This is a genomic window from Micromonospora sp. DT231 (genome assembly GCF_049847025.1).
Lineage (GTDB): Bacteria > Actinomycetota > Actinomycetes > Mycobacteriales > Micromonosporaceae > Micromonospora.
Map to the genome: position 1 here is coordinate 287,199 of NZ_JBNCNO010000005.1, position 57,111 is coordinate 344,309.

General features: G+C 71.6%; 53 protein-coding genes (1 of these 53 cut by a window edge). 21 read left to right on the plus strand and 32 right to left on the minus strand.

Annotated features, from left to right (window positions below; genetic code table 11):
- Positions 1–135 precede the first annotated feature (135 nt).
- From ACPXBU_RS15625 to ACPXBU_RS15635, 3 genes are all read right to left on the minus strand, one after another.
- Positions 136–570 carry a glutaredoxin domain-containing protein gene (locus tag ACPXBU_RS15625; RefSeq protein WP_425758559.1) on the minus strand — a complete coding sequence of 145 codons (435 nt, stop codon included), beginning with the start codon at positions 568–570 and terminating at the stop codon, positions 136–138.
- Between the two features lie 73 nt (positions 571–643).
- Entirely contained in the window at positions 644–1,939 is a 1,296-nt protein-coding gene (locus ACPXBU_RS15630) for a GAF domain-containing protein (protein WP_425758560.1), read from the minus strand.
- 57 nt (positions 1,940–1,996) lie between these two features.
- On the minus strand, positions 1,997–2,539 hold the full coding sequence (locus tag ACPXBU_RS15635; RefSeq protein ID WP_425758561.1) for a hypothetical protein: 543 nt from the start codon (positions 2,537–2,539) through the stop codon (positions 1,997–1,999).
- 298 nt (positions 2,540–2,837) lie between these two features.
- On the opposite strand from ACPXBU_RS15635, the gene ACPXBU_RS15640 reads away from it, so the two are divergent.
- The 3 genes from ACPXBU_RS15640 to ACPXBU_RS15650 all read left to right on the plus strand — a co-directional run bounded on the left by ACPXBU_RS15640 (position 2,838) and on the right by ACPXBU_RS15650 (position 5,556).
- Positions 2,838–4,046: a hypothetical protein gene (locus ACPXBU_RS15640; RefSeq protein WP_425758562.1), complete on the plus strand. Its 1,209-nt coding sequence runs from the start codon at positions 2,838–2,840 to the stop codon at positions 4,044–4,046.
- A gap of 200 nt (positions 4,047–4,246) precedes the next feature.
- Entirely contained in the window at positions 4,247–4,852 is a 606-nt protein-coding gene (locus tag ACPXBU_RS15645) for a response regulator transcription factor (RefSeq protein ID WP_393361572.1), read from the plus strand.
- Between the two features lie 119 nt (positions 4,853–4,971).
- Entirely contained in the window at positions 4,972–5,556 is a 585-nt protein-coding gene (locus ACPXBU_RS15650; protein WP_393361575.1) for a response regulator transcription factor, read from the plus strand.
- A 27-nt stretch (positions 5,557–5,583) separates the two neighbouring features.
- Here the strand turns inward: ACPXBU_RS15650 and ACPXBU_RS15655 are convergent, their stop codons facing one another.
- From ACPXBU_RS15655 to lanKC, 4 genes are all read right to left on the minus strand, one after another.
- Positions 5,584–7,356 (minus strand): ATP-binding cassette domain-containing protein, encoded by a 1,773-nt coding sequence (locus tag ACPXBU_RS15655; RefSeq protein WP_425758563.1) that lies wholly within the window; start codon positions 7,354–7,356, stop codon positions 5,584–5,586.
- Positions 7,353–9,077: an ABC transporter ATP-binding protein gene (locus tag ACPXBU_RS15660; RefSeq protein WP_425758564.1), complete on the minus strand. Its 1,725-nt coding sequence runs from the start codon at positions 9,075–9,077 to the stop codon at positions 7,353–7,355. Before ACPXBU_RS15660 ends, ACPXBU_RS15655 begins: the two co-directional genes overlap by 4 nt.
- Before the next feature lie 73 nt (positions 9,078–9,150).
- Positions 9,151–9,270: a SapB/AmfS family lanthipeptide gene (locus ACPXBU_RS15665; protein ID WP_013734295.1), complete on the minus strand. Its 120-nt coding sequence runs from the start codon at positions 9,268–9,270 to the stop codon at positions 9,151–9,153.
- Positions 9,271–9,275: 5 nt separating this feature from the next.
- A complete protein-coding gene (gene lanKC / locus ACPXBU_RS15670; protein ID WP_425758565.1) occupies positions 9,276–11,873 on the minus strand; it encodes a class III lanthionine synthetase LanKC in 2,598 nt (865 codons plus the stop codon).
- Positions 11,874–12,296: 423 nt separating this feature from the next.
- Here lanKC and ACPXBU_RS15675 point away from each other — a divergent pair, with 423 nt between their 5' ends.
- Positions 12,297–14,042 (plus strand): RICIN domain-containing protein, encoded by a 1,746-nt coding sequence (locus ACPXBU_RS15675; protein ID WP_425758566.1) that lies wholly within the window; start codon positions 12,297–12,299, stop codon positions 14,040–14,042.
- A gap of 92 nt (positions 14,043–14,134) precedes the next feature.
- Here the strand turns inward: ACPXBU_RS15675 and ACPXBU_RS15680 are convergent, their stop codons facing one another.
- The 10 genes from ACPXBU_RS15680 to ACPXBU_RS15725 all read right to left on the minus strand — a co-directional run bounded on the left by ACPXBU_RS15680 (position 14,135) and on the right by ACPXBU_RS15725 (position 26,184).
- A complete protein-coding gene (locus ACPXBU_RS15680; RefSeq protein ID WP_393361590.1) occupies positions 14,135–15,586 on the minus strand; it encodes an alkaline phosphatase PhoX in 1,452 nt (483 codons plus the stop codon).
- 170 nt (positions 15,587–15,756) lie between these two features.
- Entirely contained in the window at positions 15,757–16,659 is a 903-nt protein-coding gene (locus ACPXBU_RS15685; RefSeq protein WP_425758567.1) for a hypothetical protein, read from the minus strand.
- Entirely contained in the window at positions 16,656–17,753 is a 1,098-nt protein-coding gene (locus ACPXBU_RS15690; RefSeq protein ID WP_425758568.1) for a hypothetical protein, read from the minus strand. Before ACPXBU_RS15690 ends, ACPXBU_RS15685 begins: the two co-directional genes overlap by 4 nt.
- Positions 17,750–18,196, minus strand: a complete 447-nt coding sequence (locus ACPXBU_RS15695; protein WP_425758569.1) for a DUF4188 domain-containing protein — start codon at positions 18,194–18,196, stop codon at positions 17,750–17,752. Before ACPXBU_RS15695 ends, ACPXBU_RS15690 begins: the two co-directional genes overlap by 4 nt.
- Positions 18,193–19,734: a phenylacetate--CoA ligase family protein gene (locus tag ACPXBU_RS15700; RefSeq protein ID WP_425758570.1), complete on the minus strand. Its 1,542-nt coding sequence runs from the start codon at positions 19,732–19,734 to the stop codon at positions 18,193–18,195. The genes ACPXBU_RS15695 and ACPXBU_RS15700 overlap by 4 nt, the downstream gene beginning before the upstream one ends.
- A gap of 9 nt (positions 19,735–19,743) precedes the next feature.
- On the minus strand, positions 19,744–20,898 hold the full coding sequence (locus tag ACPXBU_RS15705) for a Gfo/Idh/MocA family protein (RefSeq protein WP_425758571.1): 1,155 nt from the start codon (positions 20,896–20,898) through the stop codon (positions 19,744–19,746).
- The gene (locus ACPXBU_RS15710; RefSeq protein ID WP_425758572.1) at positions 20,868–21,578 is read right to left on the minus strand and encodes a ThuA domain-containing protein; all 711 of its coding nucleotides are present in this window, start codon (positions 21,576–21,578) and stop codon (positions 20,868–20,870) included. The genes ACPXBU_RS15705 and ACPXBU_RS15710 overlap by 31 nt, the downstream gene beginning before the upstream one ends.
- Positions 21,579–21,746: 168 nt before the next feature.
- A complete protein-coding gene (locus tag ACPXBU_RS15715) occupies positions 21,747–23,240 on the minus strand; it encodes an RICIN domain-containing protein (protein ID WP_393361611.1) in 1,494 nt (497 codons plus the stop codon).
- Positions 23,241–23,292: 52 nt separating this feature from the next.
- Positions 23,293–24,732 (minus strand): glycoside hydrolase family 43 protein, encoded by a 1,440-nt coding sequence (locus tag ACPXBU_RS15720; protein WP_425758573.1) that lies wholly within the window; start codon positions 24,730–24,732, stop codon positions 23,293–23,295.
- Positions 24,733–24,768: 36 nt separating this feature from the next.
- Complete coding sequence (locus ACPXBU_RS15725) at positions 24,769–26,184, minus strand: family 43 glycosylhydrolase (protein ID WP_425758574.1); 1,416 nt, start codon at positions 26,182–26,184, stop codon at positions 24,769–24,771.
- 259 nt (positions 26,185–26,443) lie between these two features.
- Here ACPXBU_RS15725 and ACPXBU_RS15730 point away from each other — a divergent pair, with 259 nt between their 5' ends.
- Positions 26,444–26,944, plus strand: a complete 501-nt coding sequence (locus ACPXBU_RS15730; RefSeq protein ID WP_425758575.1) for a hypothetical protein — start codon at positions 26,444–26,446, stop codon at positions 26,942–26,944.
- A 335-nt stretch (positions 26,945–27,279) separates the two neighbouring features.
- Here the strand turns inward: ACPXBU_RS15730 and ACPXBU_RS15735 are convergent, their stop codons facing one another.
- Entirely contained in the window at positions 27,280–28,314 is a 1,035-nt protein-coding gene (locus ACPXBU_RS15735) for a phosphotransferase (protein ID WP_425758576.1), read from the minus strand.
- Between the two features lie 158 nt (positions 28,315–28,472).
- Here ACPXBU_RS15735 and ACPXBU_RS15740 point away from each other — a divergent pair, with 158 nt between their 5' ends.
- Positions 28,473–28,868 carry a DUF3224 domain-containing protein gene (locus ACPXBU_RS15740; RefSeq protein ID WP_425758577.1) on the plus strand — a complete coding sequence of 132 codons (396 nt, stop codon included), beginning with the start codon at positions 28,473–28,475 and terminating at the stop codon, positions 28,866–28,868.
- A gap of 118 nt (positions 28,869–28,986) precedes the next feature.
- Complete coding sequence (locus ACPXBU_RS15745) at positions 28,987–29,820, plus strand: hypothetical protein (protein ID WP_425758578.1); 834 nt, start codon at positions 28,987–28,989, stop codon at positions 29,818–29,820.
- 476 nt (positions 29,821–30,296) lie between these two features.
- Here ACPXBU_RS15745 and ACPXBU_RS15750 read toward each other — a convergent pair whose 3' ends face one another.
- Positions 30,297–31,172 carry an endonuclease/exonuclease/phosphatase family protein gene (locus tag ACPXBU_RS15750; protein ID WP_425758579.1) on the minus strand — a complete coding sequence of 292 codons (876 nt, stop codon included), beginning with the start codon at positions 31,170–31,172 and terminating at the stop codon, positions 30,297–30,299.
- Between the two features lie 179 nt (positions 31,173–31,351).
- Here ACPXBU_RS15750 and ACPXBU_RS15755 point away from each other — a divergent pair, with 179 nt between their 5' ends.
- Positions 31,352–31,882, plus strand: a complete 531-nt coding sequence (locus ACPXBU_RS15755) for a GNAT family N-acetyltransferase (protein ID WP_425758580.1) — start codon at positions 31,352–31,354, stop codon at positions 31,880–31,882.
- 154 nt (positions 31,883–32,036) lie between these two features.
- Here the strand turns inward: ACPXBU_RS15755 and ACPXBU_RS15760 are convergent, their stop codons facing one another.
- The 3 genes from ACPXBU_RS15760 to ACPXBU_RS15770 form a co-directional block, all read right to left on the minus strand.
- A complete protein-coding gene (locus tag ACPXBU_RS15760) occupies positions 32,037–32,939 on the minus strand; it encodes a CPBP family glutamic-type intramembrane protease (RefSeq protein ID WP_425758581.1) in 903 nt (300 codons plus the stop codon).
- A 131-nt stretch (positions 32,940–33,070) separates the two neighbouring features.
- Positions 33,071–34,087: a sensor histidine kinase gene (locus ACPXBU_RS15765; protein ID WP_393361643.1), complete on the minus strand. Its 1,017-nt coding sequence runs from the start codon at positions 34,085–34,087 to the stop codon at positions 33,071–33,073.
- Entirely contained in the window at positions 34,080–34,775 is a 696-nt protein-coding gene (locus ACPXBU_RS15770; protein ID WP_393364423.1) for a response regulator transcription factor, read from the minus strand. The genes ACPXBU_RS15765 and ACPXBU_RS15770 overlap by 8 nt, the downstream gene beginning before the upstream one ends.
- A 161-nt stretch (positions 34,776–34,936) precedes the next feature.
- On the opposite strand from ACPXBU_RS15770, the gene ACPXBU_RS15775 reads away from it, so the two are divergent.
- Positions 34,937–36,016, plus strand: coding sequence for an NAD-dependent epimerase/dehydratase family protein (locus ACPXBU_RS15775; RefSeq protein ID WP_425758582.1), 1,080 nt, complete (start codon positions 34,937–34,939; stop codon positions 36,014–36,016).
- Here the strand turns inward: ACPXBU_RS15775 and ACPXBU_RS15780 are convergent.
- Positions 35,988–37,343, minus strand: coding sequence for a hypothetical protein (locus ACPXBU_RS15780; protein ID WP_425758583.1), 1,356 nt, complete (start codon positions 37,341–37,343; stop codon positions 35,988–35,990). The genes ACPXBU_RS15775 and ACPXBU_RS15780 overlap by 29 nt on opposite strands.
- Positions 37,344–37,490: 147 nt before the next feature.
- On the opposite strand from ACPXBU_RS15780, the gene ACPXBU_RS15785 reads away from it, so the two are divergent.
- From ACPXBU_RS15785 to ACPXBU_RS15815, 7 genes are all read left to right on the plus strand, one after another.
- A complete protein-coding gene (locus ACPXBU_RS15785) occupies positions 37,491–38,168 on the plus strand; it encodes a glycosyltransferase family 2 protein (protein ID WP_425758584.1) in 678 nt (225 codons plus the stop codon).
- Complete coding sequence (locus ACPXBU_RS15790; RefSeq protein WP_425758585.1) at positions 38,165–38,845, plus strand: TIGR04282 family arsenosugar biosynthesis glycosyltransferase; 681 nt, start codon at positions 38,165–38,167, stop codon at positions 38,843–38,845. Before ACPXBU_RS15785 ends, ACPXBU_RS15790 begins: the two co-directional genes overlap by 4 nt.
- The gene (locus tag ACPXBU_RS15795; RefSeq protein WP_425758586.1) at positions 38,842–39,555 is read left to right on the plus strand and encodes a methyltransferase domain-containing protein; all 714 of its coding nucleotides are present in this window, start codon (positions 38,842–38,844) and stop codon (positions 39,553–39,555) included. Before ACPXBU_RS15790 ends, ACPXBU_RS15795 begins: the two co-directional genes overlap by 4 nt.
- Complete coding sequence (locus ACPXBU_RS15800; RefSeq protein ID WP_425758587.1) at positions 39,552–40,700, plus strand: molybdopterin-dependent oxidoreductase; 1,149 nt, start codon at positions 39,552–39,554, stop codon at positions 40,698–40,700. The genes ACPXBU_RS15795 and ACPXBU_RS15800 overlap by 4 nt, the downstream gene beginning before the upstream one ends.
- Positions 40,697–41,110 carry a hypothetical protein gene (locus ACPXBU_RS15805; protein ID WP_425758588.1) on the plus strand — a complete coding sequence of 138 codons (414 nt, stop codon included), beginning with the start codon at positions 40,697–40,699 and terminating at the stop codon, positions 41,108–41,110. Before ACPXBU_RS15800 ends, ACPXBU_RS15805 begins: the two co-directional genes overlap by 4 nt.
- A 33-nt stretch (positions 41,111–41,143) precedes the next feature.
- Positions 41,144–41,986: an S-methyl-5'-thioadenosine phosphorylase gene (locus ACPXBU_RS15810; RefSeq protein WP_425758589.1), complete on the plus strand. Its 843-nt coding sequence runs from the start codon at positions 41,144–41,146 to the stop codon at positions 41,984–41,986.
- A 95-nt stretch (positions 41,987–42,081) separates the two neighbouring features.
- Complete coding sequence (locus tag ACPXBU_RS15815; protein WP_425758590.1) at positions 42,082–42,708, plus strand: DM13 domain-containing protein; 627 nt, start codon at positions 42,082–42,084, stop codon at positions 42,706–42,708.
- Between the two features lie 13 nt (positions 42,709–42,721).
- Here ACPXBU_RS15815 and ACPXBU_RS15820 read toward each other — a convergent pair whose 3' ends face one another.
- Complete coding sequence (locus ACPXBU_RS15820) at positions 42,722–43,324, minus strand: histidine phosphatase family protein (RefSeq protein ID WP_425758591.1); 603 nt, start codon at positions 43,322–43,324, stop codon at positions 42,722–42,724.
- A 9-nt stretch (positions 43,325–43,333) separates the two neighbouring features.
- A complete protein-coding gene (locus ACPXBU_RS15825) occupies positions 43,334–43,978 on the minus strand; it encodes a transcriptional regulator (protein WP_425758592.1) in 645 nt (214 codons plus the stop codon).
- Between the two features lie 94 nt (positions 43,979–44,072).
- On the opposite strand from ACPXBU_RS15825, the gene ACPXBU_RS15830 reads away from it, so the two are divergent.
- A complete protein-coding gene (locus ACPXBU_RS15830; protein WP_425758593.1) occupies positions 44,073–45,266 on the plus strand; it encodes a PEP/pyruvate-binding domain-containing protein in 1,194 nt (397 codons plus the stop codon).
- Positions 45,267–45,356: 90 nt separating this feature from the next.
- Here ACPXBU_RS15830 and ACPXBU_RS15835 read toward each other — a convergent pair whose 3' ends face one another.
- Positions 45,357–45,593 (minus strand): 2TM domain-containing protein, encoded by a 237-nt coding sequence (locus ACPXBU_RS15835; RefSeq protein WP_425758594.1) that lies wholly within the window; start codon positions 45,591–45,593, stop codon positions 45,357–45,359.
- Between the two features lie 140 nt (positions 45,594–45,733).
- On the opposite strand from ACPXBU_RS15835, the gene ACPXBU_RS15840 reads away from it, so the two are divergent.
- From ACPXBU_RS15840 to ACPXBU_RS15850, 3 genes are all read left to right on the plus strand, one after another.
- Positions 45,734–46,531, plus strand: a complete 798-nt coding sequence (locus ACPXBU_RS15840) for an alpha/beta fold hydrolase (protein WP_425758595.1) — start codon at positions 45,734–45,736, stop codon at positions 46,529–46,531.
- A 9-nt stretch (positions 46,532–46,540) separates the two neighbouring features.
- Positions 46,541–47,827, plus strand: a complete 1,287-nt coding sequence (locus tag ACPXBU_RS15845; protein ID WP_425758596.1) for an MFS transporter — start codon at positions 46,541–46,543, stop codon at positions 47,825–47,827.
- 124 nt (positions 47,828–47,951) lie between these two features.
- Positions 47,952–48,473 (plus strand): monooxygenase family protein, encoded by a 522-nt coding sequence (locus ACPXBU_RS15850; protein ID WP_425758597.1) that lies wholly within the window; start codon positions 47,952–47,954, stop codon positions 48,471–48,473.
- Positions 48,474–48,523: 50 nt separating this feature from the next.
- Here ACPXBU_RS15850 and ACPXBU_RS15855 read toward each other — a convergent pair whose 3' ends face one another.
- The 5 genes from ACPXBU_RS15855 to ACPXBU_RS15875 form a co-directional block, all read right to left on the minus strand.
- Positions 48,524–50,644: a B12-binding domain-containing radical SAM protein gene (locus ACPXBU_RS15855; RefSeq protein ID WP_425758598.1), complete on the minus strand. Its 2,121-nt coding sequence runs from the start codon at positions 50,642–50,644 to the stop codon at positions 48,524–48,526.
- 10 nt (positions 50,645–50,654) lie between these two features.
- Entirely contained in the window at positions 50,655–52,052 is a 1,398-nt protein-coding gene (locus ACPXBU_RS15860; RefSeq protein ID WP_425758599.1) for a TfuA-like protein, read from the minus strand.
- The gene (locus ACPXBU_RS15865) at positions 52,045–53,211 is read right to left on the minus strand and encodes a YcaO-like family protein (protein ID WP_425758600.1); all 1,167 of its coding nucleotides are present in this window, start codon (positions 53,209–53,211) and stop codon (positions 52,045–52,047) included. Before ACPXBU_RS15865 ends, ACPXBU_RS15860 begins: the two co-directional genes overlap by 8 nt.
- A 26-nt stretch (positions 53,212–53,237) precedes the next feature.
- The gene (locus tag ACPXBU_RS15870) at positions 53,238–53,612 is read right to left on the minus strand and encodes a class IIb bacteriocin, lactobin A/cerein 7B family (protein ID WP_393246266.1); all 375 of its coding nucleotides are present in this window, start codon (positions 53,610–53,612) and stop codon (positions 53,238–53,240) included.
- Between the two features lie 149 nt (positions 53,613–53,761).
- Positions 53,762–54,124 carry a hypothetical protein gene (locus ACPXBU_RS15875; protein ID WP_393361701.1) on the minus strand — a complete coding sequence of 121 codons (363 nt, stop codon included), beginning with the start codon at positions 54,122–54,124 and terminating at the stop codon, positions 53,762–53,764.
- Positions 54,125–54,480: 356 nt separating this feature from the next.
- On the opposite strand from ACPXBU_RS15875, the gene ACPXBU_RS15880 reads away from it, so the two are divergent.
- Positions 54,481–55,227: a MerR family transcriptional regulator gene (locus ACPXBU_RS15880; RefSeq protein WP_425758601.1), complete on the plus strand. Its 747-nt coding sequence runs from the start codon at positions 54,481–54,483 to the stop codon at positions 55,225–55,227.
- Between the two features lie 8 nt (positions 55,228–55,235).
- On the opposite strand, the gene ACPXBU_RS15885 is transcribed toward ACPXBU_RS15880, so the two are convergent.
- Positions 55,236–57,111 carry the 3' portion of an ATP-binding cassette domain-containing protein gene (locus ACPXBU_RS15885; protein WP_425758602.1) on the minus strand. It continues 1,157 nt past the right edge of the window, so 1,876 of the gene's 3,033 nt are visible here — the last part of the coding sequence; its start codon lies beyond the right edge, outside the window; it ends in the stop codon at positions 55,236–55,238.

Here is a 57,111-nt window from a genome sequence, read left to right on the forward strand (position 1 = left end):
ATCCATCTCATCGTGCCGGCACCCGAGCTGGTTCCGGGCGGCTTTGCCGTAACCGGCCACCCATGCTCCCCCGTCGCCGCGACGACCGGTCGGCCGCGGCGCGGCGTGACACGGTCCGTCGCCCCGCGGTCCTGCTCAGCCCGAGTGGAGCTGCTCGCGGAGCCAGGCCCGGTCGGGGTTCACCACGGCCCGACCGCCGAGCACGACGGTGGGCACCGTCTCGTTGCCACCGGCCACCGCCCGGACCGCGGCGGCACCCGCCGGGTCCTGCCAGATGTCCACCCAGTGCGCCCGCCCGGCGAGCCGGCCGAGCGCGAACCGGAGCTGGAGGCAGTAACGACACCCCGGGCGCCAGTACACGATCGGCCGTCCGTCCGCCGCGCTGGCCCGTTGCGCCTCGGCGGCGTCCACCGAGCGGGGGAACGCCCACGGCGACAGCACGAATGCCAGCGCCAGGAAGACCACCAACTCGACGCCGCCGACGGCGGGCAGGCCGGCGGTCAGTTGCGTCACCAGGACCAGCACGCCGCACGCCACCATCACGATCGCCAGGATCCACCGCCGCAGCACGACGCGGACACTACCCCGGTCACGCGGTGACCGACGGCGTGGGCCGCGTCCCCAACTCCTCTTGACACAGGCCCTAGCGCTTGAGGTACGCGGCCAGGCCGCCGAGCTCTTCGCTGGCGATGAAGACCGACCGTACGTTGAGGATGGCTTCCTCGACGTGGGCGGAGCAGCCCCACGCCGCGTCGCCCCACGAGTCGGCGATCTTGATCTCGGCCGGGGCGGTGCATCCCAGGGCGCCACCGAGCTCGCAGTGCTCCGGGTGCGGCATGGCGGCCTGCGCGGCCGCCGCGGCGCGCATCCGGGCGGCGAGTTCCGCGGCGACACTCGCGCGCTGCTCGGCCTCGGCGCGCAGCTCCCGTTCCACGCGTACCACCCTGGCCAGCTCGTCATGGGCGGACCTGGCGCGTGCTTCGGCGGCTCGGCGCGCCTGCTCGCTGTGGTGACACTCGATGGCCAGGGCGGCGGTGCCGGCGAAGACCCGGGCAAGGGCGAGGTCGGAGTCCTGCGGGGCGCGCGGGGTGCGGTGGTACATGGCGAAGGTGCCCAGGAGGCCGCCGTCGCGGGCCAGGATCGGCGTGGACCAGCAGGCCGACAGGCCAGCCTGCTCGGCCAGGTGCCGGAAGTCGTCCCAGAACGGGTCGGTGCCGATGTCGGTGACGATCACCGGCTGCCGGCGGTGGGCGGCGGTGCCACAAGACCCGACGCCTTCGCCGGTGGCGATCCCGTCGATGGCCTCGTTGTAGAAGTCGGGCAGGCTGGGTGCGGCGCCGTGGCGCAGGTGCCGGCCGTCGGCATCGGCGAGGAGTACGGAGACGAACACTTCCTGCGGTGCGAGATTCTCGATGCAGCGGGCCATCCCGTCGAGCACCTCGGTCAGGGGTGCCTGACGGGCGATCTGCTCCAACAGGGCGCGGTGTTCGGCCATCAGCCGTTGGGCCTGCTTGACCTGGGTCGTCTCCACGCCGAGCACCCGGATCCCGGAGACCTGACCGGCGACGTCCCGGCGCGGCTCGTAGGTGAAGTCGAAGAACGCCTCCCGCGCCTGCGGGCCGGTGCCCAGCAGGATCCGGACGTCGCTGCCGGTGTAGGGCTCACCCGTGCGGTAGACCTGGTCCAGCAGAGCGATGAAGCCCTGGCCGGCCAGCTCGGGCATCAGGTCCGCCAGGGCGACCCCGGTGCGAGCCCGGTCTTCGCCGATGGTGGCGAAGAACGCCGGGTTCGCCGTCTCCACCAGATGCTCCGGCCCGGCCAGTGAGGCGAAGACGGCGGTGGACTGCCCGAACAACGCCCGCAGATCCTCGTCCGCCCCTCCCTGCCCGGCGCCCGCCGGATCCGCGGTCGAGCGCAGCTGGCCTGGTACCGCCGTCACGTCGTGGTCCGCCTCTCGTCTGCGGTTGAGGGAATGCTCGATGGTGCGTCGCCGCGCTCACCGTGCGCGAGGAGGTGGCTGAGGTCGCCGATGCAGCGTACCGGCGGGACGATCCGACAGCGAACGCACGCGGGATCCGGGCGTCCGGCGGCCGTAGGAGACGGTTGCCCCCACCAGGAGCACGGCCCCCAGGAAGAAGTAGGTGTTGATGCCGAGGCCGGTCCAGAACTCGGTCGTCGAGATGTCGTCGGCGCCGACGAAGCCGCCGCGACGGACGCCGGTGACCATCAGCAGGTTCTCGGCCATCCCGGGAACGCCCCGGATCACGAGCAGGACGCTGCCACACAGGAGCGGCGGCAGGAGTAACCAGCGGGGAAGGCGTCGAGCCCAGGGACGGACGGTGGCGTGGACGACGACCGCCCCGACGGCCGACACCGAGATGAGCACGACGTTGAAGATCACGTAGGCCCGCATACTCCAGGGTCCGTCACCGGTCGGATCGTCACCGGGAAAGAACACCAGGAACACGTGGGACACCACAAAGAAGATCAACCAGGCGAGGGCGCCGTACGCCCAACGCGGATCTCTGCAGGCGTGCATACCAGCACCCTCGTCGCGCCGGCCCGACGACGCCTCCCTCCTTCGGGCGGCTTTCCTCCCGCGGCCGAGCGAGGCGCGGCCGTGTCCACACGCTCAGCTCGGCCCCGAGGCGGGCATGGTGCGGAACCACCAATCAACGGATGCGGATACGTGAGTGCGTCGCTACTATGGGTCAGCAATCCAGAGGGAAGGGGGTCGTGGCCGCGTGCGAAGTCCCGTCAACGGAACCGCACCGACGTCCGCGTCAAGCCCGTCCGCGCCGCCTGCGGCCGACCGACTGCGCAGGCTCGTCCGCCGGATGGTGCTGCTCGCGGCCGCCGTCGGAGCCGGCTTCCTCCTGGCCGCCCTGTTCCAGGGTCCGGCCGCCGCCGACGGGATGCGCAGCGGCTCCGGTGCCGAGCCCCAGCTGGAGATCGGCGGCCTGGTCGAGCCGGTCACGCGCCTCACGGAGGCGGCACGCCCCGACCGTGACCGCCAGCGGGCCGCGGGTGCCGACCACCGCCGCGCCGGCAACCCCGTCGCCCCGCTGACCAGGGCCGTCAGTGGCGTCGTCGCCCCCCGCGACGTGACGCCCGCGCCGAGGTCGCCACGGTCGGCGGGCACGCCGCCGGTGTCCGTGCGGCTGCCCCGGGTCGACACCCCCGGCGCGGCGGCGCGCGAAAGCCACCGGTCAGCCTCCGCAGCCCGCGCGGCTCATCGCCCGGCCCGCCGCGTTCAGGCGTCGCGACCACCCGCTGATCCCGCACGCCAGGCGGCGCGCGCCGTGCCCGGCCGGCCCGCGATGCCCAGACCGGCCGGTACGCCCGCAGCAGACCTGATCACCGCCCCGCTACCGCACGTCGTCGACACCGCGAGCGCCCCACTGCCGCACATCGTCGACACCGCGAGCGCCCCACTCCCGCACATCGTCGACACCGTGAACGCCCCACTGCCGCACGTCGCGGACATCGTGAGCGCCTCGCTACCGCACATCGTCGACATCGTGAGCGCACTGCCCATCCGGCCTTTGGTCGTGGCGCTGCGCCAGGTCACCGGCGTCGTTCCGGCGCCCGCTGTCCACGCGGTGGTCGTTCCGGCGGCACCTGCACCGCCCACTCCCCCAGCGCTCGTGCCGGCCGCCGCGCCGCCGGCCGACCCGACACCCGCGCCGACGGTACCGACGCCGTCAGCGGGACCGGCGGAACCGGCGTCGGCCCCGATACCTGCCGCGGCGGCGACGACAGCCGCGCCACCATGGCTGTCCGTCGCCGGGCCCGCGTGCGCCAGGGCCTCGACGAGACATCTCGCCGCGCGCCCGGATCCGGTGACCGCCCAGGCCAGCCTTCCGGGCCGACCCGTCACGCCGGCCGACCAGGACGCCGCCGGCACCGACGACGGATCGCCGCCCGGGCCGGGACTGGTCCGGGCTGACGACCGGCAGGCTCACCTTCGCGCCGGGCGATTCCGCGACCTCGTGCCGCCCCTCGTCGCGAACCGCGCTCCCGCTCCGATCGCCCGCCCCGGCTGAGGCGGGTCGACCGACCCCGGGTGGCTGACCGACACGGCCATCGCACCCGCCGGTCTGGTCGACCAGTGCCCGCGCCCGTCCGCCGTGACGGTGCCCCGGGCCATGCCTATCCGTCCGTCGCGCACGACCGCCCTGACCAACCCGTGGATGTTCCGGGATCGGTGGCCGGTGTGACGCGTACCTGAGATCGGAGAAACGTGGTGATCCACGTTGTCGTCGCCGAGGACATGGGTTTGCTGCGCGGTGCGCTCTGCGCCGCGCTGTCAGGTGAGGAGGACATGAAGGTGGTGGCCGACGTCGATGGCGTCGGCGAGCTGTTGACAGTGGTGCGGCGGTGCCAACCCGAGGTGGTGGTGCTGGCGCTGACGCCGGAGTCGCCCGACCCGGTGGAGGTGGTGGCACGGATCAGCGCCGACGTGCCGCACGCCGCTGTGCTGGCGATGAGCCCCCGGTGGAGTCCGACGCTCGTGGAGGCGGCGCTGGCGGCTGGCGCGCGCGGCCTGGTCGGGAAGGACAGCTCCCTGGCGGAGCTGGTACGGGCGATCCGTGCGCTGGCGGCCGGGGAACGGGCGATCGACCCGGCCGCGGCGGTGGCGGTGCTGAGCCCACCGGAGATCCCGCTGACACCTCGGGAGATGGACGTGCTGCGGATGGCCGCCGAGGGGCTGCCCCTGAAGGAGATCGCGGCCCGCCTCTACCTGGCACACGGGACGGTGCGCAACCACCTGTCGGTGATCCTGCGCAAGACGGGGGCGCGCAACCGGTTGGAGGCGGTGTGGCGCGCGCGGTGTAACGGCTGGTTGTAGCGGTGCGGGCGGGTCCGGTGGAGAGGTCCGGACCCGTCCCCCTCGCCGTGCGGACCTGCCGGATGCGTGTTTGAATATTGACGTTGAGTGATCACTATCGGAGTGCGGGAAGGTTCGTCGTGATCCGTACCCTGCTCGCTTTGGACGGTGCCCTGGTGCTGGGCGCGCTGTCGTTCGTCCTCGCCGCCGAGGACGACATCCATGTCGTCGCGAAGGTCGACCGGGGCGACGCGGTCTCCGCGGCCGTCCGCGCCCAACGCCCCGACGTGGTGGTGGCCGACCTCGACGTCGTCGAGGCGGTCGAGCCGAGCCGACTCGGCCGGTGCCCCGTCCTGGTGCTTGCCCACCCACAGCGGGCACGGCGGTTGCGCGGCATGTTCTGCCCGACCCGGACGGTCGGCATCCTGCGCAGTGACGCCGCCCCGCAGCGGGTCATCGACGGGATCCGCCGGCTCGCCCGCCGGGAGCCGGTGGTCGATGCTGATCTCGTCGTCGCGGCGTTGCGCTCGGACGGCCCGCTGACCAGCCGCGAGACCGAGGTGTTGAAGCTGACGGCGGCGGGGGCGCCGGTCGCGGAGGTGGCCGCGTCGCTCGGGCTCACCCGTGGCACCGTCCGTAACCATCTCGGTCGGATCGCCCGCAAGGTGGGCGCGCGTACCCGGGTGGAGGCCGTGCGGATGGCCGGCGAGGCGGGCTGGATCTGACCGGCGCGGTCGGCTTGAGCCTGCGCCTCAGCCTCGCCGCGCCGGTGCCGTCCGGGGCGGCAGCACGTGGTCGTCCCAGCAGCCGACCAGCGCCCGGTAGGTGGCCGAGCGGGCCATCAGCTCCCGGTGCGTCCCGAGCACGGGCTCGTCTCCGTCGAGGACCAGCACCTGGTCGGCCCGCAGCGCGGAACTGATCCGGTGCGCGATCACCACGAGGCTGCCGGGCCGCCGGGCGAAGGCACTCTCGACCGTCGCCTCCAGCGCCGGGTCCAGGTGACCGGTCGCCTCGTCGAGGATCACCAGCGGGGCGGGTGCCAGCCAGGCCCGGACCGCCGCGATGAGCTGCCGTTCCCCGGCGGAGAGCACGGCCGGCGCGACCGGCCCGCCCAGCCCGCCCAGGCGGGTCGCCAGCGGGCGGGCGCCGAGGGCGTCGAGGGCGACCTCAAGCGTCTGGTCGTCGACGTCCGGCCGCAGGTAGCGGAGGTTGTCGGCGAGACTGCCGGTGAAGACGTACGCCTCCTGGGGCACCAGCACCCGCATCCCGGCCAGCATCTCCGGCTCGGCTTCGGTGACCGGCGCGCCGGCCAGGTGGACAGTGCCGGTCTGCGGCGGCACCAGTCCCGCCACCAGGGCGGCAAGTGTGGACTTGCCGACGCCGCTCGGTCCCACCACGGCGAGGTGCTCTCCGTCGGCCACCGTCAGCGAGAAGTTCCGCAGGACGGGCCGGGCGCGCGGGCCGTAGCCGAAGGTCAGCCCCCGGACCTCGACGGCCGGCGAGCGGCCGACCGGGCGTGACGACGGGCGGGGTGGCGGGGTGGCGGGGCCGGACCGACGGGGGCCGGCGGAGACCGGACCGGCGCGCAGGATGTTCTCCAGGGTGACCACGTACCGCAGCCCGCCACCGCCGAGGCCCTGCACGAGGGTGTGCAGGGCGGGTTGCAGCCCGGTGGAGACGTAGATCAGCGCGCCCACCACCGCGCCGGCGGTCAACCCCCGCTCGACCAGCCACGGAGCGGCCGCCAGCAGCACCACGAGCGGCAACCAGCCGCCGATGCCGAGGCTGAGGCTGCGGATCGCGGCCATCCGGGCGAGGGTGCGTTCGGCGGTGGCCTGCGCCGACACCAGGTGTTCCACGTCGGCCGTCACCCGTGCCTGGGCACCACAGGCCAGCACGTCGCGGTGACCGGCGAGCGCCGTCGCGGCCGACTGGCCGAGTTGCTCGCCAGCGCGGACGTACGCGCGCTGGTGCGCGGCCATCGCCGGCAGCGCGGCGAGGAACACGGCCAGGCCGGCGACCATCGGCGCGGCGGCCAGCACCGCGACCACCGGCGCCAGGGCGAGGAGGCCGAGCAGGGCCGCGCCGGCGGAGAAGAGGAAGCCGCGGGTCACCATCAGCAGACCGGCGAAGGTGTCGCGGACGATCTCCATCTGGTGGGTCAGCCGGGTGACGGCGGCGCTGTCCGGGCGACCACCTGCCCCGGTGGCGTCGCGCAACGATCCCCGGACCACCTGGGCGGCCACCTCGTCGCGGAACGGCTCGACCACGGCGCCGAGGCACCGGTACGTCCGACCGGTCGCCGCCGCGCCGACAAGCACGGCCACGGCGAGGACCGCCAACCACACCAGGCCGTCGAGGAGACGTCCGGCCAGGAAGCCCTCGTCGATGGCGCGGGCGACCAGGAGGCCGGCGAGCAGGGCGGGCAGCGCCTCGACGAGCGACCAGCCGCAGAGCCCGGCCAGATCGCGCCGGCGGGCCCGCAGCGCATGCCAGGTCACCCGCCGTACGCCGGGTCGGCTCACGAGCCACCGCCGGGCGGCTGGAAGACAGCCCGGTAGTCCGGGTCGGCCCAGAGCCGCCGGTGCGGCGCCAGTCCGCGCAGCCGACCGCCGTCCAGCCAGGCGACGAGGTCGGCCGCCGCGGCCACCGCCGGCCGGTGGGTGACCACCAGTCGGGTACGCGAGCCGACCCACCCGGTCACCGCCTCGGTGATCCGGTGTTCGGTGGCGGTGTCCAGGCTGGACGTCGCGTCGTCCAGGATGAGCAGTCGCTCGGCGGCGAACGCCCGGGCCAGGCCGAGGCGTTGGGCCTCGCCCCCGGAGAGCGGCGCGTCCACGAGCGGGGTGCGGTACCCGTCGGGCAGCCTGTCGATCACGTCGGCGACCGCGGCGAGGTGGGCCGCCTGGCGGACCGCCGGTGTGGCCGGGCTCCGGTCGGGGGGCGGCGCCGAGTCGGCGGGCAGCGCCAACCCGATCGCGTCGTGGACCGTCGCGCCGACGAGCACCGGCCGGTCGAAGGCGTAGCCGACGGCTCGGCGCAGCGCCGACAGGTCGAGGTCGCGCAGCGGCACCCCGTCGAGCCGCACCTCGCCGTCGTCGGGGTCGTGCAGCCGTCCCGCCACGGCGGCCAGGGTCGACTTGCCGGCGCCTGACGCTCCGACGACAGCCACCGTCGCGCCGGCCGGCACGTCCAGGTCGATGCCGTCCAGGATGGGTCGACCGTCGTCGGCGTACACGCGCACCCCGCGCAGTCGCAGGGTGCCGCCGCCGGGCGGAAGGGGCCGGTCGCCGGCCGGCGCGACCGGCTGTCGCAGCAGTTCGGCGACCCGGTGTGCCCCCGCACGGCTGCGCACCAGGTGGTTCAGTGTGGCGAGCACTCCACCGAGCCCGGCGCCCATGGCCGCGTACCGGACGGCGGCGACCAGTTCACCCGGGGTGAGCCAGCCGGCGGTCAGGGCGTACCCGCCGACCGCGACGACGCTCAGGTGCAGCAGCGGCGCCACGGCGGAGGTACGCGCACCGGCCCGAGCCAGCAGGTCCCAACCGCGCCGGCCGTGCCGGCCCAGCTCCGGCAGGGCCGCGAGCACCCGGTCCTCCTCGCGGCGGGTGGTGGCGGCTGCGGCGATGGTCCGGGCACCGCCCAGCGACTCCAGCAGTCGGCCGGCCATGGTGCCGAGGACCCGTTGGTACCCGGCGGTCGCGGCCGAGGCGTCGGTCACGAAGGCGCGCATGAGGACGGCGAGCAGCACGAGACCGGCGAGCAGGGTGATCCCGAGGACCGGTTCCAGAATGGCGAGCGCGACGACGCTGCCGAGCGGGGGAAGCACCGCCACGACGGCCAGCACCATGGCGTTGCCGGCCTGCCCCGCGTCGGCGGCCTGGCCGACCAACCGGCCGACGAGATCACCCACCGGATGGCGGCGGGTGGCGCGGACGTCCAACGCGAACACGTGCCGCAGCAGGTGCCGGCGTAGCCCGGCGGTGGCGCGCGCCGCGCCGAATCCGCTGGCCAGGTCCGTGAGGGTGTCGACGGCGATGAGGACGACGACCAGGCCACCGGCGGTTACCGCCCACCAGCCGGAGCCCCCGCCGAGGGCGGCGTCGACGGCGCGGCCGAGGACCGCGGGTAGCACCAGTTCGGCGGCCGCGCCGAGCAGCGCGACCGCCGCGAGCGCGCCGGTCCAGCCGCCGCCGGCCCGGGCCGTCCGCCGGAGCAGTCGATCCCCCGAGGCGAACGTCGGCATCGGCCCTCCCGGTGGTACGCGGTTGCCCTGGGTGGGCACGTCTGCCCACCCAGGGCTGCGCTTGTGCGGCGGATCAGTTGCAGGTCGTGACGGAGAGCGAGCTGTCGCCGCAGAGCAGCAGGCTCGCCCGGCTACCGCCACCCGTGCGGTCGGCCGGAGCCATCTCCAGGCCCTGGAGGTCCAGAAGCGCCATGTCGTTCACCTCCCTTCCTTCTGTTCGCCGATCAGGTCGCCCCCGCTGTTGCGGGGGAGTCTCTGCGCGCCCGGCAGCGGCGCGAGAAAGGGCAGCACCGGCCGCCGGTCGTGCTGTGCGCAGGCCAGCGCGAAGAGCACGCCGGCCGTGCCGGTGCCGAAGTCCATGGAGAGCCGTAGCAACTGCTCGCCGGGGAACGCGGTTCCCTCCCGGTACGGCAGCGCGTGCCAGCTCAGCCGATCCAGTTGCGCGCCGAGTTCCCGGCGGTCGGCGTCGTCGGTCGAGGCGGCGAGGTAGGCGATGATGCCGGCCCGGCCGGCGAAGAGCCCGGACTGCGCGTAGAACGGTGACCGCGCCGCGCGGCGGATTCCCGCGCTCGCCTCGGCGAACCGTTCGTCGGCGCGGTGCCGCAGGTACTGGTCGAGGACCAGCCCGATACCGACGCTGCCGTGCGCCAGGTACGGCATGGTCCGCCAGCCCTCGTTGACCTCCAGGGCGCCGTCCGGGCGCAGCACACACCTGCGCAGATCCTGGCGCAGCGCCGTGGCGGCGTGCTCCAGCAGCTCGTCGTCACCGCTGAGCTCGTAGAGCCGCACCAGCATCAGCGCCGGTCCGGTCCGGCCGCGCAGCAGCCCGGCGTACGGGTTACGTCCGCCGCTGACGTCCGGCCCCGGGTCGTCGGCCAGGTGCGCGATCACCCGCTCGGCGACCCGCCACGCGGTGTCGTGCAACGACACCTCCCCGGTACGCGCGGCCAGCTCGGCCAGGTTGAGCGCGATCCCGGACAGTCCGCTGGCCAGGCTGTGGTCGAGCCCGTCCAGGGGTTCGCGGAGGCAGATGTCGAGGACGTCGAGCGCGTCCTGCCGCCGGCCGAGGTGATCGAGCGCGTACGCGACGCCGTGCAGCCCGTCGTAGAAGCCGCACCGGGTGCCGGACGGCGGCGCTGTCGCTCGCCGCACCAGCCAGTCCTCGTGCTCGGGCCACCGCCCGGCGCCGCTCCGGTCGAGCGCGTACAGCACTCCCGCCGCCCCGTGGGCGAGGTTGAGGCCGCCGCTGCGGAACTGTTCGATGTCACCGGGGAAGAGTCGGTCGTCGCGTTCGGGGGTGGCGCTGGCCCGGATCGCGGTGACCAGTCGGTCCCGCGTGGCGGGCCAGTCGTCGGCGCGCAGGGCGCCGCCCGGGTCCGTGGCGGCCCGGGGGCTGCCGGTGATCTCCTCGACCGCGGGGTCGAGGAAGGACCTCGGCACCGGGAAGTTCGCGGCGATGATGTCGGCCAGGTGCGCCACCTTCGCCGGTGCGAGCCGAACCAACTGGGTGAGCGGCAGGAACAGCGCCAACCGCAGGCACGCCAGGGCGTACCTGTCGACAGCCGGCCCGGTCCGGTCCCGCGGGGCCGCGAAGCCCTGGTTGCGCAGTCCGGGTCGGCGGTGCCCGGCGATCGGGGCGGCCACCTCGAAGTCGACGAGGGCGACCCGGTCGTCCGGCCGGATCATGATGTTGAACAGGTGCAGGTCCCCGTAGACCAGGCCGCGTTCGTGGATGGCCTCGACGAGGGACTCGACCTGCTCGTAGGTCTGCCGGGCCCAGTGGGCGTACGCCGCCCGGTCGTCGTCGGTCGCGTCCGCGTCGATGAGGGGGTACCTGTCGACGAGCACCTTGTTCAGCGCTCGACCCTCGATGAACTCGAGCGCGAGGAACCGGTGCTCGCCCAGGACGAACTCGTCGTGCACCCGTGGCACCTGCGGCAGGTCGGCGAGGTGCCGCAGGGCTTCCGCCTCGCGGGCCAGCCGGGCGACGGCGTCCGTGCCGTCGGCGTCCAGGCCGGCGTGCGGCCGTGCCTCCTTCAGCACCACCTCGGTGTCGGTACGCAGGTCCCGGCCCACGTACAGCCCACCGCCGTTGGAGAAGTGGATCACCCGCTCGATCCGGTACGGCACCTGGTCGGTGCTGGTGCCGCTGCGGGCGGCCAGGTGCGGGCCGAGGAAGTCGGGCAGGGTGATCCAGGACGGTACGTGGAAGACCGGCTCCCGGCGGTCCGGCACCAGCGTGCCGGACTCGTCCTCGATCGCCGGCACCACCTGACCGTCCGGCGAGTGGCAGTAGCGGGCGGCGAAGCCGCCGTAGCGCACGTGGACCGGGCCGTTGCCGTAGCGGAGGTCGCTGAGGATGTACGGGCCGGTCTCGCCGGTGAGTAGTTCGTCGAGTTCCTTGCAGGTCAGCTCCAGCTCGGCGTCGTCGCTGGGGTAGACCGTGATGAACTTGCCACTGGCGGCCCGGGCGGCGTACTTGGAGTTGCGCAGCAGCAGGGTGCGGGGCCCGCGCAGGAACTTGAAGGACAGGCCGCGGGGAACGCAGTAGTCCCAGACGGTGTCCAGCACCCGCTCGGCGTTCGCCAGGCCCGCCGAGATGTGGATCTTCCAGCCCTGCTGCGGCAGCGAGCCGCCGTCGGGTGCGTAGATCAGCCAGTCGTCGAGCGGCTCGCGACGCCAGCCGGTCGGCAGCGGCCGCTCGGCGGCCGGGAAGACGGGCTGCGCGACGGCGCTGCCGAGCGAGTCGTAGAACAGCGGATCCGCGGCGCAGTAGCTGTCGTAACGTTCGTCCACTGTCCCGCCGCCCCTTCGACTCGGCCGGCTGGTGTGCCGGCGTTGCATCGAGTCTCATCGACGGGACGTGGTCGGCCCCAGTGCACGTAGTCACCACGTTCGATGCGAGGCGCACGGGTGCGCAATGACAATAGTCAGGGCTGCTGCGCCGACGCGGTCGCCCGCCAACCCCGCCGGCGCCCCTGTTCGATGCGACACGCAGGGTGGCCGTCCGCTCACTGAGCTGCACGTTCTTGACCCCTGGCGAAGACAGAACTTAGACTTCCGTGATTGTTAACGTTAACAGTCACGTCACTCGATCGTAATCGACACGTCATCGCCACCGGGTTCCCGTCACCCCCGGTGGCGACGCGACAGACCGGTGCCCGACCGGGCCGATGGGACCGCGACGGCGCGTACCACCACCAGCCAGGAGGACGAGACATGACGCACGAGCAGAACGAGCCGGTGAGCGGCGAGCGGAAATTGCTGAGCCGGAGAACCGTCCTGACGACGATGGGGGCCGTACCGATCGCGACTGTCGCCGCGGTCGCGGGGGCCTCGCCGGCCTCGGCCGCGGCGGCGAGCATCAATCCGTCCGCGACCCGGCAGACGATCCGAGGCTTCGGCGCCATGGCCCACGCCGCCTGGATCGGCGACCTGACGGCCGCCCAGCGGGACACGGCCTTCGGCACCGGCCAGGGTCAGTTGGGGTTCTCCCTGCTGAGGATCCCCGTCAACGAGAACCAGGCGGACTGGAGCGCCGATCTGGCGACGGCGCAACGCGCGGTCGCGCTCGGAGCGACGGTCTTCGCCTCGCCGTGGAACCCCCCGGCCAGCATGATCGAGACCTTCACCCGTGGCGGCCAGACCAACGCCCGGCGCCTGCGGTACAGCTCGTACGCCGCCTACGCCACACACCTGAACAACTTCACCACGCACATGCGCAACAACGGGGTGAACCTGTACGGCATATCGGTGCAGAACGAGCCCGACTACGCGGCCGAGTGGACGTGGTGGACCACCACCGAGATGGTCCGGTTCCTGCGGGAGAACGCCGGCTCGATCAGCACCAGGGTCATCGCGCCGGAGTCCTTCCAGTACGTGAAGTCGGTGTCGGACCCGATCCTCAACGACGCCACGGCGCTGGCCAACGTGGACATCATCGGCGCACACCTCTACGGCACCTCGTACTCGAACTTCGCCTACCCCCTGTTCAAGCAGAAGGGCGCGGGCAAAGAGCTCTGGATGACCGAGGTCTACTACCCCAACAGCAACACCAACTCCGGTGACGCGTGGCCCGAGGCGCTCGACGTGGGCGAGCACATCCACCGCGCCATGGTCGACGCCGAGTTCCAGGCGTACGTCTGGTGGTATCTCCGGCGCAGCTACGGCCCGATGCGCGAGGACGGCCAGATCAGCAAGCGCGGGGCCATGATGGCGCACTTCTCCAGGTTCGTCCGCCCCGGATACCAGCGGATCGACGCGACGGCGAACCCGGCGTCGAACGTCTACGTCTCGGCGTACCGGGGCGGCAACACCGTCGTGATCGTCGCCGTCAACAAGAACACCTCGGCGGTGAGCCAGCAGTTCACCCTGGCCAACACCACCGCGTCCGGCAGTGTCTCGAACTGGCTGACCGACGGGAGCAGGACCGTCGCGCCGCAGAGCGCGCTCACCATGTCGAACGGCTCGCTCACCGTCACGCTTCCCGCCCGCAGCGTGATGACGTTCGTGACCACCGTGAGCGGCGGCACGACCCCGGTGGGAGACACCTACAAGCTGGTGAACGTCGACACCGGTGTGGTTCTCGGCGTACAGAACATGTCCACGGCCGACGGTGGCCTGGCCGTGGTGTGGGGCGACACCGGCACCGCCGACCACAACTGGGTACGGGTCACCGACGGCAGCGCGTTCCGGTTCCGCAACGTCAACAGCGGCAAGGTCCTCGGCGTCGAGAACATGTCCACCGCCGACAACGCCCGCGTCATGCAGTGGAGCGACAACGGCACCGCCGACCACCGCTGGACGCTCGTGGCCAACAGCGACGGCTCCTACCGGATCCGCAACGTCAACAGCGGCAAGGTGCTCGCCATCCTCAACGGATCCAGCACCTGGGGCACCCAGGCCGTCCAGTACACCGACAACGGCAGCACCAGGAACAACTGGCGGCTGGTCGCGGTCGGCTGACGGTCCACCGCGCGGCTCCGGGTCGACCACAGAGGGCCGACCCGGAGCCGCACCGGCGGGGCTGCCCGCCCCCGCCTGTCGGTCCGACCCGGTCAGCCCAGGTACTTCTCCCACGGGCCGGTGATGGCCAGGGTGAGACCCGGGTCCTGCATGTTGACGAAGAGGACCCGGCCGTCGGCGGTGAAGGTCGGCCCGCAGAACTCGGAATCGTTGAGCTGGTTGCGGGCGATCGCGTACGTCGGCCCACCCGGCGTCGTGCTGAGCACGTGCGAGGCCCCGGTGCCGTCCTCGGCGAGGACCAGACTGCCCCACGGGGTGACGGACACGTTGTCCGGGCCGTCGAAGGTGAGGTCGTTGTACTTGACCGGCGTGCCCTCCTCCGAGGCCGTCTGGTGCGGGAAGTACGTCACCAGCTGGATGGTCTGGGCCCTGAAGTCGTAGAACCAGACCATGCCGTCGTGCGGCGCGGCGTCGGCCGGCAGGTCACCCTCGTCCCAGGCGTAGGAGTTGACCACGTACACACCCTCGTCGGTGCTCCACACGCCCTCGAACTTGCGCCCCCGGGTGACCTGACCGTCGGCGAACTGCTCGCGCACGGACGTGTGCCGCGCGTCGCGGTCCGGCACCTCGATCCACCGTACGGGGAAGGGGCGGCCCAACTGGGCGGAGGTCAGGTAGGCGACGTCCGGCAGCACCGAGCCGTCGTCCATGATGATCTGCATGGCGGCGAGGACGCCCGCGTTCGGCGCGAGGCGGGTGAGCACGCCCGGGCCGAGCTTGACGCCACGGGGCGCCGACCAGCGGTAGAACAGGCCGTTGGGCTCGTCGGCGTCCTCGGAGAGGTAGATGTGGGTGCGGTCCCTGTCGACCGCCAGGGCCTCGTGGGAGTAGCGGCCCAGGCACTTGATCGGCTTCGGGTCCGCGCTGCCGTCCGACCAGACCTCGAAGACGTACCCGTGGTCCTTCTGGTAGACGCCGGACCGGCCGCCCTCCTCCCACTCGTCGCCGGCCCGGTCCTCGGTCTCCTCGCAGGTGAGCCAGGTGCCCCAGGGGGTCGGTCCGCCGGCACAGTTGGAGATGGTGCCGGAGAGGGCGACGAACTCACCCAGGTTGCGGCCCGCGCGGTCGGTCCTGATCACGGTGCAGCCGCCGGCGTCGACGGCGCCCGCGTCGTACACCGTGCCCTTGACGTGCGGTACGCCGAACTCGGCGCCCGGGTCGATCTCGTGGTTCTGGATCAGGGTGTAACGGCCCTGGCCGGCGTCGTAGACGGCCATGCCGTCGTGGTCCGACGGCGTCACGCCCTGGCCACGATCGAGTCGAGTGACGCCGGTCCGGGTCACCACCGTGTAGCTGAAGCCCGCCGGCAGGGCCAGGATCCCCTTGGGGTCGTCCACGAGCGGCGGGAAGGGCACGGGACCGCCCTTGACCGGGTGCGGCCGGCTCGGGCTGGCCTGAGCGAGGGACGGCAGCCCACCGGCGACGGCAAGGCCCACGCCGGCGGCGGCGCCGCCCGCGAGGAAGGTACGACGGGAGGAAGGCACTCGAATCAGCTCCTGGTCAGGGTATGTGCGACGGCTGACAGCCAACTGGAGTGGGCGGACACCGACACGTCACCCGGGGGTTCCAGAGGTGACGTCACGGTGAAGAATCAGGGCAGCTCGCCCGTCGCGGACCACGGTCCGGCGGCGGGCTTTTCCGGCCGGGTCGACGGCTACTCGCCGCGTCGGGCCGACCGGACCGGGGCGACACGGGGTCGACCGACCCGAAACACCGCGAGCGGAAGGCCGGCGACCCGCTCGGCGAGCCGAGCGGCGGTCGCGGGGCAGTCGATGAGCTGGCTGAGCGGATGGACCGCCAGGCCGTGCCGGGCGAGAGCCAGCCACGTACGCAGCAGACGTCGCCCCGCGCTGGTCCGGTCCTCGTCGGCGGCGGCGAGGAGGACCAGGACGCTGCCGTCGTAGCGCAACAGGCCGCGTCCGCTGGCGGCCAGCAGCGCCGGCAGACCCAGCCGGCGGGTGACCGGGTACGCGCGCAGCGCGGCGGACAGGACCCGCGCTTCGGTCCGGGACAGGCTGAGCGCCCGGTCGGTGAGTCCATCGAGGTGGTAGCGAGGGTGACGTGGGCTCAGGCGCAGCCAGTCCCGCAGCTCGACCGCGACGGCGGGTGTGCCGAACATCCACCGGTCGGCGACGACCAGGTCCGAGACGAGCTCCCTGCTCGGGACGTGTGCGAGACCCGGCTCGAGTTCGGCGAGGACGGCGTCGTCGACGGACCCGGGCGCGTACGGACCGCGAGCGACCCGGCGGGCCTCGATGTCGGCGATCGTGAACGGAGTCGCGTACCGATGTGCCGCGGGGACCAGTCGTGGACCGGGCGCCACGGTGACGGTGAGGCCGAGGTCGGCGGAGACGATGAGGCAGGTCTCGACGAACGCGCCGATGCCGAGGGCCAGGTCGCGCCCGGTCGGGTCGGAGTCCGGCAGGCTGCGGGCGGGATCGACGTCGATGGTGATCTCGTCGGCGTGGTACTCCGGTCGCCACGGCTGCGTGTTGTGTGCGCTCGGCGCCCGGCGGCAGATCGCCTCGGTGGCCCGCAACCGCTCGACCCAGCTCACCGGGCTCCTCGTTCGTAGAAGGTGTACCCGTGCAGTGGCCGCCCACCCGCGCGCCGGTACTGGGCGGCGGAGGCGACGTTCGTCCGCTCGACGAAGGTGCTGCGCAGCGTCCGGTAGCCGCTGCGGGCGAGGTTGCGGTGCAACTCCCGGGACAGCAGCGTCAGGTAACCGTTGCCCTGCTCGTCGGGAACTGTGCCCTTGATGATGAGGACCGCGTCCCGCCGGTACCGGCGGCGGGTGGCGAGAAGCCGGAGCTGGTTGAGGACACCGAGTCGACCGCCGACCTTCATGAGGTATTCGGAGATGTCCGGCACGGTGACGACGAACGCGACGGGTCGGCCGGCCTTCTCCAGCCAGAGGAGCAGCCCCTCGTCGAGCAGGAACGCCAGGCCGTCGGTCTGCTCCGCCAGTTGCTCGGCGGAGATGTCGGTGTAGTAGCCCAGCTGCGCGAAGCTCGCGTTGAGCATCCGGCGCAGGATCGGCAGTTGGCTGCGCAGGTGCCGCCGGGAGCCGTGCCGGATGACGAGCTGTTCGCTGCCGATCCGGGCATCGTCGAAGGCGAATCCACAGTCGGCGTCGACGGCCGGCGACGCACCCGTGGCCGTGCCGTCGACGTCGACGAGCCAGGTGTCGGCCTCGAAGCGACGGTGGAAGCCGTGCCGCTCGTACATGTCCGGGTAGTAGGCGGGGTTCCACGCCGAGTCCACGAAGCCACGGTCGGCGAAGCCGGAGGTGATCACCCCACCGGTCTGGTTGGGCAGCAGGGCCACCGGCCCGAACAGGTGTCGCCCGTCGGCCCGGTGCTCGACCGCGTCCATGATGGCGGCGAAGACGTCGTCGTCGTCGACGAACTCGGTGTGCCCGAACAACTGGCGCGGGCCGACCTTGGCGTCGAAGGGCGCACTGCGGTGCATGCTGGTGCGTCCGACGACCTCGCCGCGTCGGTCGCGGACCACGAACAGCTCGGCGTCGCCGCGGTGGGCCGCGATGACCGATGACACCAGGGGCACGTACCTGTCGGTCGGGTGGAGCCGGAGCGGAAAGTCGACGAAGGCCCGCAGGTCGGCCCGTGACCGCACGGGATCCAGTCTCATGTGCGGTGCACCGGCGGGCCGGACGTCTCCCGCGAGAGCGGGGTGAAGGTCGGTATGTGTGCCATGCCGTCTCCCTCGGCGCGCCAGATGCCGTTGCTGTAGCCCTCGGGCTCGGCGTTGTAGAGGCGGATGTAGCCGCCAGTCGCGTTCTTCGTGCCGTGATCGGTCACCCAGCACATGAGGTCACGGTGATGGCGGCTGCGGGCGAACGTCAGGAGCGCGTCACGGTCGCTGAAGAAGGCGATGGTGCCGAGTGTGAACGGGAACTGGTAATAGACGGTGTGCCACCGGTATCCGTCCATTCGTTTCATCTGCCGGACCATCCGGAACCAGATCCGGATGAGCGTGAGGATCGAGCGCGGCCCCCGGTAACGGGTGGCGCCGACGAACATTGCTGTCGCCTGGCCCACGGCGGGAGCGGCGGAGAAGTCCGTGGTCCTCATGCCGGCACGCCCTTCACCAGGTAGACGTTCTTGATCGTCGATGCCGCGCCGGCGAACGGGCCGGTGCCGTACTCGTGGGCCTCCACGCGCAGGTCCGCAGCGGACGGGTCCTCGGCGAGGGACTCGGCGAAGTCCCGGCTGACCTCGGCGAGGTGGCGCAACACTCCCGCGCGGCAGGTCTCGGTGAGGGTTGCCCGCTCCACCGGGTCGAGCGTCAGGCCCTCGCGGAGTTGCAGGTTGACGACCGGCCGGCTCTCCAGGTCGGCCTGCTCGGTCACCGCCAGGCAGAAGCTCTGCAGCAGGTGCGCCCGGGGATTGTCGGCATAGAGGCCGTACTCGACGTCCTGCGGGTAGATGTTGGCGCCCATGTACGAGATCGTGCTGTCCTTGCGGCCGTACAGGAACAGCAGTGGGAGACGCATCCGGTCGACCTGCCAGGCACGGTCCGCGGCGGCCCGCGCCGCGGGGTCGGCGATCGCGGCCAGGACATCCGGGTACGAGATCAGCCGGCCCTCGTCGCCGATGTTGTAGCGCACCCGGGGATTGAGCACCGCCGTCGAGTTGATCGTGCAGAGCACCTCGTGGTCCGGAGTGGTCTCCAGGTACGTCTCCAGCGGGTTGTACTGGAAGACCATCGGCAGCCGGTGCTCGGCGGCGCCGAGCAGGGCGGTCCGCAACGCGGCGTCGGTACGCAGTCGTCGGCGGACCCAGACGCTGAAGTCGCTCTCCCCCGCCATACCGATGGTGAGGTCGCTGGCCCCGTAGCCGGAGCGCACCTTGACGAAGCGCTCCTGCAGGTAGTCGCGCAGCGCCTCGGTCATCCCCTCACCGCCGACGAGTCCGCTGATGCGGTAGTCGGCCCAGGGGAAGTCCTCGGCGTCGAGTTTGTCGCGCAGGTGCTTGAGGAACGGCGGGTAGGCGGTGACGATGTAGTCGAAACCGGGGCCGAAGTACAGCAGGGTGTCGACGATCTTCCGCAGGTCGGGCCCCGTGTTCTTGACCATCGCGATCTTCGACATGGCGATGCCGGTGTTGGTGCCGGTTGCCCAGGCGCCCATCGAGTACGCGTTGATGACGAACCGCCGCTTCGACGGGAACACCATCGTCGCGTAACCGGCCAGGTTCTTGTGCACCGAGCGCAGCTCGCGGCGGCTGCGGATCCAGTTGAACGGCTGGCCGGACGAGCCCGACGACTCGTCGACGACGCTGCCGGCGATCTCGATCTCCCCGTGCCGACAACGCTGCGCCTCCGGGTACGCCTGCACGTACGACCGCTTGTCGGTGGGCGGGTACGACGACAGATCGAACCAGCGGAACCGCCAATTGTGACCGCGCAGGAAATCGCCGTACGCGGGCACGTCGATCGCGGCGAACTGGCAGGTCATCCAGGCGTGCAGCCGGGCGAAGCGCCCCAGGGAGGGTCGGTACTGACGGGCCGTGAGCCGCCACACCGCCGGATGGATCCGGTAGAGGGTGTAGAGCCAGGTCAGGGCGAAGCTTGCGGCCCGCAGGGTCCACCGACGCAGGAATGTCACCACGCGGCAACACTATTTGTCGGTCGAGCCGGCCACCTGATGGCGGGTACTCAGGTGTCCTGAGTAGTGAGCACGCCACTCCTCGGCCGGCGTGAGCGGAACGGGTACGGGCCGCCGCACCACGGTCGTCAGCTCGATCCGCTGGCCCTCGGCCGCCGACCGGAGCAGGGCGGTCATCGTCTCCAACACGTGCAGCGCGACGTCGCCGCCCGCCCGCGCCGGACGGTGCCCGTCGGCGGTGACCATGTCGATCAGGCCGATGCCCCGGGACGCCTCGGCGTAGCCGGCCTGCGGTGGGAGAGCGCGCCAGTCGGTGTCGCCGAGCGCGAGGACGCGGACCTCTCCGTCGAAGTAGTTCGGGTCGGGCACGGCGAGTGTGCCGGTCTCCCCTCGTACCTCGATCGGCGCGGCGGTCGTCGCGACCCCGTCGAAGCTCGTGGTGATCGTGGACAGGGCGCCGTTCGCGTGTTCGAGCACGCCCGTCACGTGGGTGTCCACCTCCACCGGGATCCGCTGGCCGGTACGCGGACCCGAGCCGATGACGCGCTCGGGGCGCAGACGGCTGGCGGCGCCGACCACCGCGCGGACCGGTCCGAGCAGGTGGATGAGCGCCGAGACGTAGTACGGCCCCATGTCCAGCAACGGGCCGCCGCCCGGGGCGTAGTAGAAGTCGGGGTGGGGATGCCAGCGCTCGTGCCCCGCGGTGACCATGACCGCCGACGCGGACATCGGGCGTCCGATGAGCCCGCCGTCGATCGCCGCCCGCGCCGTCTGCGTGCCCGTGCCCAGGACGGTGTCCGGCGCACACCCGACGCGTACGCCGGTCGTCGCGGCCCGGTCGATGACCGTGCGGCCGTCCGGGAACGTCACGGCGAGCGGCTTCTCGACGTAGACGTTCTTGCCGGCGTCGACCGCGCCCAGCGAGATGTCGGCGTGCGCCGCGGGGATCGTGAGGTTGAGCACCGTCTGCACGTCCGGGCTGGCGAGCAGGCGTTCGACGCTCATCGCCTCGGCACCGGGCATCGTGGCGGCGACCGCCGCCGACCGGGACGCGTCGAGGTCGGCGAGTGCGGCGATCCGCACCGCGGGATGGTTGGCGAGGGTGTCCAGGTAGGCGCGGGAGATGACCCCGAGACCTACGACGCCGACGCGGTGCGGGTCGCCCACACCATCCCCCTCTCGATGACGGTACGCACGCTCGCGTGCTCCAACACGTCCACGCTGTGCCCCGGGGTCGTCACGACGACGCGTCCGGCACCCCAGCGCCGGGTCCAGATCGCCGGTGAGGTGACCGGCCGGTGCCACGGGTGCCACGCCTGCGTGGGGTGGGTGGTGACGGCCAGGACGTCGATCAGGTCGTCGTGCAGCACCCAGTACTGTTCGGTGACCAGGTCGAAGTCCTCGACACCGGCGGTGATCGGGTGCTCCCGGCCGAGGTCGGTGACGCGCACCGTGTGCGGCAGGAAGTTGTCCTCCGGGCCACCGTGACGCTCGCACGGCTCCTTGCCCGGATGGGTCGCGAACTGGCCGCCCACCAGGTGCAGGTATTCCGAGGACGCGCGGAACGAGTCCACAATGCCGCCGTGCCACCCGGTGAAACCCGTACCGGCGCTGACCGCCGCGCTCAGGCCCGCCGCCTCGGCCGAGGTGATCTGCGCCATCGTCATACACTGCACGACGAGGTCGGTGGCGGCCATCTCGGCGGCATCGGCGTAGATCTCCGTCGACTCCTCGACCCGTACGGCATAGCCGCTCCGGTCGAGGAAGGGGATGAACAACTCGGTCGCCTCGACCGGCTGGTGCCCCTCCCACCCGCCCCGAACCACAAGTGCTCTCCGCTGCGCCACCCTCGCTCCCTCCGACGGTCCGTCGATACCCATGCATGTCGGGCACCGAAACCGTACTCGTGATTGCCGTCAAAGCCGACCTTGGCCAGCTTCCGGATCACACAGTGAAGGCGGCCCGTACGCCTCGGTGTCGAGGCGTACGGGCCGTACCGTCGATGTGTTGCTACCTCAGACGGCCGTACGCGACCACTGCTGGTTGGTGCCGGTGTTGCAGGTGTACTGCTTGAGGACCACGCCGTCCGCGGTCGACGCGGCGGGTACGTCCACGCACTTGTTGCTGTGTCGGGCCCGGAGCTGGAAGTAGTTGCCGTTGGTGACCATCTGGAACTGCTGGTTGGTGCCGCTGCCGCAGGTGTACTGGACGAGTTCGGCACCGTCGGCGGTCGACGCGCTCACCACGTCGAGGCACTTGCCGCTGTTGCGGCTGACGATGCGCCAGTAGCCGCTGCCGGCGTCCTGGAACTGCCACTGCTGCCAGGCGTTGCCGCCGTAGGTGTACTGGGCGACGCGCGCGCCGTTGTCGGCGTTCGGTGACTGGACGTTCATGGCCTTGCCGCTGTGCCGCACGTCGAGCCGGTAGAACGTTCCCGTCGACGGCGGAGGCGTCGTCGGGTCGCCGCCGCCGATGGTGTCGCCCCACGCGTACCGGATCCGGTCCGCACCGGAGGCGTTGCGGACGGTCAGGTTGAGGTCGGTGCCGCTGCCGGTGAGAGCGAACATCGAGTACCAGTCGTAGCCGATGGTGCCGGTCTTGCCGCCGAGGGCGGGCCAGTAGGTGCCGCCCATCTGGTTGTCGCGCATGACCTGGGCCATGGCCCGGATGTAGCGCACGAAGTTGTCGGTGCTGCCCGCGTCGGCGTAGTTGCGACCGTCGTTCATGGGGCCACCGAACTCGGTGGCGACGGCGCGGGAGGCGCAGTTGCCGAGGCGTTCCCGGATGTGGCTGCGGAAGCCGTCGTAGGTCATCGCGCCGTAGAAGAAGGTGTAGTAGTGGAAGGACAGCAGCGTCGAGTTGAAGCGGCTGTCGTTGCAGATGTCGCGCAGGTCCTGGCTGAAGCCGGTGCCACCGATCAGCACCCGGCCGGGCACCGCCGAGGTGTGGTAGCTGAGCCAGTTCGCGGCGACGTTGCGCCACTCGGTCGAGCTGTAACCGTGCGGCTCGTTCATCGGCTCGAAGTAGACGTTCGTGTTCGAGCCGTACGTGTTGGTCACCGTGGACCACATCGTGTTCCACGCGGCGAGATTCGTGATCCTGCCGCCGGAGGCGGCGGCGTCCTCCCAGTACGCGAGGATGACCTTGAAGCCGCGGGCGGTGGCGGCGTCGATGGCGCCTCGGTAGGCCTCCCACCAGGCAGTACCCACCGTGTGGGTGTTGATGGGCAGCCGGACGGTGTTGATGCCCATGGTGGACGCCATGTCGTCGTAGATGGCGTTGGCCTTGGCCCGCACCGTCGCGTTGCTGTCGGACATGCTCAGGCCCTGCACGACGAGCGGGCTGGTCTTGAAGTTGTCACCCAACATGGCCCAGTTCATGCCTCGGAACTGGCTGGTGGCGGCGACGGCGGGCGACGACGCGACGACGACCACGCCGCCGACCATCGCCGTCACGGCGGCCACCAGGGCGATCAACGTCCGGCGCAACGACCGGCTGATCCGTTCCATGCGTTGTCCAATCACTAGATCGTGCCTCTGCGGGCTCGACATCTTGGGGGGGTTAGCTGGTCACGCGGAAGGTCGCGTCGGCACGGCTCTGCGCGTCGGGGATCTGGTCGAGCCGGAGCAGGTAGGCGTAGTGCCGGATGTACCGGTCCGGGTGGCTGTAGGACTGGAACGACGTCCAGGACGAGTCGGCCAGACCCGCGACCCGCCGGAAGGTGGCGTCGGCGGCGAAGGTGGCGGTGCCGTCGTTGGCTTCCAGTCGGAAGTCGAACCCGTAGTGGCGCAGGTAGTAGCCCGGGTAGTTGACCGACTGGATGGAGACCGTGCCGGAGCCGGCCAGGCCGGGCACGATCCGCCACTGACCGTCCTGGGCGGGGCTGACGTTCGGGTCGATGCGGACGTCGTAGTCGTAGTGCCGTACGTACCGGTCCTGGAAGTTGTACGACTGGATCCGGTTGACGGCGGTGACGGGCCAGCGGGCGAGCACCCGGTCCTGTTCGGCGGCGGTCAGGTTGAGGATCGTTCCGTGCCGCTTCCTGGTGCCACCCATGGCGTACGAGCCGGACGCCGGCAGCCGGTAACTGCTCGCACTGGACGGGTTGGTGGTCAGCACCGGCAGGTAGCCGCGGCCGCTGGAGTACTGATCGAGGTAGAGGACCCACTCGTTGCGGTTGTTGTACTTCATCCACATCGGGCCCTCGACCTGGGCGCCGGTCAGCCCGATGCCGGACAGGTTCCCGAGGCTCGTCCAGGTGCCGAGGATGGAGTTGCTGCCCTCGATGGCGATCTGGCCGTCTCGGGAGGCCCGGACGTACCGGTAGGCGCCGACGCCGGTGGGCACCTCGACGATCTGGGTGTCGATGATCTCCTGGCTGCCGGGTCGGTTGATGTAGACCTGCGGCGTGGTGATGCTGCGGAAGTTCGTGGTGCGCGCGGAGTAGATGCGGTGCTTGGTCGCCCCGTTGAACGGGACGTTCGTCGCCCAGTAGAGGACGTAGTCGCCGGTCTCCGGGTTCCAGATCGCCTCCGGCGCCCAGGCGTTGCGTCCGTCCGGAATCGCGCCGGCGACGTTCAGCAACCAGGGCGCGGACCAGTTGACCAGGTCGGTGGACTCCCAGACGACGAGGTTGCGGCTGCCGTTGTTGATCGCGGCCGACCAGTCCTGGCCGCAGCCGATGCACAGGTCGGTCGCGATGATCCAGTACCGGTCGCCGGCCGGAGAGCGGACCAGGGCGGGGTCGCGGACGCCGCGGGTGCCGACCGTGGAACGCAGGACCAGCCCACCGTTGTTGAGGTCCGTCCAGCGCAGGCCGTCGGTGCTGTGGGCGAGGTAGATCTGTTGGGCGGTGGACGACTCGCCGGTGAAGTGCGCCATCAGGTAGCCGACTGTCGGGTCGAGCGCGGACGCCTGCTTCGGTGTCGCCGCCGACCAGGTGGTGAACAGCAGGCACGCGGCCACCGCGACCGCGCCGAGCCGCGCGAGGACTCTCGACATGTGTCTTTCTCCTTCGCGGAGGGGCATCCGGGTCAGCTAGAGCGTCGGTACGACGGGACGGATGGTGCCGTCGGCGTTGAACTCCATCCGGTCGATGGCGGTCTCCCGGTTGGTGCCGTTGCCGGCCGGCACGGCGAACCGGTGGTAGGCGATGTACCAGGTGTCGCTGCCGGGCGCCCGGACCACCGAGTGGTGGCCGGTGCCCCGGATGCCGACGTCGAGTCGCTTCTGCAACACGACGCCGCGCCGGGTCCACGGCCCGAGAGGCGACGGGCCGGTGGCGTACGCGACCCGGTAGTCCTCACTGCGCGTGTCGTTCTCCGACCACATGAAGTAGTACTGGCCGTTGCGCTTGAACACGAACGGCGCCTCGTTGTAGCCCGACGGCGTGCTGACCCGCACCTGTGCGGCATCGAAGGAGGTCATGTCGCTGTTCAGCCGCACGGCCCGGGCGACGCCCTGCCCCCAGTACAGGTAGGACTGCCCGTCGTCGTCGGTGAACACCATCGGGTCGATCGCCTGCCCACCGGAGAACTGGTCGCTGCGGACAAGCGGCCGGCCCAGCGCGTCCCGGAACGGCCCGGTGGGGCTGTCGGCCACGGCGACCCCGAGGTGCTTGGCGGTGTTGCCGCTGGCCGCGCCACCGCTGAAGTACAGGTAGTAGCGGCCGTTGGCGCTGGCCACCGCCGGCGCCCAGGCCGAGTTGTCCGCCCAGGACACGTCCGGGCCGTGGTCGAGGATCACCCCGTGGTCGGTCCAGTTGACCAGGTCGGTGGAGGAGAACGCCTTGTAGTAGGTGCCGGTCCAGCTCGCGTAGCCGTCGGTGGTCGGGTAGAGGTAGTAGCGGCCGTTGAAGACGGCGAGGTGCGGGTCGGCGAAGAGGCCCGGGAGCACCGGGCCCCTGGTGGTCTTGGGCGCCCACGGCGCGACGAGGCGGAAGGAGCTGTCCGCCCGGAACGCGGCCGTGTCCTGGTAGGCGTCGAGCCAGAGCGTGAAGTCGCGGTGCCGGATCCGCCGGTTCGGATAGTTGTACGAGGCCAGTGCCACCGATCCGGCGACCGAGCCGTCCGCCGCGCAGAAGGTGGCGTCGGCTCGGAACCCCGCGTCACCAGCGTTGGGGTCGATCCGCAGCCGGTAGTCGCGGTGCCGCAGGAACATGCCGTTCTTGGTCTGGAACGAGTAGCAGGCGGGTGAGGCCAGACCGTTGACCACTGTGAAGGTGGCATCGAGCTTGACCTGGTTGGCGCTGCCGGAGGTCACCGGATCGAGTTGCCCGAGGTAGTCGACGTGCCGCACGTACCGTCCGGTCTGGTTGACGGCCTCCAGCGAGACGGCGCCGGTCGGCAGCGTGGCGGCCTGCGCCGGCCCGTCGGCGACCACCACGAGAGCGGCGGCGGCCACGGCGGAGAGGGCCAGGATCCGGATGCGGACGTAGCCGTTGGCCAGGGTCACGACTCCTCCTCCGGGCAGGCCGTCGATGTTAGCGTTAACAAGATCAAATCGTGCGTGGCTCGGGGTCTTCATGGTTTTGCTCGACGGGCAACCTGCCGCACGGGACAACTCTGGTGCGCCACGCCGTACAGGCACAATGTGTTCTGCTCGTTAAGTTCGCGTTGCGGACCAGTGTTAGCGATCGCATCAACGGGTGTCAAGGATCGACCAATCTCGCTTACCTTGATCGCGCCGCCCTTGCCGGCGCTATCGTTCTGGCATGGTGCTCACGTCATCCGGTGCCGTCGGCGCCGCCTTCCTCGCCGACGAGCCGGCCGACGGCGTCGACCTCAGCCTGTTCGGACAGTTCACGGGCTCCTGGGCACTGGACTGCACCGAGTACGACCCCGACGGGTCCTCGACCGTTCGACGAGGCGAGTGGCACTTCGGGTACGCGTTGGGCGGCCGGGCCACCACAGATGTCTGGATCCTGCCCGGCGTCGAACACGGCGTCAGCGTGCGATTCCCCGACCCCGCAGCCGGTGCGGGAGTCTGGCGCTCGACGTGGGTGGGACCCGGACGGCGTCGGGCACACACCTTCCTGGCCTCTCGCGTCGGCGAGCAGATCGTGCTGGACGGCGGCGACCTCCGCTGGACCTTCTCGGACATCGAGGCCGACGAGTTCCGCTGGTGCAACGAGGCACGACAGCCCGACGGCACGTGGCGACTCGATCAGACGTTCCGGGTGTGGCGGCGCCACGACAGCCGGCCGGAAGGCTAGACCCAACGCCACGACCGTTAGACGGAATGACCGTTCGTCACCGGCACCGCCCGTCCCCGTCCCCGTCCCCGCGCCCGCGCCCGCGCCCGCGCCCGCGCCCGCGCCCGCGATCTTGCACTTTCTGTCCCGTCATAAGGGTCATCTGCCCCCGTTTCGACCACAGAAACCGCAAGATCGGCGCGATCCCCGGAGCGCGGTGAGTTTTCGCTTCTTGATCTGTTGCCAGCCTTGCCGGCCGATATCCAAGGTGTTCCATTGAGAGGGCAGTCAGATCCGGCATCCGGTGTCCGCTCCGGCTGAACCTGGCCAGCGTTCAGAGCGGTAACCAGCTGGGGTCAGCGGGTCTTCTCAAACCAGGCGGCGACCAACTCCAGCGGGCGGCGGCGACCGGTGAACATGGTGACCGTGTTACGGAGATCGTAGGTCTGGCGGGTATCCGTGGGCGTGGTGGTGAGGTGGTTGAGCATGAAGGGGGCCAACCAGAAGTACTTCGCGGCGCCGGTGAGTTGGATGGCGCGGCGGACGGTAGCGGCGTCCACCGCGCCAGCGAGGCCGCGAAGGTAGCCGGTGGTGACCAGTTCGACGACCTCGTCGATCAGGGCCAGGTCGACCAGTCCGTCGAAGAACGTGTCGAGGATGAGGTTGGCGGCGTCCTCGCCGAGTGGACCTGGGCCGACGAAGCTCCAGTCCAGCAGCACCGGCCCCGAGTCGTCGACGATCAGGTTCGTCGGCCAGACGTCGTGGTGGCAGAGGGTGCGGGGCAGCTCATCCGTGGCACGCAGCACGTCGTACCGGCGTAGCCACAGCTCTCGTAGGCTGGTCCGGAGGTCGTCCGGCCAGGCGGAGGCCGCGGTGGGATGGTCCCAGGGGATCGGTTCGGTGACGGGGCGGGTCGTGGTGTAGTCGCGCAGCCAGTCGCGGGACAACCATGGCTCGGTGGGGCGCCGGCCCAGCCAAGACGCGTGCCCAGCGCCGAGCCGCTCGGCGAAGTCGCCAAGCGTCGCGGGCGTTGCCGCGGTGCCGGGCACGCCGTCGACGTGCTCCAGCCACAGCGCGACCGACCCGTCGGGCCGGTCCGTCCACTCCAGCAGGGCCGGAGCGCGGATGCCCGCCGCCGAATAGGCAGTCTCCGCCAGCCCATCGCGGTAGGCCAGGGCTTCTCGCTGCCAGTAGTTCCAGTGGCCCTGGTCGGTGCTCGCCGCCCAGTGCGCGGGCACCCCGCTCCGGCCAGGCGGGGCCGCGATCTTCAAGATCGTATTCCGGCCATCGCGGTTCACCCGCCAGATGCCGCCGGTCGCCCCGTTGAGCGAGTTGTGGGTCAGCAGCTCGGCCTCCGACTGCCGCCCTACGAGATCACCAGGCGGGTTCATCAGCGCATCCTATGTACCGCTCTCATCTGGACGCTGGCCAACCCGCCGAGCGTGGTCACCCTCGGGGTGCAGGGCTTCGGAGAGTCACCGCGCGGAAATGTCAGTGCCGTCTGCAAGGCTGCTGCGCGATAAGTGCCACCAAGATGAGAAGGTGCGAGATGAGCTCGAAGGCTGGCGGAACGTTCGAGGTCACATCATTCGAGCCGGAGGTGCTCGACGAAGGCCCGGGGGCCGCACTTGGCCGGGCGCGGGTCACCAAGACCTTCCAGGGCGGCCTGGCCGGCACCGGTACGGTGACCATGCTGTCGGTGACCGACAACGAGGGCAGCCCCGCTGCCTACGTCGCCGTGGAGCGATTCACGGGCGAACTTGACGGCCGCAAAGGCTCGTTCGTCCTGCAACACAGCGCACCCGGCAGCCACGGTGAGCGACTCGCCATCCGCGTCGTCCCGGGAACGGGCTCCGGTGACCTCGCCGGGATCGCGGGAGAATTCGAGATCATCCAGTCCGACGACGGCGGCCACTCCTACGTCCTGGAGTACACACTGGCCTGACGCGTACCGACCTGCGCGACCAGCGACTCACCCGATCCACCGAGCAGTGGCGGCGAGACTTGCCCAGCACTCGCATCCCCCAGCAACGACAACCACCCAGCAGAGCAAGGATGCTCGCGTGGAATCCAACACCGTGCACTGGGCGTCGCGGCGCTACCTCAAGGCACGATACGAGGATCTGCGGCGTGGGTACCGCCAACTGCCCAACAATGGCCGCCAAGCCGACGGGTACCACTACACCACCGAGGCGAAGCAGATCTTTCCCCGCTACAACGTGGTGGCAGCGATCCTGGTGGAGGTCGAGCGCCTCGATCCGGACCACCTCTCCGGCATCGACGTGCTGACTCACGCGCTCCTCGCCGCCGCCGAGGCCGCGAACTCTCCGTTCACCACGCCCAGGCAGGACGAGGTGGAGGCTGGCGCCATCGCGGACGAGCGTCGGCTGTTCGCCGCAAACGTGCGGCGGTGGGTGGCGCAGCCCGACCTCGACATCGACCCGCTTCCGTACCGACGCGTGCTGACGCCTGAGGAGTCATCAGCCTGGCGCACGTCGCTGCAGCACCGATGGGGTGTGCGAAACGGCTGGTGGCACCCCTTGCTGGGCGGTTCGGTTCCGGACGACGTGCTGGTGCTGACCGGGGAGTCGATGTGGGAGGACGACGGCGTTGACCAGGTCCGCCGGGTGCTGCGGGAACTGGGCCGCCGCCGCGTGGTCGAGGTGAGTGAGTACGGCGCCGACTACCTGCTGGACGTCGGGATCTTCGCACCGAGGTACGCCGGGGCCGAAGCTCTCTGGAGCGACGAGCGGCACGACTGGATCGCCTACGCGTCCCACGAAGGGACCGTGGCGTTCGGCGGCGCGCTCTCCGCCGGTCTCGCGACGAACTGGCCTGACGTCCTCGGTTGGCGATGGTCCGGATGGCACGAATTGGGCCACCTGGAGCGTCCGTGATTCTGGGTCAGGCCGGGAGCACGGCCTGCTCGGCTCCCCCGGTCGTCAATGCTGCGAGCGGACGGCTACGGTGCTGCCGTGGCGGTGTGGGAGCTGTGGCGGCAGGATGACAGCGGCAACCGGGTCCAGATAAGCGCTTTCGCTGATCGGCACCACCACCTGGTACAACGTCGATCCGAATACGTACCTCGAATGCGGGGCGGCCGGAGCGCTGGGCGGCTGGAGCGAGGACGACGGCATACGGAAGCCGCTTCCTGGCAAACACGCGGAGTTGGTGAACGAACGGGAGCCAGGCGATCAGGCCATCGATTTCCTCGGCTGGGACGATCTGGCGGACCTGGCCCGGTGTGGGCAGCAGTACGAGTAGCGAACTGCGTCAGGCGGTGGCCAGTCGGACTGCCGTGACACAGGTGTGGCGTCTGCCCCCGGCGGCACAAACCTCTCCAGAAACTCGTGGCCGGCCGAAGGCGGGCGCGTCAGTTCTGGATGGAGAACGTCGCGACGACACCGTTGTGGTCGGACCTGGTGCCACCGACGACGTCGTAATCGGTCATCCACATCAGCTGGTGTGCGGGCAGCCGCTTCCAGAAGTAGACGTAGTCGATGTGCCGGTTGCCGTGTGTGCCGGTGCCCTTCTCGCCGTAGAGGTTGTAGTTGGAGCGCAGATTCGGTAGCTCGTTGGCCTCGAAGACCTGCCACGGGAACCTCGCGTACCCGTAGCTCCGGTCGGCGCTGAAGTCGACGTTGAGGTCGCCGCTCACGATGACCTGACCCTCGTCCTGCTTGTCCACCGCCAGGTCCTTGAGACCCTGGAACTGCGCCTCGGCGCACCGGGTGCGCGGCAGGTCCTCGGGCCGGCCGGCGTTTTCGATGCTCGCCACCGCGTGGGCGTTGATGTGGGTCACGTTGCGACCACTGGTCCTGTGCCGGTACTTGACCCAGTTGTTGTACCGCGCGGGCGGCACCTCGCCCGGACCGTTTGTGTCACAGACGAAAATCGACCCCTTGTCGAGTACGTCGAACACGCTCTTCCTGGCGATCAACGCTTCGCCGGCCTGGTTGGTCCCGCCCGGGGCGTACAACCACCAGCCGTTGTCCGCGGCCCAGCTCTCCAGGAACGCCTTGCGGGCGCCGACCTCGTTGAGACCGACGAGGTCCGCCCTGGACGCGATCAGGTTCAGGTCGTGCACGAAGTCGGCCTGGCTCAGCCCGTAGTAGATGTTCAGCGTCGCCGCCTTGAAGCCCGTGCTCGCGGCAGTCGCCGGGGCTGCCGGCAGCAGGGCCGCCACCAGCGCGACGGCGCCCGCGAGAGCGCCCAGGGCGCGGGCCTGCCAGTCCGTTGTCCTGCGCATCGACGTCCTTCCGCACGAACCGCCGTCGGTGGCGGCCAACGAACCCTATCGATTCAAGTCGACGCGAGGCCGAACATCCGGTGACGAAGCATGGACAGACCTGGGTCGACCCGTGCGGGCGGGGGTCGGGGCGGATGACGACCGGCCGTGCTCGACCAGGCACGAATTATCATTCCGCCATGGACGACACCACCCGCGGCGTACGAATCAGAGGCGGTGGCCCGCCCGACGCCCCCGCGATGCTGGACATGCTCGACGCCGCGGTGGCCTGGATGAATGATCGCGGGAACACCGAGCAGTGGGGCACCACCCCGTTCTCCGCGAAGCCCGGAGGGGCCGAACTGGTCGACCGGTACCTGACCGAGAACCTCCCGTACATCGCGGAGGTGGACGGGACGCCGGCCGCAGCCCTGGTGTTGGACTCCGGGCCCGATCCGCGGGCACCGATCGCGCCTGCGGACGAACCCGAGCGCTACGTCCGCCTCCTGGTCACCGACCGACGATTCGCCGGCCGGAATCTCGGCTCGGCCCTGCTGGCCCACGCCGTGCAGGAAACCCGACGGGCCGGCGTGCGGTTGCTACGCGTCGACTGCTGGGCGGGCGGCGGTGGCGAGTTGGTGGCGTACTACGAACGCCACGGGTTCACTCCCGCCGAAACCTTCATGGCTGGGTCCTGGCCGGGGCGGGTACTGGCCCAGCGGGTCGGCTGAGCCGCGCCTCTCCGTCAGTTGTGCGACCGCCGAGAACGCGTGGAGGATTCCGACATGGAACCCGAACCGCCGCGCGATCTGACGCAGCGTAAGCAGGACGCGCTCGCCCGCCTCGACCACGACAACGCCGGACGAGGTCTGCAGCGCACCCGGATCAGGAGTCGGGGCGGTATTGGCCCACCGGAGTCGCACGGAGCCACAGCAGGCCCACCACTGCCGCCGTAGCCGACAGGAGAACAAGCTTCAGCCACGGGCCGCCGTTGCCCAGGTGTGGCATCGTCTCGTCGGCGAGGTTCCAGGCCGCGTGCATCAGGATCGCCGCTGGGACACCACCGCGCAGGCGTTCGGTGACGAAGAGCATGAGGTAGGTGAATGGAAGGAGCGCCAGGAAGAACACCGCCCCCTGCTGGGTGAACAAGCCTTCGTCGTGCTGCCCGGTGCCAGGCAGGAAGAACAGCGGCACGTGCCACAGGCCCCACCCGGCTCCCAGCACCAGGGTGGTCGCCATCCGGCTGTAGGACTGCCTCAGGCGTGGCTGTACGTACCCCCGCCAGCCGAACTCCTCCGCCACTGGCCCTGCGAGCAGCGTGTAGGCCAGCGCGATGAGCGGTCCGCCCACACCGGCGACTACCGAACCCGCGTGGTGCGGGATCGCCGACAGGTCGTTCAGGTTCATCAGGACCGCCGCACCCACCGGGGCGACCCCGCCCAGCAGTACCGCCACCACTGACGTGCCAAGCGACCATCGCGTGCGGGGGCCCGGACGCCTTTCCCCGCGGCGCCGCAACCACAGGATCAGCGCCGCCAGGGACGGGCCACTCGCCGCGAGCGCGAACACCAGCAATCCGAGTCCCTCGTCGGGGCTGACACCCAGCACTCCCAGCAGTGCAAACGGGATCCAGGTCAGCAACAGACACACAGCCCAAAACTCCAGCAGCCGGCGGCGGACCAAGCCGCGTTCGGCGGGCAGATGGCGCGTCGGCGCGAATTCGTCCGCCGCCGCGGCCCGGGTGACCGGACGGCGATGCCCGCGCTGCCGTTGGCGCAACTTGGCCATGGTGTGCTCATCTCGTCGTCGCATTGATGACCACGACGCTACGAGGATCCTCGGTCCCTAACGATCCGGCTGGTCGGTGAGCCTCCGGTAGGGTTAACCCGCCTCTCCCACCACCCCGAACGTTCGATTCCTCAGGCGGTGGCCAGTCGGACCATGAACTGGCAGCCCTCCGGGGTGTTGCGCACCTCGACCCGGCCGCCGTGCGCCTCCACCAGGCCGTGGACGATGGCCAGGCCGAGCCCTCCGGACGCCCCACCGTCGCCGGGGCGGGGGGTGCGGGCCGGTTCGCCCCGGAACGCGATGTCGAACAGCCGGGGCAGGTCGGCCGGGGGGATGCCGCCGCAGGTGTCGGCGACCGACAGCCAGGCGTGGTCGTCCTCGCGGCCGGCCTCGATGCGTACGGTGCCGTCCTCCGGGGTGTAGCGGACGGCGTTGAGCAGCAGGTTGGCGACGACCCGGGCCAGCTCCGGTTCGCTCGCGGCCACCGTCGGCCATCCCGACTCGCTGGCGATCAGCTTGATCCGGCGTGCGTCGGCAAGTGGGATGGTGCTGGCCAGCGCGTCCGACACCACCTCGCCGAGCGGCACCGCGGTCAACGACAGCCGCAGCGCTCCCGCGTTGATCCGGGACAGCTCGAACAGGTCGTCGACGAGTCGGGTCATCCGGTCGGTCTCCAGGCGGATCCGGCGGTGGTACTCGTCGACGGTGTACGGATCGCGGACCACCCGGTCCTCCAGCGCCTCCGCCATGGCCCGCAGCCCGGCGAGCGGGGTACGCAGGTCGTGGGAGACCCAGGCGACCAGGTCGCGTCGGCCCTTCTCCAGTTGCCGTTCCCGCTCCCGGGCCTGGTCGCGCCAGACCGCCGCGCGGGCCAGTCGACGGCCGAAGTGCCCGCCGACGGCGAGGCTGACCACCGCCGCCGCGGAGACGGTGATCAGCACCACCTCGAGGTCGTGGGCGGAGAGGAACATCGCCTCCGCGACCGCCAGGACCCCGACGGCGACGGCGACCACGGTGGTGGCGAGCAGCACGCTGACGTGCACGGTGATCGAGCTGCGCCGCAGGGCGCGCAGCAGCAGCGCGCCGGCGAGCCCGATGCCCAGTGCCGCGCCGAGGGCGATCGCGAAGATCAGCAGCAGGTCACGCATCGGCTGGCTCGTACCGGTAGCCGACGCCCCAGACGGTCACGATCCGCTGCGGATCGGCCGGGGTGGTCTCGATCTTCTCGCGCAGTCGGCGGACGTGCACGGTCACCGTCGAGTGGTCCCCGAAGTTCCAGCCCCAGACCTGTTCGAGGAGTTCGGCCCGGCTGAACACCCGGGACGGATGCCGCATGAGGTGGACGAGCAGGTCGAATTCACGCAGCGTCAGCGCCAGGTCGGCACCGGCGAGGCGGGCGGTTCGGGAGGTGGTGTGCACCACCAGGCTGCCGTCGGTGAGCGCCTCCGGCCGCTCGGGTGGCGGCCCGCCGGCGGCGCGACGGAGCACCGAGCGGACCCGGAGCACCAGCTCCCGGGGGGAGAACGGCTTGGTCAGGTAGTCGTCCGCGCCGAGTTGCAGCCCCAGGATGCGGTCGGACTCGTCACCCCGCGCGGTCAGCATGATGATCGGGATGCCGTCCGGCCGGGCCCGCAGCTCCCGGCACACCTGCAGGCCGTTGATCCGGGGCAGCATCAGGTCGAGCACGACCAGGTGTGGTGCCTGGCGAGCCACCGCCGCCAGTGCCTCCGCTCCGTCGCCGGCGTGGCTGACCTGGAAGCCGTCGTGTTCGAGGTAGCGACAGATGACGTCACTGACGGTCTGGTCGTCGTCGACCACCAGCACCCGCTGTGTCACGAACGTCCCCCGTTCCGGCCGGTCGACGTGTCCCCCGGCCTGTCCATCCGCCCAGCGTAGCCAGGTGCCGGGCGCCGACCGCACCGGCGAAACCTAACGAGGTTCTTACGGCAGCGCGGGACGGCCGGTGTGGGCGTACGCGGGGTCCTACGGTGACCGGAATGCGGATACTTGTCACCGGTGCTGCCGGGTTCATCGGCTCCCACGTCGCCGACCTGCTCGGCGAGGACGGGCACGAGGTGGTGGCCGTCGACGCGCTCCTGCCGGAGGCGCACGGCGCGACGCCACCGCCCTGGGCGCAGCGGCACGATCTCGTGGTCGGCGACGTGCGCGACGGCGAGCTGCTGACCCGACTGCTCGCCGGTGTCGACGCGGTCTGCCACCAGGCGGCCATGGTCGGCCACGGCGTCGACCCGGCCGACGCCCCCCGGTACGCCGCGCACAATGACCTCGGCACGGCCACCCTCCTCGCCGCGATGCACGCCACCGGCGTACGCCGCCTCGTGCTGGCCAGTTCGATGGTGGTCTACGGCGAGGGCCGCTACCACTGCCCGGTCCACGGAATCGTCCGGCCGGCCGGCCGTCGCGCCGCCGACCTGGCCGAGGGCCGGTACGAGCCGACCTGCCCCCGCTGCGACCTGACGCTCTCCCCTGATCTCGTGCCCGAGGACGCGCCGCTGGAACCGCAGAGCACGTACGCCGCCACCAAGCTGGCCCAGGAACACCTCGCCGGCGCGTGGGCCCGGCAGACCGGCGGGTCGGTCTGGGCGCTGCGGTACCACAATGTCTACGGGCCGCGGATGCCTCGCGACACCCCGTACGCCGGGGTGGCGTCGATCTTCCGGTCGGCCCTGGCCGCCGGGCAGGCGCCCCGGGTCCTGGAGGACGGCCGGCAGCGGCGCGACTTCGTGCACGTGAACGACATCGCGACGGCCAACCTGCTGGCCCTGACGACACCGGCACCTGAGCCCCTGGTCCCGGTGAACGTCTGCTCGGGTGAACCACACACCGTCGGCGAGTTGGCCCACGAGCTGGCTTCGGCGATGGGCGGGCCGGCGCCGGTCACGGTCGGCGGCGGGCGGGTGGCCGACGTCCGGCACGTCGTGGCCGATCCGGCCCGCGCCACCCGGCTGCTGGGTTTCACCGCCCGGGTCGGGTTCGGCGCTGGCATCGCCGACTTCACCACCGCGGTGATGCGGGAGCCGGCCTCGGTCAGGACACCGTCCACAGTAGGTGGTTGACGGCGAGAGCCGTGACGGCCTGGGCGGCCAGCCACCACCGTCGGTGTCGGGCGGGCAGGTGCGCGGTGGCGACCAGCAGCCAGACGGTGAACGGTAGCCAGATCCGCTCCACCTCGGCCTTGCTGAGCCCGGACAGGTCCGCCGCGAGCACGGCCACCGCCGCCGCGACGGGCAGCCACACGGTGGGTCCGGCGCTGACCATCCGCTGTCGCAGGGCCGTCGGGTGCGGTGCGCGGACCGGCACGGCGGCCACCGCCCGACGCAGCGCCGGCCCGAGCACCGGCCCGGCCGAGAGGAGCAGGGCGGCGAGGTTCGCCCAGATCCAGTAGCCGTACGGGCGTTCCGCCGCCCAGCCCTGGTAGTAACGACGCGCCACCAGGTGGTAGCCGTCCAGCCACCAGAAGCCGGCGAGGCTGAACCCGGCGACGACGACCACGACCGCCGTCGCCGCGACCAGGAGCACGCCGAGTCGGTCCCGCGCCCGCAGCAGCACCACGGTCAACGCGAGAATCCCGACCAGGACGAACCCGTACGACAGGTAGAGCGCGAAGCCGAGCAGCAGCCCACCGAGTACGGCCCCGGGGCGGCCACCCACCACCAACAGCGCCAGCCCGGCGGCGACCACCGCGGCGAAGATCCCGTCCGCGGACGCGCCCACCCAGACCGCCCCCGGGAGGAGAACCAGGAACGGCCACACCGCCCGAGCGGCGTCCTCGGTCCCGAGCGCCCGCACCGTCACCGGCACCGACACGGCGACCGTGGCGCCGAGCACCACACACGCGAGCCCGGCGGCCGCCCCGCCGCCCAGACCGATCCGCTCCAGGACGACGAAGAACAGCAGCGCTCCCGGTGGATGGCCGGCGGCGTGGGTGGACCACGAGTCGGGCTGGAAGTCGATGATCCGATCGGCGAAGCCGGCCACCATGGCGCCGACATCCGTCACCCCGGGTACCTCGTGCAGGTACTCGGCCTGCACGGTGAGCCGCTCGGTCAACCCGGCGGACCAGCCGTCCACCAGGGCCAGTGACAGCGTCCAGAACACCGCGGTGAGGAAGCCGACGACGAGCAGCAGTGGCCACCGCGCGGTGGTCGCCCAGCGCGTGCCCCGCCAGACGAACAGCGCCGCGACGAGGAGCGCGGCGGGAGTGCCGGGGCCCAGATGGGGCTGCCAGGTGGCGTAGAGCGGGGCGGCGTCCGCGTGCAGCCGTACGCCCCGATGGTTGAGCAGTGCGCCCACGGCGACGGCGATGGCGAGCAGGGCCACCTCGACGCCGAGGACGATCAGGTCGGCGGACCGGGGTCGTCCCGGCCGGGTCATCGTGGTCATGGTGACGGCCGACGTTACGACCTCCGACCAGGGATCCGACAGCGCGACGGCGGGACGTCAGGGACTCGTAAGATCCCTTGCCGCGTAAGCGATTCGTAAGGACGAACAGCGGTCCTGACGGCCCGTGGCGGGCCTAGCGTCGCCGGTATGCACACAACGATCGACGTGGTGCTGCCGTGTCTGGACGAGGCGGCCGCACTGCCTGTCGTACTGAGCGGGCTACCGCCCGGCTACCGGGCCATCGTGGTCGACAACGGCTCCACCGACGGGTCACCGGCCGTCGCGGCCGAGTACGGGGCCCGGGTCGTCCACGAGCCGAGACGCGGGTACGGCGCGGCCGTGCACGCCGGCCTGCTGGCGGCGGACGCGGAGCTGGTCTGCGTCCTCGACGCGGACGGCTCGTTCGATCCGGCCGAGTTGCCCAGGCTCGTCGCGGCGGTGCTCGACGGTCGGGCGGATCTCGCCGTCGGGCGGCGTCGGCCGGTCTCGGCGGACGCCTGGCCGTGGCACGCCCGGACGGGAAACGCGCTGGTGGCCGCGCTGCTGCGGCGTCGCGGTGTGCCGGTGTACGACATCAGCCCGATCCGGGTGGCCCGGCACGCGGCGCTCCTCGGACTCGGCGTCGAGGACCGCGCGTTCGGTTACCCCCTGGAGTTGCTGCTCCGGGCGGCCGAGGCGGGTTGGCGGATCGTCGAGCTGGACGTCGCGTACGCGCCGCGGGCCGCCGGCACCAGGTCGAAGGTCTCCGGGTCGGTCCGGGGCACGGTGCGGGCGACCCGGGACTTCGCCGGTGTGTTGCGCGGCGGCGTCGGCGGTGGCCGGTGAACGTGCTGCTCCTGGTCGCGAAGGCACCGGTCGCCGGGCTGGCCAAGACGCGCCTCTGCCCTCCGGCGAGTCCCGCCCAGGCGGCCCACATCGCGGCGGCGGCGCTGTTGGACACCCTCGCGGCGGTACGCGCCACCGCCGCGACAATTCCCGTGCTGGCCCACACCGGTCGGTTCGCCGATGCCGCGTACGCCGACGAGCTGGCCGCCGCGCTGGGGGGCTGGCACCTCGTCGCGCAGCGCGGCGCGACGTTCGCCGACCGTCTCGCGAACGCGCACGCCGACACCGCCGCGGCCTTCCCCGGCCGACCGGTGCTCCAGATCGGCATGGACACCCCGCAGGTCCGGCCGGCCCTGCTCACCACCGCCCTGGACCTGCTCGCCGAGCACGGGGCCGTGTTCGGGCCGGCGCTCGACGGCGGCTGGTGGGCTCTCGGGTTACGCGATCCGGCGTCCGCGAGCGCGTTGCGCGACGTACCGATGTCGACCGACGACACCGGTCGCCGCACCCTCGCCGCGCTCCGGGAGCACGGCGTGCGCCCGGCGATCCTGCCGGCGCAGCGCGATGTCGACGACTGGCCCGGCGCGCTGGCGGTCGCCGCCGACCTGCCCGGCACCCGGTTCGCGGCGGCCGTCGAGTCGGTGGACGGTCACCTGGTGAGCGGACGTCCCAGGTGAGTTCGACGATCAGCCTCGACGGTTTCGCCGTGGTGCTGGGCGGGCTCGACGGGTGGCCCGCCGACCAGGGCTCCCGCGCCACGACTGTCGCCCCGTTGCCCCCGGCCCCACCCGAGCACTGGCTGGTGCACACCGACGGGCGACGCGACCTGTTGCCGGTACGGCGTTGGCACGGCCCACCCGAACCGGCGATCGAAGCCATCGCCGCCCGCTGCGACGGGCCGACGATCGATCTCGGCTGCGGCCCCGGCCGGCTGACCAGGGCACTCGCCCAGCGCGGTCTCGTCGCACTGGGGGTGGACATCTCTGCCGAGGCGGTACGGCTGACCCAGGGCCGGGGTGTGGTCGCCCTGCGACGCGACGTCTTCGACCCCCTTCCCGGCGAGGGGAGGTGGGCCCACGCCCTGCTCGTCGACGGCAACATCGGCATCGGCGGTGACCCGGTCCGGCTGCTGCGCCGCTGCGCCACCCTGCTCGCGGCCGACGGGACGCTCCTGGTCGAGGTGGAACCCCCGGGCGCCGGGCTGTGGCAGGGGCAGGCGTACGTGCTGTCCGGGGCGTCCGGCGACGGGGGACGCCAGGGGCCGGCGTTTCCGTGGGCGCGGGTCGGCGCGGACGTGATGGCCGGTGCCGCCGCCGCTGCCGGCCTACGGGTCGCGAACCGTCTCCGGTTCGGCAGACGCTGGTTCACCGAGTTGGTGCGCCCGTGATCCGCAGGCCCCGCGTGCCCGTCCCCGAGGACTTCACCGCCCCGTCGCACTCGCCGCTTGTCGCCGCCCGGCTCGGCCTCTGGCTCGCGGTGGCGTTCGGGCTGTGTTTCGGCACCGGGCTGCTGAGCCACTACATCCAGCACCCGCCGGGTTGGTTCACCTGGCCGACCCGACCGGTCAGCCTCTACCGGATCACCCAGGGCGTCCACGTGCTCTCCGGTGTCGCGGCGATCCCGTTGCTGCTGGCCAAACTGTGGAGCGTCTACCCCCGGCTGTTCGTCCGCCCGCCCCTGCGCCAGCCGATCCGGTTGTCCGCCCACGCCCTCGAACGGATCTCCGTCCTGGTCCTGGTCTGCGCCGCGTTCTTCGAACTTGTCACCGGCCTGTTCAACGTCGCACAGTCGTACCCGTGGGGGTTCTTCTTCCCGACGGCCCACTACGCGGTCGCCTGGCTGGTGGTGGGCGCGTTGCTGCTGCACGTGGCGGTGCAGCTCCCGGTCGCCCGGGCGGCGCTGGGCACGTCACTGCGACGCAGCGCCGTCGGGCGCGACGATCGGGACGCGGCCGGACGGCGCGCGTTCCTGCGTACCTCGGTCGGAGTCGCCGGCGTCGCCGTGCTGGCCACCGCCGGGGTCACCGTGCCGTGGTTGCGGCGGGTGTCCCCGCTGGCGTGGCGGTCCGCGTCCGGGCCGCAGGGCGTGCCGATCAACCGGACGGCCGCCGCCGCGCACGTCACCGTTGCACCCGACTGGCGGCTGGAGATCGTCTGGCCGGGCGGCCGGTACACCCTGACGCTTGCCGACCTGGCGGCCCTGCCGCAACGCACGGCGGAGCTGCCGATCGCCTGCGTCGAGGGTTGGAGCGCCTCCGCCCACTGGACCGGCGTGCCCGTCGTCGACCTGTTGCGCCACGCCGGCGCGCCCACCGGCCGACCGGTTCACGTCACCTCGCTGGAGACCGACGGCCTGTACGCGGCGAGCACCCTCCCCGCGGCCCACGCCCGCGACCCGCTGACCCTGCTGGCACTGCGGATCAACGGCGAGGAGCTGTCGCCGGACCACGGGTATCCCTGCCGCCTCATCGCGCCGAGCCGGCCGGGCGTCCTGCAGACCAAGTGGGTGGCCCGGTTGGAGGTGGTGCGGTGAGGGCCGTCCGACTGCTCCTGCTCGTGCTCGGCGTCGCCGCGGCGGCGTACGGCGGTTGGCTGCTCCTTCCCCAGTTCGGCACCGCTCTGCCGTGGCTTCTCGGCGGTCCGGTGCTGCACGACGTCCTTGTCGCACCGCTTGTCGGACTGGTCGGGCTGGGGCTGGGCCGACTGGTGACGGACCGGTTCCGCCTGGCCTGGATCGGCGCGGGCCTGCTGGCCAGCGCCACGCTGCTGCTGCTCGCGGTGCCACTGCTGTGGCGACCGCTCTCGGCGCCGCCGAACCCCGGCCTACCGGACCGCGACTACCCGCTGGGGCTCGCGGCCGGTCTGGCCGTCGTCTGGGCCGTCGTCGTGATCGTGCTTGTCGTCGCCACCCTCGTCGGCCGGCGCGGCACGAACCGTTCCTGAGTCGACCCCACCCGCTTCCGAGGAGACGTACACATGTCAGAAGGTACGGCCCGCCCACCGATCGGCGTGATCGGCGGGTCCGGTTTCTACGAGTTCCTCGACGACGTCCGCGAGGTCGCCGTCGACACACCGTACGGACCGCCGAGCGACGCGCTGTCCGTCGGGAGCGTCGCCGGGCGACCCGTGGTGTTCCTGCCCCGCCACGGACGCCGGCACACACTCCCCCCGCACCGCATCAACTACCGGGCGAACCTGTGGGCGCTGCGGGCGGTCGGCGTCCGCCAGGTGCTCGCGCCGGGGGCCGTGGGCGGCCTGCGACCGGAGCTGGGCCCCGGGACCCTCGTCGTGCCGGACCAGCTTGTCGACCGGACCTCCGGCCGCGAGCAGACCTACTACGACGGGCGGCTCCGCCCGGACGGACAACTCCCCGGAGTCGTCCACGTGCCGTTCGCCGACCCGTACTGTCCGGTCGGTCGCGCCACGGTCCTCGACGCCGCCCGCGACGCCGACTGGCGGCCTGTCAACGGCGGCACCGTGGTCGTCATCGAGGGGCCCCGCTTCTCCACGCGTGCCGAATCGGTGTGGTACGGCCGGCAGGGCTGGTCGGTCGTCGGCATGACCGGTCACCCCGAAGCGGTGCTGGCCCGCGAACTGGCCCTGTGTTACACCGCGCTGTCGCTGGTCACCGATCTCGATTCGGGCGTCGAGGTCGGTCACGGTGTCACCCAGCAGGAGGTGTTCACGGTCTTCGCGCGAAACGTCGAACGCCTGCGCGTCCTGCTCGGCGACGCGGTCCAGGCGTTGCCGGCGGACCAGGCGGGCTGCCCCTGCGCACAGGCCCTGTTCGGCACGGACACCGGCATCACGCTCCCCTGACAGCCGGGGCGGGGGTGTCGACGGCTGCCGATTCGTAAGGGTTCCGCAAGGGTTGGCGACCGGTCCGGCCACCACCGCCGCCGTACGCTGCGGGGGTGGGAAAATCGATCTTCCGGTCGCCGGTGGCCTGGGCCGCCCTCGTCTCCGCCGTCGTCGTGACGGCCCTGGCCCTCTCCTGGTTTCAGCCGTGGAAGCTGTTCACCGACACCTACGTCGACGAGGCGCTCCCGGGCGCGGGGACGACCTCGGCCGTCCCCGCGCCGACCTCCGCGACCCCGGCCCCCGCGACCCCGGCCCCCGCGACCCCGGCCCTCACGACCCTGGCCCCCGCGACCCCGGCCCCCGCGTCGAAGGCCACACCGGCGGCTAACGAGATCCTGGCCGCCGGGACGTTCGTCACCCACGAGCACCAGACGACCGGCAGTGCCGAGATCCACCGGCTCGCCAACGGACGCCACCAGCTCGTCCTGCGCGACCTGAAGACGTCGAACGGGCCGGATCTGCGGGTGTGGCTGACCGACCAACCGGTCATCCGGGGCACTGCCGGCTGGCACGTGTTCGACGACGGCGATTGGGTCGAGCTGGCCCGGCTCAAGGGCAACAGGGGCAACCAGGTGTACGACCTACCGGCCTCGGTGGACCCCCGTGACTTCCGGAGTGTCTCCATCTGGTGCAAGCGATTCTCGGTCTCCTTCGGCGCGGCCGACATCAAGACCACCTGACCGGGCCGGCGCCTCAGGGGCGGGCGGCCGTGCGGAATCCGGTCCAGCGCAGGTCGCCCGAGAGGTGGCTCTGGTCGTTGAACATCACCAGGGTGGGCGACAGGCCGGCCCGGTATTCGAGCACGGTGAGGCCGGTGTTCGCGCTGTCCAGGCCGAGCCACCGGGTGGGCGGGGCCGCCAGCGCGTGCCGCACCAGCCACGCGATCGGGTACGCGTGCGTGACAAGCACCTCGTGTGAGTCCGGCTCGGCGCGCTCCGGGGGCGTGGTGAACCGGGTCACCAGAGCCTCGGCGATACGTGCACCGGCTGCCGCCTCGGCCTCGTCGTAGCCGTCGAAGAAGCCGGCCCAGGAGCGGGGCATCTCGTCCGCGTTCGGCACGTACGGCACGTGGTCGACGAGTTCGGCCGCCTCGGCGACCGGCACGTCGGGCAGGTGCGTCGCGATCGCGCGGGCGCTCGCGGCGGCACGCGGCAGCATCGAGTGCCACACCGCGTCGATCGGCAGGCGGGCGAGCCGTCGACCGAGCAGGTCGGCCTGCTGGTATCCCACGTCGGTGAGCTCGCCGAAGGCGTCCGCCGCGCCGTGTCGGGCCAGGTAGAGGTATCGGACAGCCACGGCGGGAACCTATCGGCTTTCCGGTGCGGCGTCCCGGGCGATCCCGAGTGTCGACAGGAGATCCTCGTGCAGCTCCATCCACACGGCGTGGCACGACGCGACCCCCACCCCGGTCACCCACCGCCCGTCCCCCGCGCGAGCCCGGGTGAGCGCCGCGTCGAACCGGTCGGCGTAACCGTCGAACCGCCTCAGCACGCTGACGAGCGTGCCGATCAGCCGGATCAGCTCCACCCCGATCGCGGTGAGCTCGTCCAGCACCCGGCCGTCCCACTGCGGGTCGGTGTGGTCGTTGGACGTCAACCGGTCACCCTCGACCGGCCGCAACTGCCAGTCGGTGCAGGCCCGGACCAGTCGTCCGTTGAGGGTCTCGAACTCCTTGTGGGCCTGCTCGACGGTGGTCCGTGCGCCCGTCTGGTCCAGCTCCTCGCCCAGCTTCCGGGAGTCCTGCGCGCGGCCGCGCTCGGTGAGCGTCCACCCGCCGGTGCCACCGAACTCGACGTGTGTCACCCACCCGTACGCCTCGAAGTCCAACAGCAGCTCGGCGGCCGTCTCCAGGTCGACGCCGGTGCGGTCGGAGACGGCCGCGTCGTCGGCCACCCCGGCGACCCGCACGGCGTGCAGAACCGACAGGTCCGGTGCTGAGGCATGCGTCATGGCAGTCAGCATCCAGATTCCCGCATCGGACGTCAACGTGGCGCACTCGGCGCAGGTCAGCCCCCTCATCCGGGGCCAGGTAGGCTCCCCACGCGTGAAGGGGAGCCTGTTGCTCATCGACCTGACCGACGCCGAACCCGCGACGTCCGGCGGCAAGGCCGCCGCGCTCGCCCGGCTTCTCCGCGCGGGCATGCCGGTCCCACCCGGGTTCGTGGTGCCGACCAGCGCCTACCAGGAGACCGACGACGGCCTCCCGGCCGAGCTGATCGACGAGATCGCTCAGGCGCTGCCGCGGATCGGGGGCGGCTACCTTGCCGTGCGGTCGTCGGCGACGAGCGAGGACACCGCCCACGCCACCGCGGCGGGGCAGCACGACACCTTCCTGGGCGTGCGCGGCCCCGATCAGGTGGCTGACGCCGTCCGCAGGTGCTGGTTGTCGCTGTGGTCCGAGCGTGCCGTGGAATATCGGCGTCGCCAGGGCGACGCACCGTCGCCGTCGATCGCCGTGCTGGTGCAGCGCCTGGTGGACGCGGACGTCGCCGGGGTGATGTTCACCGGTGACGACATCCGGATCGAGGCGTCCTGGGGGTTGGGGGAAAGCGTGGTCAGCGGCCACGTCACCCCGGACTCGTGGACGCTCTCCGGCGGCGACATCACCCACCGGTCGCTCGGTACGAAGGAGACCCGGGTCGACCGCACGGTCACCCGCGAGGTGGCGCCGGCCGACCGGGAGCGCTTCTGCCTCACCGACGACCAGCTCACCCGGCTCGCGCAGCTCGGCCGGCAGGCCGCCGACCTGCTGGGTGGCCCGCAGGATGTCGAGTGGGCGATCGCCGGCTCCCGGATCTGGATCCTCCAGTCGCGCCCGGTCACCAGCGCCCTCCCTCCCGCGCCCACGGTCGGCGGCGAGGGCGGTCAGGCCCGCACCGGTACGCCCGGCAGCCCCGGTCGCGCCACCGGGCCGGCGCGCGTGGTGCGTGGCCCCGCCGACTTCGCCCGGGTGCGGCCCGGTGACGTCCTCGTCTGCCGCACCACGGATCCGGCCTGGACCCCACTGTTCGGCGTGGTCGCCGCGGTCGTCACCGAGATCGGCGGCCTCCTCTCGCACGCCGCGATCGTCGCCCGCGAGCAGAGCCTCCCGGCCGTCCTGGCGGTCCCGGACGCGACGACAGCCCTGCCCGACGGCGCGCTGGTGCGGGTGGACGGGAGCACCGGCCTCGTCGCACTCCTGGGCGAGCACCCGGCGGCCCGACCGGTCATCGCCACCCGGGCCGACCAGAGGCCCTAACCCGGCCCTGACCCGGCCCTGGCGTGGTGGCCGCCGTGGCCACCCGGGTCAGCGCCGGGCTGTTCGGAGCGACGACGCGCACAACCCCGTTCACCGCCCCGGGTATGGCTGCCCCGAGCGGTGCGATCCGGCCAACATCCTGTTCACGGCCCAGCCGTGGAATGCCAGCCCGACACCCCAGCCGAGAATCGACCACAGGGGCCAGAAGAAATGGTCCGGGGTGGCGAACCACCACACCACGATCTGGGCCAGATTGCCGATCACGTAGCTGAGAAGGTGGATCCGCAAACCCCACCTGATGGCGTTTTCGCTCTGCAACGACGTCATGAGCGCAGATTAGGTCGACGGACTTGACGAATACGGAATTGGTTGACGGCTGACCCACTGCTTCGTTCAGTGCTCGTCAAGTGGCCGGACCTACGCTGCGCAGAATCACGACCGAGAACGATTATCGAAGGGTTCACCTCATGACAACCAGCCGTCGAACGTTGCTCGCCGGATCCGTCGCGGCCGCCACCGGCGCGGTGCTCGGGGCGCCCGCCGCGCAGGCCCACCCCCGGCCCGGTAACCAGCCCAGGCCCACCGTCGTCCTCGTGCACGGCGCCTTCGCCGACGCCTCCGGCTGGAACGACGTCGCCACCCGGCTCATCCGCGACGGCTATCCGGTCCTCGCTCCGGCGAACCCGCTGCGCGGCGTCGCCACCGACTCCGCGTACCTGGCCAGCATCCTCGCCACCCTGAGCGGGCCGATCGTCCTCGCCGCGCACTCCTACGGCGGGATCGTCACCACGAACGCCGCCACCGGCAACCCGAACGTGAAGGCCCTGGTCTACGTGGCCGCGTTCGCGCCCGATCAGGGCGAGACGCTGCTGGGTCTGCAGACGAGGTACCCGGGCAGCAGGCTCGACGAGGCAGCGCTGGACTTCCGGCCGTACGACGAGGGCGTCGTCGACGGCTACATCAAGCGGCAGTTCTTCCGGGAGGTGTTCGCGGGCGACGTGCCGAAGGCCACCGCCGAGCTGATGTGGGCCGGGCAGCGGCCGGCGGATGCCCGCACCCTCGGGGAGCCGTCCGGGGCCCCGGCGTGGAGGACCATTCCGTCCTGGTACCTCGTCGCCCGCAACGACCAGGTGCTGCCGGCCGCGGCACAGCGGTTCATGGCGCAGCGGGCCGGCGCGCAGGTCCGCGAGGTCGGCGCGTCGCACGTCGCGATGATCTCGCAGCCCGCCGCCACGGCCGACCTCATCAAGCGCGCCGCGCGCTGACAGGCCACGATGCACACGCACGCATACGAGAGTCAGTGCGCCGCCGAGGAGACTCGACGCGCGTCGACGACGGCACCGGTCAGCCACCCGAAGCTGACGTTGCTCGCGTTGGCACTCGGCACCTTCGCGATCGGCACCGGCGAGTTCGGCAGCAACGGCATCATCCAGCTCTTCGCGTCCGACCTGGGCGTCACCATTCCGGTCGCCACGTACGCGATCACCGCGTACGCCTTCGGGGTGGTGCTGGGTTCCCCGGCGATCATCCTGCTCGCCGCCCGGGCCAACCGACGTACGCTGCTGATCGGCCTGATCGCGCTGTTCCTGGTCGGCAACGCGCTCTCCGCCCTGGCACCGAACATCACGCTCCTCGTCCTCTTCCGCTTCGTCGCCGGCAGCGTGCAGGGCGCCTTCTTCGGGGCGGGAGCCGTCGTCGCGGCCTACGTGTACGGGCCGGGCAAGGGCGGCAAGGCATTCGCGACAGTGATGGGCGGGCTCACCGTCGCGACCATCGCGGGGTCCCCGTTGGGCACGCTCATCGGTCAGAACGCGGGCTGGCGCGTCATGTACGTGACCGTCGTCGCCGTCGGTCTGCTCGCCGGCGCCGCCCTGGTCGCCTGGCTACCGCGCACCGACGAGCTACGCGGCACGTCGATCGCCAACGAGCTGCGAGCGCTACGTCGGCGCAACGTCTGGCTGATGGTCGCCGTGGCGGCGCTCGGCATCTCCAGCATCTTCGCCGTCTACACGTTCATCGGCCCGTTCGTCACCGACGCGGCGCGGCGGGACGCCTCGCTCATCCCGCTCGCGCTCGCCGTCTTCGGCCTCGGCATGGCGGTCGGCAACCACCTCGGTGGGCGGGTCGCCGACCGGCACGAGAACCGCGGGCTGTTCTGGGGCTACGGCGGCGTTCTGGTCCTCCTCGCGCTGATCGGGGTGGCCGGCAGCGACCTGGCGGTTCTGCTGCCGTGCCTGTTCGGGGTCGGCGCGACGATGATGTACGCGATCCCCACCATCCAGGTACGGCTGACCAGCTTCGCGCCCGACGCCCCGACGCTGATGGGCGCCCTCAACCTGGCCGCCCTCAACCTCGCCAACTCCCTCGGCGCGATCGGCGGCGCGGTCACGCTGGACGCCGGTTGGGGCACCCTGTCCACCGTCTGGGCCGGTTTCGCCCTCACCGCGGTCGGCCTGCTCCTGTACGTCGGCACCATCGCCCGGAGCGGGCCAGCACCGGTGCCGCCGCGCCTCCCGAACGAGGCGACCCGACCACACCGTCGACAGAGGATCCCGACGTGACCCGGAGAGCCCCGGGACCGACGGTGCGGAGCCCGCCCGCGGCATCCAGTCGGCGTCAAGTGCCCGTTCAGTGCCGCCGCCTAGCGTCGGTCCCGTCGAGCTTCACAACCGAGGAGAGCCTACGATGCCTACCCGCGTCAATCGGCAGACTGTCGACCTGTCGTCGTATCCGGACCTCGTGGTGGTCTATCTGGGCATGCGGGTCAACCGGCTCTACGGCCTGCGGACACTCCTGGGCTACGGCCCGCAGATCGGCCGGTCCACGTCCGCCGAGCCGGACGGTCTGATCCACAGCGAATCCCTGCTGTGGTCGCTGTTTCCCATGCACGTCGGCATCCGTCAGTACTGGCGGGACCTGCCCGCGCTCCTGTCGTGGGCCCGCTCCGAACCGCACCGGCTCTGGTGGCGCAACTTCCTGCGCGACAGCGGCGGCACCGGGTTCTGGCACGAGACCTACCTGCTGCGGGGAGGGATGGAGGCGGTCTACGACGACATTCCGAAGCAGCGGGGCTTCGCCGCGTTCGCGCCCGTGCGGCCGGCCCGCGGGGCCATGTTCGGCTCGGCCGCGCGGGTCGGGCGTCCCGAGGACACCATCGCACCTGTCGTCACCGAGGAAGACCTCTACCCCGGCGAATCCGGCCACTGAGCGCGGGGGCCCCGGGAGGCGGCGACGGATCGCGCCGCCCCCCACCGGCCCTACCGGTCGGCCGGGAGCTGGTGCCGACGGATCAACCGCTGCCCGATGAAGGTCCGCCAGACCCGGTCGGCGACCGTCGGTTCGACGATCCAGAGTCGGCGTTGCGCCTCGGCGAGGGTGAGCGGCGCGCTGAAGAGATCCAGGAACAGCCGGCTGCTGCGGTTGAGGGCGAACACCTGACCGTCGATCCGGCGGAACAGGTGCCGGTCCGCCGGCAGGTCGCCGGGTACGCCGTCCTGTTCGTCGGAGCGGATCCGCCGGTACGCCTCCCACACCTGTTCGTCGTCGCGGTCCACGAAGGTGCCGTTGGCGAGGAACTGGGTCTGGTCGTCGGTGTCGTGGCGTACCCGGTCGTTGGCGAGGACGCCGCGCACCGCCGTGCCGTACCGGTCGTGGTAGAAGAACGTGTGCGGGGTGTCGGTGGCGCCCAGCCACGGCCGGTGGTAGTGACCGGGGTTGAGGCCGGCCTTGGCCTGGGCGACCTCGGCCTGCGCCGCCTCGGTGACCGGCTCGTCGAACTTCAGCATGCGGACGATGTCCGATCCCTCCACCGGCCGCACGTTCGTGATGCCGAACCGGTCCGGCTCCTTGGCGACGATGGCGCCCGGCGTCAGCATGAAGTCGCCGAGCCCGCCGAGGGTCCACAGGTCCGGGTTGTCCCGCAGGAAGTTGACGCTGTCCAACGCCTCCTCGCGGGTCTCGGTGGGGAAACCGGTGAAGCCCATCATCTGCACACCGATGTTCGCCTTGGTCATCGACATCATGGTGCGTCGCGCCTGCTCCGGCTTCGTGCCCTTGTCGATCAGGTCGAGGACGCGCTGGTTGCCGGACTCGAAGCCGACCGAGATGGCCACGCAGCCGCTGCGCCGCAGCAGCTCGCAGCGCTCGTCCGACCAGTACTTCTCCAGCCGGATCTCGGCGCCCCAGCGGAAGTCCAGCCCGCGCTCGACGACCCGTTCGGCGAAGCGCAGGATGGTCGCCGGCGCGAGCACGTCGACCGAGAAGTAGATGAACTTGGCGAACTTCGACAGCTCGGTGACGTCCGCGACCATGGTGTCCACCGTGTCCTGCCGCCACGGGCTGGTCGGACCGTCGGTGTTCAACCCGTAGTCGCAGAACGTGCACTTGTTCCAGTAGCAGCCTCGGCTCGGCGAGTAGTAGACGAACCGCTCCGGGCTGAGATAGAGGTCCCAGGGCAGGCCGGAGAAATCGGGCACCGGCACCTGCGCCAGGCGTTCGTAGCGCAGGGGAAGCTGACGCTGGCGGCCGTACTTCGGGTGCAGCCGGACGTTCGGGTGCCCGGCCGGCAGGGTGCCGGTCTGCACCGCGTCCAGGATCTCCGTGTACGCGCTCTCCCCCTCCCCGACCACTATCGCGTCGAAGTCGGCGAGCACCTGGAAGACGTACTCGGGTTTGCTGGCGCACTTCCAGACGTCGGAGATCTCGGTGCCACCGGCGATGAGGAAGACGTCCGGGCAGGCCCGCCGCACGAGTCGGGCGATCCAGAGCGCGAACGGCAGCTGCCACTGGTAGGTGACGCTGATGCCGATCACCTGGTTTCCACCGGCGGCCAGCCGCGGAATCAGCACGTCCTCGTAGTACGGCTGGAAGGGCCGGTTGAGCCGGGCGAGCAGCGCCTCGTCGGTGAGCGCCGCCACCGAACCGATCGAGATCATCGGTGGCGGGTGGAGCCGGAAGCCCGCGTGGAACTGCCCGGGGAACCCGACCGTGCCGAGGGCGTCCATCCAGGAGATCACGCCCTCGACGGCGTCCTGGTAGTGCCGGTAGTCGTAGAACAGGGTCGGGTCCTGCAACACCCCGATCGACCGGCGCAGCCGCTCCGGGTCGGGGTCGGGCAGTCCGAGCTGGTTCGCCCGGGCCATCAGCGCGTCCGGGCCGCTGAGGTCCTTGGTGGAGACCCGGGACAGCTCCCGCCGGAGCCAGTCGTACGCCGACGGGGTGTAGGAGTGGTGGAACGCCTCGATGTTGGCGTCGATGATCTCCGCCGGCCGGTGTCCCTGCGCCCGGGCGTACGAGTCGAGGTAGTTCAGGGAGTGGTATCCCGAGGTGGGATCGGTAAGCGGGGGGTAGATCAGTGCCGCCTTGACCGTGCCGCTCATCGACTCCTCCTCAGCCGACCCGAGCCGCGGTAGCGGCCAGGGTGTCCTCCTGCGCGTACGTGGCCACCGCGGGCAGTCGCGGGGCACCGAACGCCTTGACGTACGCGACGAGCGGTTCGGCGGCGTACCGGAGCGCCGCCAGGTCGACGAACCCCCGGTCCCACGCCGCCGCCTCCAGTCCGTCGTCGGCGCAGCCCCACAGCCGCGCGAAGCACGCGTCGACGACCTCGGTGCGGAAGTGCAGCCGACCACCCGGCCGGCGCTGCCCCGTCGTCCGCGGGACGAGGGTCTCGTTGAGCGACGCCGCGGTCGCCGCGACCTGCCGCGCCGCGGCGAGCAACGCGGGGGTACGCAGCGGCGCCGCGACCATCCACAGCGCCAGGCTGCGGTACGGCGTGGTGCCGAACGCCCGCACCAACACCCGCAGCACCGCCTCGCTGTCGTCGAGATCCCGTTCCCGGTCGGTGAGCCAGTCCCACCCGGTCGGCAACCCGGCGGTCAGCCCTCGCCGGCGGGCCACCTCGCGGGCACGCTGTTCGACGGTCGGGTCGGCGATGTCGACCTCGGCCAACCCGGCCAGCACCCCCCGCCGGTGCCAGAGGGCCGCCTCGGGGTGCAGCAGCATCAGCACCGCCGCGGCCTCCCGGTCGCTGACCCAGTGCCCGCCGACCGACGCGCCGGCGAACCGCGATCGCCAACTGTCCAGGAAGCGGGTGTGCAGGTTGTCGATCGGCTTGTCACCGGCGTGCGCGGGGCACAGCTCGGGTGCGTTGCGCGCCGCCATCGACAGCAGCAGCCGCGCGTCGGCGCCCTTGGCGTCGGAAGGCTCCCGCCGGTGCCACGCCAGGAACCGCTGCACGACGTCCGCAGCCTCGGGCGGCGCGCTGCGCTCCAACGCCCGGTACGAGCGCCGCCGGAAGGGCAGCTCCCGGCCGATGGTCAGCAGCAGCTCGGCCTCGGCGTCGCTGAGCACGCCGGCCGTGACGGCGCGGCGCAGCGCGACCCGGATGTTCACGAGCGGGACGCTCAACGCGCGGTGGCCCTCCTCGGCGGGGCCGTGCACGACCGCCACCTCGTCGTCGCCCGTGACGACGCCGTCGCGGTAGAGCTCGAACACCTCGCCCACGCCCCGCATCCCGAACGGCCACAGCTCGGCGGCGCGCAGCGCGCCCATGCTGGCGGCGCCGGCCACCGTCACGCCGCGGTCGAGCAGGTGCAGGATCTCCCGGTGGCGGACCGGCGGGTGTTGCAGGAAGAACCCGTCGATGACGAGGACCCGGTCGCCGGGGGCGACGTCCAGGCGGAGCAGGTCGCCGTGCGCGACGGGCGGCAGCACCACCGCGTCGGGCAGCAGCCGACCGACCTCGTCGGCCGGCAGGCTCGGACCGATGAAGACGACGTCAGTCACGGGGCACTCCTGGTCGGATACTCAGGGCCCGCTCGTCGAACATCCGCAGGCCGGGGGCGAACACCTTGCTCACCGGTATGCCGATGTCGTCGTGCGTCAGGTCGACGCTGAACGGCTCGACGCCGGTGACCCGCTGCACCCGCGACGCCAGCTCCCGCAGCACCTTGGTCACGTCCCCCACGGGTGGCGAGTCCCGGCGGACCGGCCGGACAGGCCGGTCGACGGTGGGAGGTGGCACCGGCGGCGCGCCGACGTCGTGGTACGCGGTGGCGTCGATGTCGTCCCGGGCACCGGAGACCATGACCAGCCGCGACTGCGCCGCCTCCGACATGGCCCGACCGACGGCGATCTCCGGGTCCACGTGGCAACCGAAGCCGCCGAAGGTGACCGGGAGGTCCTCCGACCAGATCGACGCGGCGTAACAGGGCACGTCGACCGCGTTCGTGATGTCGCAGATCTCCACCCAGCACCCCGCCCGCAGCAGCGCCTCGTGCACGGTGCGGGTCATCGCGTTGGTGGCGGTGCCCGGGTCGGCGTAGGTGCGCTCGGCCAACGGCGAGGTGCAGTACGGGGCGATGCAGTCGCGTTCGATGACCTCCAGCAGGGCGTGCAGGCTGGCCTCGGCGAAGGTGTTCCCGGTGGCGAGCCCGTTGCTGCTGGGGGTGAACAGGGCGCGGTCCCAGCCCCGCCGGATGGTGAAGTCGAGTTCGATCGTGGCGCGGGGCACCAGGCAACGCGCACCGGTCACCAGCCCGCGGCCGGCCACCCAGTCGAGTTCGACGGCAGGGGTCAGGGGTGACCGTTCCGCCAGGTGCAGCCACCGGACGTCGTACGGAAGGTCGAGCGCCTCGGCCGGGGACCGGACGACGGTCCCCGGCCGGAGGTTCTCGGCATGCCAGGACTCGATGCTCTCCATGACCGCGCTGACCCGGGCCTGCGTCGCCGTGGCGCCGGTGCCGACGCTCACCGCCATGGTGGCTCCGACCGGCCGGTAGGCGACGTGCACCGGTAGGCCGATCTCGTCGAGCCGGGTGATGTCGGCGACCCGGGTGATCCGGAACCTGTCGAGCAGGCCGCCGATCCGTTCCCAGGTCTGCTCCACGGTGGCCGTCCGGTAGGTGCCGGATCGGAAGGCGATGGTCTCGGTCGTGTCAGTCATCGAGGCTCCCGGCGGGGGTGGGGAACTTAGAGGATGAGGACGGCGATGATGTTGACGTTGTTGTCGGCGATCGGGGCGACGCCGCCGGCGACGCTCTCCAACTCGGCCTCGGTCAGCTCGTTGAGGTCGACGAGCGGCACCTCGGGCACGTGCAGCACGTGCAGGCCGGGCGTGCCGGCCCAGTCGGCGACGATCTGGTCCTTGGTGTAGAGCGTGGCGGGCTGTGCGCGGTCGACCTCGACCCGGGAGCCGGCGGCGACCGGCAGGCCGGCCGCCGTCGCGTAGCCGGTCGGGTCGGCGAGCAGGCGCTGCAGTTCGTCGTCGCTGCGCCACACCGCGGTGACCAGTTCCGAGTACTTGGTCACGAACCTCGCGCCATATTCCTGGTCGTCGTTGCTCATCGTTCGGTCCTTTCCTCGGGGCTCGCTGTGGGACGGGGGGTCGATCGCTGTGGCGAGAACGCTACGAAGATCGAGGTTCGACAATCAATGATTTCGGCTTTCTGCCACCAGAATCTGCCGCGCCGACCGGTGGGCGGCAGACATCGGTGTCAGGTGCAGCAGCACGGGCAGCAGCAGGCGCAGCTGGGGTCCAGGCCGGCGACGACGCTGTCCAGCTCGTCCTCGGCCAGCTCGGCCTGGGCCACCGGCAGCAGCGACGGCACGAAGAGCACGAAGACGCCGGTGGTCCCCGCCAGGTGCCACGACTCGATCTGCACCTCCAGGTCCGGATCGGCGTCGGCAACGTCCCGCACCACCCGGACCTGCACATCCTCGGACAGATGCAGCCCGTAGCCGGCGAGGAACCCGCGCGGGTCCCGATCGAGCGCCTGCTCCTTGACCGGGTCGGCCCAGACGTCGGCGACAAGCCGGCTGTACGCGGCCACGAAGACCGCTCGATCGACAGGTGTCACACCCTGCTCCCTTCGGTGGTCGACCGCCGGCGGCGGCGACAGGCAGCGCGGGAGGGTCCGGGCCGCCGATTTCACCTCATCGTGGGTCACCGGCGGATCCGGTCCGCCCACCGAGCGGGGATTTCACCGAATGTGGCCGCGAAAGGGTCGCGCTGCGGCGAAAGCCGGGTAATTGAGAATCAGCGACTTGCGGCGGGCGAGCAATTCTAATGAGCGACACCACTGTGGACAAGTAGTAATTCCTCGCCTGTCGAGCGCCCGGTGCCCGCACCTAGGCTGCGATCGGCGGACCGCCAGCAGTGACAGCGGTTCGACGGGGTGCCGTGTTCCGTCACCGAGTGCTGCCGGAGGCCATCGTGAGCATCGACGAGGTGACGACGACGCCCGGCGGCCCGGCCGGGTACAGCGTGGAGGAGCTCGCCCGCAAGGTCGGGATGTCGCCGCGCAACATCCGCGCCCACCAGGCCCGGCGGCTGCTGCCCCCGCCGGTGCGGCGCGGTCGGGCCGCGCTCTACGACGACTCCCACGTCCGCCGGCTGGACGCGATCCTCGCCCTGCAGCGGCAGGGCTTCAACCTGGTGTCCATCGAGGCGATGCTGGGGGTCCGGGCCAGTGACGAGGCGCCCGACGGGCTGACCGCGATGCTGCAACGCCTGACCGCCGACCGTCCCGCGCTGGCCCACGCGCTGACCCGGCACGGCGTGATCGGCCGGACCACCGACGGCACCGTCCGCACGGTCCGGCCCCGCCCGCTGCGCGCCGCCCTGGACCTGCATCGGGTACGCGTCGGCACGGTGCCGGCCCTGCAGACCCTCAGCGAGGTGCTGGACAGCCTCCGGCCGGTGGCCGACGAGCTGGTCGCCGCCGTCACCGCCCGGCTGCTGGCCCTCGCCCCGGAGCTGGTCCGCGGTGGCGCCCGGTCGTCCTGGGCCGACCTCGACCGGGAAACCCTGCTGCTGACCCAGGGCGTGGTGAACGTGCTCACCGAGGCGTTTCGCCTCGCCGTGGAGAACCAGTCGGAGGCGCACGTCGCCGAACTGCTGGAGAACCATCTCGACACGGACGTGTGCCTGGAGGACAGCACGGTGATCGACAACGGCTGACCGGCCCGTCAGCCCGTCGCGGGCTGCCCGTCGGCCTGCCGGCTCTGCGCCACCGCGTCGGCCCGTCCCGGTTCGGTGAGCAGTTGCCGCCGCGCCAACCTGTGGAACAGCCCCTCCGGGTCTCCCATCAGCTCGTCGAAGGTGCCCCGCTGGACGATCCGCCCCGCTTCGAGGACCACGATGGTGTCCGCCGCACGCACCGTGGACAGCCGGTGGGCGATGACCACCCGGGTCGCGGCCAGGGCCGCGGTGCTCCGGCTGACCACCTCCTGGGTCCGGTTGTCGAGTGCGCTCGTCGCCTCGTCGAGGAAGATGATCCGGGGCAGCGGCGCCAGCGCGCGGGCGATGAGCACCCGCTGACGTTGCCCGACGGAGAGCGTGCCGCCGCCGAACGGCACCATCGTGCTCATCCCCATCGGCAACGCCTCCAGGTCGTCGGCGAGGCCGGCCATCCGGGCCGCCTCCCAGACCTGGTCCAGGGGGTAGCTGCCGGCGCCGCAGATGTTGTCCCGTACCGAGCCGGCGAAGAGCTGCCCGTCCTGCAGGACCACCCCGCACTGCCGGCGGACCGCGTGTACGTCGAGTTCGGAGAGGTCCTGGCCGTCGTAGAGCACCGCGCCCTGCTGCTGGCGTTCGAAGCCGAGCAGCAGTCGGAGCAGCGTGGACTTTCCGCAGCCGCTCGGTCCGACGATGGCGACGAACTCACCCGGGCGTACGTGCAGGTCGATGTCGACGAGCACCGGCGGCTCGTCCGGCTGGTAGGCGAAGGTGAGCCGGTGCAGCGCGACCTCGCCGCGCAACTCGCCCGGGTCCACCCGGTCCGGACGCGCCTCGGGTTCGGCGCGCAGGATCTCCCGCAGGCTGCCGAGGCGGGGCACCGCCGCGATCACCTCGACCCCGGCCGACACCAGCACCAGCAGCGCGCCGAGCAGCATCGCGAAGCCGACGTTGAGGATGAAGAAGTCGGCGGGCGCGACCCGGCCGGCGAGCGGCCCCATCAGCACGGCGAACAGGACCAGTTGGCCGGCGACCGGCAGCACGGTGCCGAAGGCGACCAGGCCCGCCTGACTCTGCCGGACCCGTTGCAGCGCCGCGCGGGCCGTCGCGGCCACCTCCGACCAGCGCGCGTGGGCCCGGGTCTCGGCGGCGGCCAGCTTGATCTTCACGATGCCGCCGAGCAACTGGTTGGTCATCGCCGCCGCCCGGTGCTCGGCCGGCAACGCGGACCGCTGCTGACGGACGATCAGGACGGCGAACGCGCCGAAGGTCAGCATGGTGACGGCGACGATCCCCGCTCCCCACAGCCCGAGCACGGGCTCGACCACCAGGAGCATGCCGAGGGTCACCGCGACCGTCGCGGCCGCCGAGACGAGTTGCGGCAGCAACGCGCTCAGCGCCTCACCGACGAACGAGATCCCCAGCATCGAGTTGGCGATCTCACCGCTGCTGCGGCCGGTGAAGAACCGGGCCGGCAGCCGCATGAGCCGGTCCCAGATCGCCAACTGCGCGCCGGACTGCAACCGGCCGTCCAACCGCAGCAGACGCAGGTTCTGCACCACGCCGACCAGCCCCGCGACCACCGCCGCGCTGAGCATCAGCGCAACGAAGCCGACCAGGCCGTTCACCTCGCCCCGCCGGGCCAGCTGGCCGAGCACCTCGCCGGTGGCCAGCGGCACGCCCAGGCCCAGCACCGCCACGCAGGCGGCGGCGAACAGCAGACCCCGTACGTCCCGGGACGCGCCGACCAACCCGGCCCGCAGCAGGTGGCGCATCCGCGCGGTCGGCGGCAGCGGCGCCTGCACCTCGGTCGCCTCGGCGGCGAACGTCGCGGCCACCGTCGCGTCGATCGGGGCGTACGCCCGGGTGTCCGGGTCGACGTGGTGG

Coding starts and splice junctions, on each gene's coding strand:
- ACPXBU_RS15635 (WP_425758561.1), bottom strand. CDS start 2,539: ATGCACGCCTGCAGAGATCCGCGTTGGGCGTACGGCGCCCTCGCCTGG.
- ACPXBU_RS15640 (WP_425758562.1), top strand. CDS start 2,838: ATGGTGCTGCTCGCGGCCGCCGTCGGAGCCGGCTTCCTCCTGGCCGCC.
- ACPXBU_RS15660 (WP_425758564.1), bottom strand. CDS start 9,077: ATGCCGACGTTCGCCTCGGGGGATCGACTGCTCCGGCGGACGGCCCGG.
- ACPXBU_RS15665 (WP_013734295.1), bottom strand. CDS start 9,270: ATGGCGCTTCTGGACCTCCAGGGCCTGGAGATGGCTCCGGCCGACCGC.
- ACPXBU_RS15675 (WP_425758566.1), top strand. CDS start 12,297: ATGACGCACGAGCAGAACGAGCCGGTGAGCGGCGAGCGGAAATTGCTG.
- ACPXBU_RS15690 (WP_425758568.1), bottom strand. CDS start 17,753: ATGAGACTGGATCCCGTGCGGTCACGGGCCGACCTGCGGGCCTTCGTC.
- ACPXBU_RS15695 (WP_425758569.1), bottom strand. CDS start 18,196: ATGAGGACCACGGACTTCTCCGCCGCTCCCGCCGTGGGCCAGGCGACA.
- ACPXBU_RS15715 (WP_393361611.1), bottom strand. CDS start 23,240: ATGGAACGGATCAGCCGGTCGTTGCGCCGGACGTTGATCGCCCTGGTG.
- ACPXBU_RS15720 (WP_425758573.1), bottom strand. CDS start 24,732: ATGTCGAGAGTCCTCGCGCGGCTCGGCGCGGTCGCGGTGGCCGCGTGC.
- ACPXBU_RS15730 (WP_425758575.1), top strand. CDS start 26,444: ATGGTGCTCACGTCATCCGGTGCCGTCGGCGCCGCCTTCCTCGCCGAC.
- ACPXBU_RS15735 (WP_425758576.1), bottom strand. CDS start 28,314: ATGAACCCGCCTGGTGATCTCGTAGGGCGGCAGTCGGAGGCCGAGCTG.
- ACPXBU_RS15740 (WP_425758577.1), top strand. CDS start 28,473: ATGAGCTCGAAGGCTGGCGGAACGTTCGAGGTCACATCATTCGAGCCG.
- ACPXBU_RS15750 (WP_425758579.1), bottom strand. CDS start 31,172: ATGCGCAGGACAACGGACTGGCAGGCCCGCGCCCTGGGCGCTCTCGCG.
- ACPXBU_RS15755 (WP_425758580.1), top strand. CDS start 31,352: ATGGACGACACCACCCGCGGCGTACGAATCAGAGGCGGTGGCCCGCCC.
- ACPXBU_RS15760 (WP_425758581.1), bottom strand. CDS start 32,939: ATGGCCAAGTTGCGCCAACGGCAGCGCGGGCATCGCCGTCCGGTCACC.
- ACPXBU_RS15765 (WP_393361643.1), bottom strand. CDS start 34,087: ATGCGTGACCTGCTGCTGATCTTCGCGATCGCCCTCGGCGCGGCACTG.
- ACPXBU_RS15775 (WP_425758582.1), top strand. CDS start 34,937: ATGCGGATACTTGTCACCGGTGCTGCCGGGTTCATCGGCTCCCACGTC.
- ACPXBU_RS15780 (WP_425758583.1), bottom strand. CDS start 37,343: ATGACCACGATGACCCGGCCGGGACGACCCCGGTCCGCCGACCTGATC.
- ACPXBU_RS15785 (WP_425758584.1), top strand. CDS start 37,491: ATGCACACAACGATCGACGTGGTGCTGCCGTGTCTGGACGAGGCGGCC.
- ACPXBU_RS15810 (WP_425758589.1), top strand. CDS start 41,144: ATGTCAGAAGGTACGGCCCGCCCACCGATCGGCGTGATCGGCGGGTCC.
- ACPXBU_RS15825 (WP_425758592.1), bottom strand. CDS start 43,978: ATGACGCATGCCTCAGCACCGGACCTGTCGGTTCTGCACGCCGTGCGG.
- ACPXBU_RS15835 (WP_425758594.1), bottom strand. CDS start 45,593: ATGACGTCGTTGCAGAGCGAAAACGCCATCAGGTGGGGTTTGCGGATC.
- ACPXBU_RS15840 (WP_425758595.1), top strand. CDS start 45,734: ATGACAACCAGCCGTCGAACGTTGCTCGCCGGATCCGTCGCGGCCGCC.
- ACPXBU_RS15845 (WP_425758596.1), top strand. CDS start 46,541: ATGCACACGCACGCATACGAGAGTCAGTGCGCCGCCGAGGAGACTCGA.
- ACPXBU_RS15850 (WP_425758597.1), top strand. CDS start 47,952: ATGCCTACCCGCGTCAATCGGCAGACTGTCGACCTGTCGTCGTATCCG.
- ACPXBU_RS15855 (WP_425758598.1), bottom strand. CDS start 50,644: ATGAGCGGCACGGTCAAGGCGGCACTGATCTACCCCCCGCTTACCGAT.
- ACPXBU_RS15865 (WP_425758600.1), bottom strand. CDS start 53,211: ATGACTGACACGACCGAGACCATCGCCTTCCGATCCGGCACCTACCGG.
- ACPXBU_RS15870 (WP_393246266.1), bottom strand. CDS start 53,612: ATGAGCAACGACGACCAGGAATATGGCGCGAGGTTCGTGACCAAGTAC.